Source organism: Arthrobacter sp. NPDC090010, assembly GCF_044748305.1.
Classification (GTDB): domain Bacteria; phylum Actinomycetota; class Actinomycetes; order Actinomycetales; family Micrococcaceae; genus Arthrobacter_E.
This window is the reverse complement of record NZ_JBIVFT010000004.1, coordinates 227,753-282,370: the sequence shown is the minus strand read 5'-3', so window position 1 is coordinate 282,370 and position 54,618 is coordinate 227,753. Positions and strand designations below refer to the sequence as shown.

68 protein-coding genes, 1 tRNA gene and 1 pseudogene (2 of these 70 only partly in view) are annotated in these 54,618 nt (G+C 65.2%); 60 read left to right on the top strand and 10 right to left on the bottom strand.

Translation table 11 applies throughout. From position 1 onward, the window contains the following. On the top strand, positions 1–558 hold the 3' portion of the coding sequence (locus tag ACIPXZ_RS08985) for a MazG nucleotide pyrophosphohydrolase domain-containing protein (protein WP_400592631.1). 165 nt of this gene lie to the left of the window's left edge; 558 of the gene's 723 nt are visible here — the last part of the coding sequence; its start codon lies beyond the left edge, outside the window; it ends in the stop codon at positions 556–558. Between the two features lie 43 nt (positions 559–601). On the opposite strand, the gene ACIPXZ_RS08980 is transcribed toward ACIPXZ_RS08985, so the two are convergent. Then, positions 602–1,555, bottom strand: a complete 954-nt coding sequence (locus ACIPXZ_RS08980; protein WP_400592628.1) for an MBL fold metallo-hydrolase — start codon at positions 1,553–1,555, stop codon at positions 602–604. Between the two features lie 47 nt (positions 1,556–1,602). Between ACIPXZ_RS08980 and ACIPXZ_RS08975 the strand changes: the two genes are divergently transcribed. From ACIPXZ_RS08975 to ACIPXZ_RS08940, 8 genes and pseudogenes are all read left to right on the top strand, one after another. Next, the gene (locus ACIPXZ_RS08975; RefSeq protein WP_400592626.1) at positions 1,603–1,983 is read left to right on the top strand and encodes a helix-turn-helix domain-containing protein; all 381 of its coding nucleotides are present in this window, start codon (positions 1,603–1,605) and stop codon (positions 1,981–1,983) included. A gap of 143 nt (positions 1,984–2,126) precedes the next feature. Next, positions 2,127–3,407 carry a phosphopyruvate hydratase gene (gene eno / locus ACIPXZ_RS08970; RefSeq protein WP_400592623.1) on the top strand — a complete coding sequence of 427 codons (1,281 nt, stop codon included), beginning with the start codon at positions 2,127–2,129 and terminating at the stop codon, positions 3,405–3,407. A gap of 111 nt (positions 3,408–3,518) precedes the next feature. Continuing rightward, on the top strand, positions 3,519–4,229 hold the full coding sequence (locus ACIPXZ_RS08965) for a septum formation initiator family protein (RefSeq protein ID WP_400592621.1): 711 nt from the start codon (positions 3,519–3,521) through the stop codon (positions 4,227–4,229). A gap of 50 nt (positions 4,230–4,279) precedes the next feature. Next, positions 4,280–4,927: pseudogene (locus tag ACIPXZ_RS08960) on the top strand (DUF501 domain-containing protein); the annotation flags it as partial. A 9-nt stretch (positions 4,928–4,936) separates the two neighbouring features. Further along, positions 4,937–5,902 (top strand): exopolyphosphatase, encoded by a 966-nt coding sequence (locus ACIPXZ_RS08955; RefSeq protein WP_400592743.1) that lies wholly within the window; start codon positions 4,937–4,939, stop codon positions 5,900–5,902. Positions 5,903–5,972: 70 nt separating this feature from the next. Beyond that, positions 5,973–7,394: a S8 family peptidase gene (locus ACIPXZ_RS08950; protein ID WP_400592740.1), complete on the top strand. Its 1,422-nt coding sequence runs from the start codon at positions 5,973–5,975 to the stop codon at positions 7,392–7,394. An 83-nt stretch (positions 7,395–7,477) separates the two neighbouring features. After that, the gene (locus ACIPXZ_RS08945; protein WP_400592619.1) at positions 7,478–8,890 is read left to right on the top strand and encodes an NAD(P)/FAD-dependent oxidoreductase; all 1,413 of its coding nucleotides are present in this window, start codon (positions 7,478–7,480) and stop codon (positions 8,888–8,890) included. A 208-nt stretch (positions 8,891–9,098) separates the two neighbouring features. Next, positions 9,099–9,172 (top strand) — tRNA-Leu (locus ACIPXZ_RS08940). 131 nt (positions 9,173–9,303) lie between these two features. Here ACIPXZ_RS08940 and ACIPXZ_RS08935 read toward each other — a convergent pair. The 4 genes from ACIPXZ_RS08935 to ACIPXZ_RS08920 form a co-directional block, all read right to left on the bottom strand. After that, complete coding sequence (locus ACIPXZ_RS08935; RefSeq protein WP_400592616.1) at positions 9,304–10,473, bottom strand: Fic family protein; 1,170 nt, start codon at positions 10,471–10,473, stop codon at positions 9,304–9,306. 98 nt (positions 10,474–10,571) lie between these two features. After that, the gene (locus tag ACIPXZ_RS08930) at positions 10,572–11,906 is read right to left on the bottom strand and encodes a tyrosine-type recombinase/integrase (protein ID WP_400592613.1); all 1,335 of its coding nucleotides are present in this window, start codon (positions 11,904–11,906) and stop codon (positions 10,572–10,574) included. 11 nt (positions 11,907–11,917) lie between these two features. Continuing rightward, positions 11,918–12,292, bottom strand: a complete 375-nt coding sequence (locus tag ACIPXZ_RS08925; protein ID WP_400592737.1) for an ImmA/IrrE family metallo-endopeptidase — start codon at positions 12,290–12,292, stop codon at positions 11,918–11,920. Between the two features lie 81 nt (positions 12,293–12,373). Then, positions 12,374–12,700, bottom strand: coding sequence for a helix-turn-helix domain-containing protein (locus tag ACIPXZ_RS08920; RefSeq protein WP_400592610.1), 327 nt, complete (start codon positions 12,698–12,700; stop codon positions 12,374–12,376). An 89-nt stretch (positions 12,701–12,789) separates the two neighbouring features. Here ACIPXZ_RS08920 and ACIPXZ_RS08915 point away from each other — a divergent pair, with 89 nt between their 5' ends. Beyond that, positions 12,790–13,026, top strand: a complete 237-nt coding sequence (locus ACIPXZ_RS08915; protein WP_400592607.1) for a helix-turn-helix domain-containing protein — start codon at positions 12,790–12,792, stop codon at positions 13,024–13,026. 290 nt (positions 13,027–13,316) lie between these two features. Here ACIPXZ_RS08915 and ACIPXZ_RS08910 read toward each other — a convergent pair whose 3' ends face one another. Then, positions 13,317–14,033, bottom strand: coding sequence for a hypothetical protein (locus tag ACIPXZ_RS08910; RefSeq protein ID WP_400592605.1), 717 nt, complete (start codon positions 14,031–14,033; stop codon positions 13,317–13,319). A 32-nt stretch (positions 14,034–14,065) separates the two neighbouring features. On the opposite strand from ACIPXZ_RS08910, the gene ACIPXZ_RS08905 reads away from it, so the two are divergent. The 15 genes from ACIPXZ_RS08905 (at position 14,066) to ACIPXZ_RS08835 (ending at position 23,360) form a co-directional block, all read left to right on the top strand. After that, positions 14,066–14,305, top strand: coding sequence for a helix-turn-helix domain-containing protein (locus tag ACIPXZ_RS08905; RefSeq protein WP_400592602.1), 240 nt, complete (start codon positions 14,066–14,068; stop codon positions 14,303–14,305). Between the two features lie 273 nt (positions 14,306–14,578). Beyond that, complete coding sequence (locus ACIPXZ_RS08900) at positions 14,579–15,058, top strand: hypothetical protein (protein WP_400592600.1); 480 nt, start codon at positions 14,579–14,581, stop codon at positions 15,056–15,058. Next, complete coding sequence (locus ACIPXZ_RS08895) at positions 15,055–15,336, top strand: hypothetical protein (protein WP_400592597.1); 282 nt, start codon at positions 15,055–15,057, stop codon at positions 15,334–15,336. The genes ACIPXZ_RS08900 and ACIPXZ_RS08895 overlap by 4 nt, the downstream gene beginning before the upstream one ends. Further along, complete coding sequence (locus ACIPXZ_RS08890) at positions 15,333–15,530, top strand: hypothetical protein (RefSeq protein ID WP_400592594.1); 198 nt, start codon at positions 15,333–15,335, stop codon at positions 15,528–15,530. The genes ACIPXZ_RS08895 and ACIPXZ_RS08890 overlap by 4 nt, the downstream gene beginning before the upstream one ends. Continuing rightward, on the top strand, positions 15,527–16,036 hold the full coding sequence (locus ACIPXZ_RS08885; protein WP_400592592.1) for a hypothetical protein: 510 nt from the start codon (positions 15,527–15,529) through the stop codon (positions 16,034–16,036). The genes ACIPXZ_RS08890 and ACIPXZ_RS08885 overlap by 4 nt, the downstream gene beginning before the upstream one ends. Next, positions 16,033–16,395, top strand: coding sequence for a hypothetical protein (locus ACIPXZ_RS08880; protein WP_400592589.1), 363 nt, complete (start codon positions 16,033–16,035; stop codon positions 16,393–16,395). The genes ACIPXZ_RS08885 and ACIPXZ_RS08880 overlap by 4 nt, the downstream gene beginning before the upstream one ends. A gap of 50 nt (positions 16,396–16,445) precedes the next feature. Next, entirely contained in the window at positions 16,446–16,655 is a 210-nt protein-coding gene (locus ACIPXZ_RS08875) for a hypothetical protein (protein WP_400592586.1), read from the top strand. Further along, the gene (locus ACIPXZ_RS08870; RefSeq protein WP_400592583.1) at positions 16,648–18,168 is read left to right on the top strand and encodes a DUF4326 domain-containing protein; all 1,521 of its coding nucleotides are present in this window, start codon (positions 16,648–16,650) and stop codon (positions 18,166–18,168) included. The genes ACIPXZ_RS08875 and ACIPXZ_RS08870 overlap by 8 nt, the downstream gene beginning before the upstream one ends. Further along, the gene (locus ACIPXZ_RS08865; RefSeq protein ID WP_400592580.1) at positions 18,165–18,908 is read left to right on the top strand and encodes a DNA-methyltransferase; all 744 of its coding nucleotides are present in this window, start codon (positions 18,165–18,167) and stop codon (positions 18,906–18,908) included. The genes ACIPXZ_RS08870 and ACIPXZ_RS08865 overlap by 4 nt, the downstream gene beginning before the upstream one ends. An 8-nt stretch (positions 18,909–18,916) precedes the next feature. Beyond that, positions 18,917–20,650: a DNA cytosine methyltransferase gene (locus tag ACIPXZ_RS08860; RefSeq protein WP_400592578.1), complete on the top strand. Its 1,734-nt coding sequence runs from the start codon at positions 18,917–18,919 to the stop codon at positions 20,648–20,650. Positions 20,651–20,665: 15 nt separating this feature from the next. Continuing rightward, complete coding sequence (locus tag ACIPXZ_RS08855) at positions 20,666–21,052, top strand: hypothetical protein (RefSeq protein WP_400592576.1); 387 nt, start codon at positions 20,666–20,668, stop codon at positions 21,050–21,052. Continuing rightward, positions 21,046–22,230, top strand: a complete 1,185-nt coding sequence (locus ACIPXZ_RS08850; protein WP_400592573.1) for a DNA translocase FtsK — start codon at positions 21,046–21,048, stop codon at positions 22,228–22,230. The genes ACIPXZ_RS08855 and ACIPXZ_RS08850 overlap by 7 nt, the downstream gene beginning before the upstream one ends. Continuing rightward, complete coding sequence (locus ACIPXZ_RS08845) at positions 22,227–22,703, top strand: hypothetical protein (protein WP_400592570.1); 477 nt, start codon at positions 22,227–22,229, stop codon at positions 22,701–22,703. The genes ACIPXZ_RS08850 and ACIPXZ_RS08845 overlap by 4 nt, the downstream gene beginning before the upstream one ends. Continuing rightward, positions 22,700–22,888 (top strand): hypothetical protein, encoded by a 189-nt coding sequence (locus ACIPXZ_RS08840; RefSeq protein ID WP_400592568.1) that lies wholly within the window; start codon positions 22,700–22,702, stop codon positions 22,886–22,888. The genes ACIPXZ_RS08845 and ACIPXZ_RS08840 overlap by 4 nt, the downstream gene beginning before the upstream one ends. Positions 22,889–22,955: 67 nt before the next feature. After that, positions 22,956–23,360 (top strand): hypothetical protein, encoded by a 405-nt coding sequence (locus ACIPXZ_RS08835; protein WP_400592565.1) that lies wholly within the window; start codon positions 22,956–22,958, stop codon positions 23,358–23,360. A 213-nt stretch (positions 23,361–23,573) separates the two neighbouring features. Here the strand turns inward: ACIPXZ_RS08835 and ACIPXZ_RS08830 are convergent, their stop codons facing one another. Next, the gene (locus ACIPXZ_RS08830) at positions 23,574–24,374 is read right to left on the bottom strand and encodes a hypothetical protein (RefSeq protein ID WP_400592563.1); all 801 of its coding nucleotides are present in this window, start codon (positions 24,372–24,374) and stop codon (positions 23,574–23,576) included. Positions 24,375–24,619: 245 nt separating this feature from the next. Here ACIPXZ_RS08830 and ACIPXZ_RS08825 point away from each other — a divergent pair, with 245 nt between their 5' ends. From ACIPXZ_RS08825 to ACIPXZ_RS08675, 31 genes are all read left to right on the top strand, one after another. After that, a complete protein-coding gene (locus ACIPXZ_RS08825) occupies positions 24,620–25,819 on the top strand; it encodes a hypothetical protein (RefSeq protein WP_400592561.1) in 1,200 nt (399 codons plus the stop codon). Between the two features lie 3 nt (positions 25,820–25,822). Then, entirely contained in the window at positions 25,823–26,605 is a 783-nt protein-coding gene (locus ACIPXZ_RS08820; protein WP_400592558.1) for a hypothetical protein, read from the top strand. Positions 26,606–26,904: 299 nt separating this feature from the next. Continuing rightward, a complete protein-coding gene (locus tag ACIPXZ_RS08815) occupies positions 26,905–27,210 on the top strand; it encodes a hypothetical protein (protein WP_400592555.1) in 306 nt (101 codons plus the stop codon). Between the two features lie 162 nt (positions 27,211–27,372). Beyond that, entirely contained in the window at positions 27,373–27,768 is a 396-nt protein-coding gene (locus ACIPXZ_RS08810) for a hypothetical protein (protein WP_400592553.1), read from the top strand. Next, complete coding sequence (locus ACIPXZ_RS08805) at positions 27,765–28,109, top strand: hypothetical protein (RefSeq protein ID WP_400592551.1); 345 nt, start codon at positions 27,765–27,767, stop codon at positions 28,107–28,109. The genes ACIPXZ_RS08810 and ACIPXZ_RS08805 overlap by 4 nt, the downstream gene beginning before the upstream one ends. Positions 28,110–28,290: 181 nt before the next feature. Continuing rightward, positions 28,291–28,926, top strand: coding sequence for a P27 family phage terminase small subunit (locus ACIPXZ_RS08800; RefSeq protein WP_400592547.1), 636 nt, complete (start codon positions 28,291–28,293; stop codon positions 28,924–28,926). Further along, positions 28,910–30,637, top strand: a complete 1,728-nt coding sequence (locus tag ACIPXZ_RS08795) for a hypothetical protein (protein WP_400592544.1) — start codon at positions 28,910–28,912, stop codon at positions 30,635–30,637. Before ACIPXZ_RS08800 ends, ACIPXZ_RS08795 begins: the two co-directional genes overlap by 17 nt. 20 nt (positions 30,638–30,657) lie before the next feature. Further along, entirely contained in the window at positions 30,658–32,004 is a 1,347-nt protein-coding gene (locus ACIPXZ_RS08790; protein WP_400592541.1) for a DUF935 family protein, read from the top strand. Next, on the top strand, positions 31,973–33,238 hold the full coding sequence (locus tag ACIPXZ_RS08785) for a head maturation protease, ClpP-related (protein ID WP_400592538.1): 1,266 nt from the start codon (positions 31,973–31,975) through the stop codon (positions 33,236–33,238). The genes ACIPXZ_RS08790 and ACIPXZ_RS08785 overlap by 32 nt, the downstream gene beginning before the upstream one ends. Before the next feature lies 1 nt (position 33,239). After that, complete coding sequence (locus tag ACIPXZ_RS08780) at positions 33,240–33,602, top strand: DUF2190 family protein (protein WP_400592535.1); 363 nt, start codon at positions 33,240–33,242, stop codon at positions 33,600–33,602. Positions 33,603–33,615: 13 nt separating this feature from the next. Then, positions 33,616–34,524, top strand: a complete 909-nt coding sequence (locus tag ACIPXZ_RS08775) for a hypothetical protein (RefSeq protein WP_400592533.1) — start codon at positions 33,616–33,618, stop codon at positions 34,522–34,524. 2 nt (positions 34,525–34,526) lie between these two features. Next, complete coding sequence (locus ACIPXZ_RS08770; protein ID WP_400592530.1) at positions 34,527–34,853, top strand: hypothetical protein; 327 nt, start codon at positions 34,527–34,529, stop codon at positions 34,851–34,853. Between the two features lie 15 nt (positions 34,854–34,868). Then, on the top strand, positions 34,869–35,297 hold the full coding sequence (locus ACIPXZ_RS08765; protein ID WP_400592527.1) for a Gp19/Gp15/Gp42 family protein: 429 nt from the start codon (positions 34,869–34,871) through the stop codon (positions 35,295–35,297). Beyond that, a complete protein-coding gene (locus tag ACIPXZ_RS08760; RefSeq protein WP_400592524.1) occupies positions 35,294–35,650 on the top strand; it encodes a hypothetical protein in 357 nt (118 codons plus the stop codon). Before ACIPXZ_RS08765 ends, ACIPXZ_RS08760 begins: the two co-directional genes overlap by 4 nt. Beyond that, a complete protein-coding gene (locus tag ACIPXZ_RS08755; RefSeq protein ID WP_400592521.1) occupies positions 35,643–35,897 on the top strand; it encodes a hypothetical protein in 255 nt (84 codons plus the stop codon). The genes ACIPXZ_RS08760 and ACIPXZ_RS08755 overlap by 8 nt, the downstream gene beginning before the upstream one ends. Continuing rightward, positions 35,890–36,282, top strand: coding sequence for a hypothetical protein (locus ACIPXZ_RS08750; RefSeq protein WP_400592519.1), 393 nt, complete (start codon positions 35,890–35,892; stop codon positions 36,280–36,282). The genes ACIPXZ_RS08755 and ACIPXZ_RS08750 overlap by 8 nt, the downstream gene beginning before the upstream one ends. Before the next feature lie 66 nt (positions 36,283–36,348). After that, positions 36,349–37,161 (top strand): IPT/TIG domain-containing protein, encoded by an 813-nt coding sequence (locus ACIPXZ_RS08745; RefSeq protein WP_400592516.1) that lies wholly within the window; start codon positions 36,349–36,351, stop codon positions 37,159–37,161. A 105-nt stretch (positions 37,162–37,266) separates the two neighbouring features. Further along, positions 37,267–37,572 (top strand): hypothetical protein, encoded by a 306-nt coding sequence (locus ACIPXZ_RS08740; protein WP_400592513.1) that lies wholly within the window; start codon positions 37,267–37,269, stop codon positions 37,570–37,572. A gap of 116 nt (positions 37,573–37,688) precedes the next feature. Then, the gene (locus ACIPXZ_RS08735) at positions 37,689–37,949 is read left to right on the top strand and encodes a hypothetical protein (protein WP_400592510.1); all 261 of its coding nucleotides are present in this window, start codon (positions 37,689–37,691) and stop codon (positions 37,947–37,949) included. A 4-nt stretch (positions 37,950–37,953) separates the two neighbouring features. Beyond that, complete coding sequence (locus ACIPXZ_RS08730) at positions 37,954–41,682, top strand: peptidoglycan DD-metalloendopeptidase family protein (RefSeq protein ID WP_400592508.1); 3,729 nt, start codon at positions 37,954–37,956, stop codon at positions 41,680–41,682. A 9-nt stretch (positions 41,683–41,691) separates the two neighbouring features. Beyond that, positions 41,692–42,639, top strand: a complete 948-nt coding sequence (locus ACIPXZ_RS08725) for a hypothetical protein (protein WP_400592505.1) — start codon at positions 41,692–41,694, stop codon at positions 42,637–42,639. Between the two features lie 3 nt (positions 42,640–42,642). Beyond that, positions 42,643–43,761: a hypothetical protein gene (locus ACIPXZ_RS08720; RefSeq protein ID WP_400592502.1), complete on the top strand. Its 1,119-nt coding sequence runs from the start codon at positions 42,643–42,645 to the stop codon at positions 43,759–43,761. Then, positions 43,761–44,729, top strand: coding sequence for a hypothetical protein (locus ACIPXZ_RS08715; protein WP_400592499.1), 969 nt, complete (start codon positions 43,761–43,763; stop codon positions 44,727–44,729). Before ACIPXZ_RS08720 ends, ACIPXZ_RS08715 begins: the two co-directional genes overlap by 1 nt. A gap of 22 nt (positions 44,730–44,751) precedes the next feature. After that, complete coding sequence (locus tag ACIPXZ_RS08710) at positions 44,752–45,051, top strand: hypothetical protein (protein ID WP_400592497.1); 300 nt, start codon at positions 44,752–44,754, stop codon at positions 45,049–45,051. Between the two features lies 1 nt (position 45,052). After that, positions 45,053–45,772, top strand: a complete 720-nt coding sequence (locus ACIPXZ_RS08705) for a collagen-like protein (protein ID WP_400592495.1) — start codon at positions 45,053–45,055, stop codon at positions 45,770–45,772. A 31-nt stretch (positions 45,773–45,803) separates the two neighbouring features. Next, positions 45,804–46,814 (top strand): LysM peptidoglycan-binding domain-containing protein, encoded by a 1,011-nt coding sequence (locus ACIPXZ_RS08700; RefSeq protein ID WP_400592492.1) that lies wholly within the window; start codon positions 45,804–45,806, stop codon positions 46,812–46,814. Then, on the top strand, positions 46,811–46,960 hold the full coding sequence (locus ACIPXZ_RS08695) for a hypothetical protein (RefSeq protein WP_400592489.1): 150 nt from the start codon (positions 46,811–46,813) through the stop codon (positions 46,958–46,960). The genes ACIPXZ_RS08700 and ACIPXZ_RS08695 overlap by 4 nt, the downstream gene beginning before the upstream one ends. Positions 46,961–46,969: 9 nt before the next feature. Beyond that, positions 46,970–47,317, top strand: a complete 348-nt coding sequence (locus tag ACIPXZ_RS08690; protein WP_400592486.1) for a hypothetical protein — start codon at positions 46,970–46,972, stop codon at positions 47,315–47,317. After that, positions 47,314–49,371, top strand: coding sequence for a hypothetical protein (locus tag ACIPXZ_RS08685; RefSeq protein WP_400592483.1), 2,058 nt, complete (start codon positions 47,314–47,316; stop codon positions 49,369–49,371). The genes ACIPXZ_RS08690 and ACIPXZ_RS08685 overlap by 4 nt, the downstream gene beginning before the upstream one ends. Further along, positions 49,368–50,132 carry a hypothetical protein gene (locus ACIPXZ_RS08680; protein WP_400592481.1) on the top strand — a complete coding sequence of 255 codons (765 nt, stop codon included), beginning with the start codon at positions 49,368–49,370 and terminating at the stop codon, positions 50,130–50,132. Before ACIPXZ_RS08685 ends, ACIPXZ_RS08680 begins: the two co-directional genes overlap by 4 nt. A 387-nt stretch (positions 50,133–50,519) precedes the next feature. After that, on the top strand, positions 50,520–51,140 hold the full coding sequence (locus tag ACIPXZ_RS08675; protein WP_400592478.1) for a pyridoxamine 5'-phosphate oxidase family protein: 621 nt from the start codon (positions 50,520–50,522) through the stop codon (positions 51,138–51,140). Here ACIPXZ_RS08675 and ACIPXZ_RS08670 read toward each other — a convergent pair. Then, on the bottom strand, positions 51,083–52,003 hold the full coding sequence (locus ACIPXZ_RS08670) for a hypothetical protein (protein WP_400592475.1): 921 nt from the start codon (positions 52,001–52,003) through the stop codon (positions 51,083–51,085). The two genes, ACIPXZ_RS08675 and ACIPXZ_RS08670, sit on opposite strands and share 58 nt — an antisense overlap. 300 nt (positions 52,004–52,303) lie before the next feature. On the opposite strand from ACIPXZ_RS08670, the gene ACIPXZ_RS08665 reads away from it, so the two are divergent. The 4 genes from ACIPXZ_RS08665 to ACIPXZ_RS08650 are packed head-to-tail and all read left to right on the top strand — an operon-like array spanning position 52,304 to position 54,032. Further along, positions 52,304–52,846 (top strand): hypothetical protein, encoded by a 543-nt coding sequence (locus ACIPXZ_RS08665; RefSeq protein ID WP_400592472.1) that lies wholly within the window; start codon positions 52,304–52,306, stop codon positions 52,844–52,846. Next, positions 52,818–53,354, top strand: coding sequence for an FUSC family protein (locus ACIPXZ_RS08660; protein ID WP_400592469.1), 537 nt, complete (start codon positions 52,818–52,820; stop codon positions 53,352–53,354). The genes ACIPXZ_RS08665 and ACIPXZ_RS08660 overlap by 29 nt, the downstream gene beginning before the upstream one ends. Positions 53,355–53,401: 47 nt before the next feature. Then, positions 53,402–53,611, top strand: a complete 210-nt coding sequence (locus ACIPXZ_RS08655) for a helix-turn-helix domain-containing protein (RefSeq protein WP_400592466.1) — start codon at positions 53,402–53,404, stop codon at positions 53,609–53,611. After that, a complete protein-coding gene (locus ACIPXZ_RS08650; protein ID WP_400592463.1) occupies positions 53,604–54,032 on the top strand; it encodes a Clp protease N-terminal domain-containing protein in 429 nt (142 codons plus the stop codon). The genes ACIPXZ_RS08655 and ACIPXZ_RS08650 overlap by 8 nt, the downstream gene beginning before the upstream one ends. Positions 54,033–54,041: 9 nt before the next feature. On the opposite strand, the gene ACIPXZ_RS08645 is transcribed toward ACIPXZ_RS08650, so the two are convergent. Together ACIPXZ_RS08645 and ACIPXZ_RS08640 are read right to left on the bottom strand one after the other, a co-directional pair. Further along, positions 54,042–54,377, bottom strand: a complete 336-nt coding sequence (locus ACIPXZ_RS08645) for a DMT family transporter (RefSeq protein WP_400592460.1) — start codon at positions 54,375–54,377, stop codon at positions 54,042–54,044. Next, positions 54,378–54,618, bottom strand: the 3' portion of a protein-coding gene (locus ACIPXZ_RS08640) for a DMT family transporter (RefSeq protein WP_400592457.1). Its footprint extends 74 nt past the window's final position; 241 of the gene's 315 nt are visible here — the last part of the coding sequence; its start codon lies beyond the right edge, outside the window; the stop codon is at positions 54,378–54,380. It lies immediately after the preceding gene.

Genomic DNA, 54,618 nt, shown 5'->3' with positions numbered 1-54,618 from the left:
GAGCGTGGCAGCGATCTGACGCAGGAACTCGCTCAGGAGCTGGGCGACGTCCTGTATCAGGTGGTGCTGCACGCACGGATCGCGGAGGAGGAAGGCCGCTTCGGTTTCGGCGACATCGCCGACGGTCTCCGCCGGAAACTGATCCGCCGCAACTCGCACGTCTTCCAGCCGGACGGCCGATTGCGCGACTCCATCCCGGCCACGATCGAAGAGATCGAAGCCCGCTGGGATGAGGTCAAGAGGGCGGAGAAACCGCGCCGTGGTTCGGTGTTCGACGGCGTTCCCGAGTCGCTGCCGGCGCTCGCGCGCGCGGCGAAACTGCTCAGCCGTGCCGAGCGTGCCGGCGAGTCACTGACCCCGCCCCTTGCACCCGCGCCGTCGTCGGACGGGGTATTCCCCGACGAGGTGTTCGGCGACGAGGAAGCGCTCGGCGAGGCACTCCTCGCGATCGTCGCCGAGGCCCGGAGCCGGGGTCTTGACGCCGAGCGCGCCCTGCGGGCGGCTCTCCGGCGTCGGGAGCCAGGCACTGAGCCCTCGCCTGGCCCGGCCGGGACCTAATGGATCGCCTGTGTTAAATAGCACGCCAGGCGGCGCTGCGGGCTCATAGCCGAGTCGCCCTTCCGTGGTCGTGGCTCGGGATCACCGCCACCGATGGCGGCAGAGCATGCAGGCGATGGAGCGCCCGCCAGTTCGCCTCCCGGTCGGTGTCGACCAGACACCCCGGGAATCCGGAGCGCTGCCGCAGCTGCTCGATCTGATTCCCGTGCCAGGCGACGTCTCCCGCCAGCAGGACCGGCCCGCCGTCCGTGGCAAGCAGGATCCCGATGCTTCCCGGCGTATGACCGGCCAGATCCACCAGCACCACGCTTCCGTCGCCGAACAGGTCGTGGCTGCGGTCGAAACTCAGGACCGGTGGTCCCTCCAGGGTGAAGGTGAACAGTTCCCGTCCGCCGAGCGCCCGACGGACACCGCCTGCCGGAGCGCGGGACCCGGTGGCGGCCCAGCTCATTTCCGTCTCATGGAGGAGCGCCGGCAGCTCTGGGAAGTCGAGCAGTCCTGACACGTGGTCCCAGTGGGCATGGGTGCACAGGGAGACATCAGGAACGATTCCTGCTTCCTGGAGGGCCACCGAGGTCGGAACGGTCGAGGCCGGAGGCTTGATCGTGGCGCGCATGAGCGGTTCGAGGTCCGGCATGACCCGGGTGCGGGCTTCCGCCGGAATCGCCGGGTCCACGAGGATCCTGGCCGTCGGATGATGAATGACGAACGACTGCAGGCTGAGCTGGTCTGCTCCGGCCAGTCGTTCGAAGAGAAGGCGGCCCGGCACGGCGCGGGGCACTTGGCGGAGGAGCTGAAGGCGCACCGTCCGCCGGGCCTTCGGAAGAGGGGCTGAGGCTCTCTCGGCGAACGTGGAGAGCAGCCGCCGGTCCGGGCGGCGCGGCAGCGCGAGGGACCGGACCTCGGCCAGGGCCATCGACACGGCGTCGGAGGGGGTCAGGGGTGCGGCACGGGAGTCGAGGCCGGCGAACGGATTGGGGCGGGAGGTGACGTCCATGGCATCGACAGTAGAAGTTCAGGTCGACCTGAAGGCAAGATGGGTTCATGAGGATCGCCCGTGCGGCCGAGTTGGCCGGAGTCCCCACCCATGTGCTCCGCCATTGGGAGGACGAACTTCTGCTCAGGCCCGGGCGGCGCGCTGGGAATCAGCGCGACTACACCCAGGATCAGGTGGATCAGGCGGTGATCATCCGCCGGCTGCGCGTGGCCGGAGTGGGGATCCCCACCCTCAGGCAGCTACTGGCTGCGCCCGCCGCCGAGCGCGGGGCCATTCTCGCCGCCGTTGCCGGGCGGCTGGAGCAGGAAGCCGCTCAGGCGCACTCCGCGGCAGAGTTCCTTCGTCACACCACGAGCTGCAGCCACGCCGTGATCGAGGAGTGTCCCCAGTGCGCGCGTTACGCCCGCGGTGGTCCCGGCGAGCGTTAACACTCCGCCCCCGAAGCGTGGGGGACGGGCCCCTGCGCTAGGCTTGTGGCGGGACGAGGCCGTCCTCACCGCGCGGCCCATCCACGACTGAGTGAGCGATGTGTCCACACGGTGACATGTCAGCTGAAGAACAGGAGCTTTTCATGGCGCTCATTGATGCCATCCACGCCCGCGAGATCCTCGATTCCCGTGGCAACCCGACCGTTGAAGTTGAAGTCCTCCTGAGCGATGGCTCGCTGGGACGCGCGGCGGTTCCCTCCGGTGCTTCCACCGGTGAGCACGAGGCCGTGGAACTGCGCGACGGCGACAAGGGCCGTTACCAGGGCAAGGGCGTCCAGCTGGCCGTCGACGCCGTCATCGAGACCATCGGTGAAGCGCTGGAAGGCTTCGACGCCACGGACCAGCGCAGCATCGACGCCGCCATGATCGAGCTCGACGGCACTCCGAACAAGGGCAAGCTCGGCGCCAACGCCATTCTGGGCGTCTCCCTCGCCGTGGCCAACGCCGCTGCTGCCTCGGCTGATCTGCCGCTTTACAAGTACCTGGGCGGCCCGAACGCCCACGTGCTGCCCGTGCCGCTCATGAACATCCTCAACGGCGGCTCCCACGCCGATTCCGATGTGGACATCCAGGAATTCATGGTCGTCCCGCTCGGCGCTGAGACGTTCTCCGAGGGTCTCCGCTGGGGCGTCGAGGTCTACCACAACCTCAAGTCCGTGCTGAAGGAGAAGGGCCTGGCCACGGGCCTCGGCGACGAGGGTGGCTTCGCCCCGAACCTGCCGAGCAACCGCGCCGCCCTGGACCTCATCCAGGAAGCGATCGTCCGTGCCGGCTACACCCCGGGCAAGGACATCGCGCTGGCTCTGGACGTCGCCTCCTCCGAATTCTTCAAGGACGGCGCCTACCAGTTCGAGGGCAAGTCCCTCTCCGGCGAAGAGATGAGCGCCTACTACGCTGAGCTCGTCGACGCCTACCCGCTGGTCTCCATCGAGGACCCGCTGGATGAGAACGACTGGGACGGCTGGAAGCACCTGACCGACACCCTGGGCTCCAAGGTCCAGCTGGTGGGTGACGACCTGTTCGTCACCAACCCGGTCCGCCTGCAGCAGGGCATCGACTCCGGCACCGCGAACTCGCTGCTGGTGAAGGTGAACCAGATCGGTTCCCTGACCGAGACGCTGGACGCCGTGTCCCTGGCTCAGCGCTCCGGCTACACCACGATCACCTCGCACCGCTCCGGCGAGACCGAGGACACCACGATCGCGGACATCGCCGTCGCCACCAATGCCGGCCAGATCAAGACCGGCGCCCCGGCCCGATCCGAGCGCGTCGCGAAGTACAACCAGCTGCTGCGCATCGAGGAGGAGCTCGCTGACGCCGCCGTGTACGCCGGCCGCGGCGCCTTCCCGCGTTTCAAGGGCTAATACCCGCACGCTGAACGGAACGGTGGTTATGGTTGAAGGAACCATGACCACCGTTCCGGCGTTTAACCGCGCAGACGTTGACCGAACTCCACCGACCGTGAGGTGATCACCGTGGCCACCCGCCGCCCCAAGGTTCCGCGCGCCCATGTTCTCGACGGCGGAAGCCCGGCCCAGCGCCCCGCGCGCCCGGCAGCCGCGTCCGAAGCCGAGATCGCGGATCTGGCGGCCAAGGCTCGCGAGAAGGGCGCCGGCCAGGAGCCGGCCGCTCAGAAGAGCCGTCCCGCACAGCAGGCGGGTGCCCAGGTCAAGGGCAAGGCCTCGAATGCAGGACAGCAGTCCGCGTCGAAGGGGAAGGCAGCGGCGTCCAAAGCTTCCCCCGCGGCCACCGGTGCCGACCGGTCGACCAAGGAGGACCAGGAGACTGCCGCTCCAGTTCCCGCCAGGGCCTTCTCCGGCAGGCTCCTCGCCCTCGGACTGGTGATGCTGGCCATCACCGTTCTCCTCGCGCCGACGGTGAAGAACTGGTGGGAGCAGCGTCAGCAGATCGCCCAGCTGCGATCGGACATCAGCGACCAGCAGGCTCAGCAGGATGATCTGAAGAAGCAGATCAGTCGCTGGCATGATCCCGCCTATGTGCAGCAGCAGGCCCGGGATCGCATTAACATGGTGATGCCCGGCGAGACCGGGTACTGGGTCTTCGGCAAGGACGGTGGAACGGCAGGCGTGCCTTCCACCGGGACGGCTGACGGCAGCACCGCTGCGGGGAACACCGACCCCTGGACCCAGAAGTTCCTGGACTCGGTCCGGGAAGCGACCAAGTAGACCACCCGGCGCAGGCTCAGGCCCGGCCGGTTGCAGTGAGGACACGACGAATGAGCGCAGAGGCGCAGAGCCCGACGGGCGGCGAGAGCCGTCAGGTCAGTCAGCAGGACCTGGACACGCTGAGCCGCCAGCTGGGCCGTCCGGTCCGCGATGTGGTGGAGATCTCGGCACGTTGCGTCTGCGGCAATCCGCTCGTGGCCGCAACGGCCCCGCGTCTGGGCAATGGGACGCCGTTCCCCACCACGTTCTACCTCACGCACCCGGTCATCACCTCCGCCGTCTCTCGTTTGGAAGCCGGCGGCCTGATGCAGGAGATGAATGAACGCCTCGCCGAGGACGCCTCGCTCGCCGCGGCGCACCGAGAGGCGCACGAGGCCTATCTCGCCGCGCGTCACGAGATCGGCCTGGCCAGCGGCGTCGGCGAGGTTCCTGAGATCGACGGCATCTCCGCCGGAGGGATGCCGGATCGCGTCAAGTGCCTGCACGTCCTGGTCGGCCACTCACTGGCAGCCGGCCCCGGCGTGAACGTGCTGGGCGATGAGGCGCTGGAGGCCATCTCCGAGTGGTGGACCGCGGACCGCTGTCACTGTGACGGCGCGTGGGACACCAGCGGCGAAGCTCCCGAGAAGGATCTCAGCCGTCACGGTCCGCAGGGCCGCCCCGATCTGGTCGGACGGCCCGCACCGCGGCGTTCCACCACCCGGCGCGTGGCCGCCATCGACTGCGGAACCAATTCGATCCGCCTGCTCATCGCAGACCGCGATGCGAAAGGCCACCTTGAGGACGTCGTGCGTCAGATGCGCGTCGTCCGCCTTGGCCAGGATGTCGACAAGACCGGTGCCTTTGCTCCGGAAGCCTTGGACCGCACCTTCGCTGCCGCGGAAGAGTACGCGCGACTGATCCAGGAGAACCCCTCGCCCTCGGCCGATGGGGGTCTCTCGGCACTGGGCCCGGCCGATATCCGGTTCGTCGGCACCTCGGCCAGCCGCGACGCACGGAACCGTGAGGTCTTCGTGGACGGCATCCGGGAGCGCCTGGGTGTCGCCGTCGAGGTCATCAGCGGCGACGAGGAAGCCGCGCTGTCCTTCGCCGGTGCCGCGAGCGTCCTGCCGCCGCGCGGCAAGGACCTCACGCTCGTGGTCGACCTGGGTGGTGGCAGCACCGAGTTCGTCCTGGGCGACGACGACGGTGTACAGGCTGCGCGCAGCGTGGACATCGGCTGTGTGCGGCTGACCGAGCGGCACTTGCGCAGCGATCCGCCCACCGCCACGGAGATCTCGGCGGCGGAAGCCGACATCAACGCCGCCATCGACCTGGCGCTGGAGACCGTGCCGCTCGGCCGCGCGAGCGCCGTCGTCGGTGTCGCCGGATCCATCACCACGATCACGGCCCACGCGCTGGGGCTTGAACGCTATGACTCAGACCGGATCCACGGCAGTCGGCTGGGCCTGGGCGAACTGCGTGCCGCCTGCGATTCCCTCCTGGCCATGAGCCGTCAGGAGCGCGCCGGGCTGGGCTTCATGCATCCCGGACGGGTGGACGTGATCGGTGCAGGTGCGCTGGTGTGGCGGACCGTGCTGAGCCGGCTTGAGGAACTCAGCGGAGGCTCACTGCGAGAGGCTGTCACGAGCGAGCACGATATTCTGGACGGAATCGCCCTCAGCATTGAGTGAGGGGCTTCGCCCAGGACGGCCGATGGTGGACTGCCGCCGCGCCGTCCCTGAGACGGAACGACGGGAGCGCATGAGGGCACGAGGCGTGAAGAGCACGGCGGGACTGCCCGCCGTCGTCCGTGGACTGGCCGGGGTGCTCACCCTGGCACTGGCTCTGCCGGTGGTCCTGGCGCCGGCAGCGCAAGCCGACACGGTCCGGGACGGCGAGTACTGGCTGGACGGCTATGGAATCACCAAGGCGTGGAAGCAGAGCCGGGGCGCCGGGGTCAAGGTCGCCGTCATCGACTCCGGGATCGATGTCAGTCACCCGGATCTGAAGGGGACCGTGGCCGAGGGCACGGACGTTTCCGGTGCCGGAAACGCCGAGGGGACCAAGAGCATCGGTGCCAAACCGGAGCACGGCACCTTGGTGGCCAGTCTCCTGGCGGGGCGCGGGCACGGGACCCGTCCGAGCAAGGGCCCGGCCGCGACGCCCGGTCCGACCGTGGCCGGGGCCGGGGTGGGTCCGGACGGCATCGTCGGGGTGGCTCCTGAAGCCCAGTTGCTGTCGATCTCCACCTGGCTCGGGTCTCCGAACCCTGCGGGGAAGACCGACGAGGAACAGATCCCGGAAGCGGTCCGCTGGGCCGTGGATCATGGGGCGAAAGTCATCAACATCTCGCTGGGCAGTTCCTCCCCGGACTGGCCGCAGAGCTGGGACGCTGCCTTCCTGTACGCCGAGCAGAAGGACGTGGTGGTCGTGGCGGCCGCAGGAAACCGCGGCGGCGGCAACATCCAGGTGGGGGCTCCGGCCACCATCCCGGGCGTCGTGACCGTTGCTGGACTGGATCGCCAGAACACGGCCAGCCAGGATTCCTCCTCCCAGGGCATCAGCATCGCCGTGGCAGCGCCCGCGGAGGAACTGGAGGGGGCTCTGCCGGGTGGTGGCTACGCCACCTGGAGTGGAACCTCGGGTGCTGCGCCCATCGTCGCAGGGGTTGCGGCGCTGATCCGCTCCAAGTATCCGGACATGAGTGCCAAGCAGGTCATCAACCGGATCATCTCCACCGCCAAGGACGTGGGGACTCCGGGCCGTGACCCTTTCTATGGCTTCGGAATCCTGGACGCTGACAAGGCGCTCACGGCGAACGTTCCGGAGACGGACGTGAACCCACTCGGCAGCATCGCCGATTGGATCCGCGTCCACCGGCGCGGCGGGGAGCCCAGCCCGAAGGTGCCGAGTGGTGCCGGTGCACTCATGCCGCAGCCCAGCATCTCGGATCCGACGCCTCCCACGGCCGAAGCCGCCGGTGCTCTGAGCGCGGGAACCCCGGCAGGCATCGTGATCGGTTTCAGCGCACTTCTGGTCCTGCTGCTTGCGGCGGGTGTGTTCCACGTGCGCAGGGTGGGCCTGAAAGAAGGGGCCTCGGAGGCCTCGGAAGCGGCGTCGGGCGGGCCCGAGAAAGGCGACGGAACGACTTCTCCGGACGGTGGGGAGAACCCGTCCGGCTGAGCCCCGAGAGGTAGCGGTCAGGAAGGGTTCCGAGCACGGTTTTGCCATGTGAAGATTTTCACAAACTGCGCTATCCTGGATGCATGGCAACCACTCAGCAGCCCCTTGCTCCCCAATTGCAGGACCGCCCACGCGTTCTCGTCGTCGGTGGCGGCTACGTCGGACTGTACGTAGCCCTCAAGCTCCAGAAGAAGATCGCCAACGCCGGTGGCATCGTCACCATCGTCGATCCGCTTCCCTACATGACGTACCAGCCCTTCCTGCCCGAGGTGGCAGGCGGCAACATCGAGGCACGTCACGCGGTGGTTTCGCACCGTCAGCACCTCAAGCAGACCGAGCTCATCCAGGGCCGCGTCACCGCGATCGATCACGCCAACCGCAAGGCCGTCGTGGCTCCCGCGGACGGTGGCGAGCCGTTCGAGATCCCGTACTTCGACGTCGTGCTGGCCGCCGGCGCCATCACCCGCACCTTCCCGATCCCGGGTCTGGCGGACAAGGGCATCGGCCTGAAGACCATCGAAGAGGCCGTTGCGCTGCGCAACCAGGTCCTCAACAAGATCGAGCTGGCCTCCACCATGACCGATCCGGAGAAGCGCAAGGCCGCTCTGACGTTCGTGGTCGTCGGTGGCGGCTTCGCCGGCATCGAGGCGATCACCGAACTCGAGGACATGGCCCGCCAGGCCGTCCGTGAGAACCCCCGCGTCGACCAGAGCGAGATCCGCTTCGTGCTGGTCGAGGCCATGGGCCGCATCATGCCGGAGGTCACCGCCGAGCAGGCCGAGTGGGTCGTCGAGCACCTGCGCAGCCGCGGCATCGAGGTGCTGCTCAACACCTCCCTGGCCGACGCCGAGGACAAGCTCAAGCTCATCAACATGGCGGACAAGTCCCCGGCCGGCGAGTTCGCCGCGGACACCCTCATCTGGGCCGCCGGTGTGCAGGCCAACCCGATGGTCCGTTCCACGGACTTCCCGCTGGAACCGCGTGGCCGCGTCCGCGTGCTGCCGGATCTCCGCATCGCCGGTGACGAGGGCATCATCGACAACGCCTGGGCCGCCGGCGACGTAGCCGCCGTTCCGGACCTCACGGGCAAGGGCCTGCCGGACGGCACCTGCGTGCCGAACGCGCAGCACGCGCTGCGTCAGGCCAAGGTGCTCGCGAAGAACCTGTGGGCTTCCCGCTGGGACAAGCCGATGCACGACTACAAGCACAAGAACCTCGGCGCCGTGGCTGGTTTCGGCTCCTGGAAGGGTGTCGCGAACATCAACCTGCTGGGCCGCATCGGCCTCAAGGGCTGGCCGGCCTGGCTCGCTCACCGTGGTTACCACGGCATGGCGATGCCGACGTTCGAGCGCAAGTTCCGCGTGGTCGGTGGCTGGTTCCTGAGCCTGTTCGCAGGTCGCGACGCCACCCAGCTCGTGGACCTGGACAACCCGCGCGGCGCCTTCGAGGCTGCCGCCCGTCCGGCCCCGAAGCCGGCCGAGACGGCCTCCAAGTAAGAGGCGCGCCCGTTCGCTGCTGACTGCCGACGACGACGGCGCCGCTCACCTCGGTGAGCGGCGCCGTCGTCGTTTTCGCTGCCGCGCGGCTCCGTGCCCGGCTTGTGTGCTCAGTTGTCGCGGGTCCAGGGGCCCGGAAGCCGCCACAAGTGAGCACGCAATGTCCGACGACGGCATGACCGCCGCCGCGCGGATAGGATGGATGAGCGCCCCAATAGCCCAATTGGCAGAGGCAGCGGACTTAAAATCCGCGCAGTCAGGGTTCGAGTCCCTGTTGGGGCACATGGATCGGCCCCGGAATCACGCGGATTCCGGGGCCGATTCCTGTTTTTCAACAGCGTCAGACCTACGTTTGGTGGGATATTTGGTGGGAAATATTGAAGGACGTAGGTTCCGAACAGGGTGAAGGTCGCCTATCCGTGAAGTGGAAGGAAGGCATTCATTATGTGGGCACGGGCGATGTAGCCGCCGCCTAGCCGTTCGACTAATCCAAGCTTGTCCAGGGCGTTGAGGTCTCGGGCGATGATGCGGTCCTCGTGGCCAGCGTAGAGCTCAGTCAGGATCGGAGTAAGTCTGCGGATCTCTTTCCGGGAGACGGGATCGCTTGTGGGCATGGCAAGGACGAGCTCTCGGCGACGATCACGCGCCGTGCCTGAGGGTTCGTCGTGGAGCACCTCGTGTACGTAGTTGATCCAGGCGGCCCGCATTTGGTGGCCCTTCACTGCCTCGATTTGTTCGCGGAGCATGTCGACGTAGCCGTCGATTGCGTACTTGAGGAAGCCGTCGATGTCGTTCTTCTTGGATGCGGCATCGAGTCGTCGGTAGTAGGCGGACCGTGTCCTGTTGTAGTGGTCGGACAGAAGATTTGATGCTAGCCAGGGAACGACGCCAGAATGAGCCAGCACGGCGACTTCGGCGAGTCGCGCAGTACGTCCGTTGCCATCGCCGAACGGGTGGATCCACACGAGATAGAGGTGCGCGAGAACCGCCGCGAAGACGGCATTGTAAAAGCGCATGTCCGCTGGAGTATCAGGGTCCTGGGATGGCTTGATGAACGACTCGTTGAGCCAGGAGCACATACGCTCCACCAAGTAAGGAACCTCGGCAGGCGGCGCGCCTCGGTAGACACTCCCGACCAGGAGCGTCTTGGTCGTGTACTCGCCGGGAACAACATGGTCGTCCACTTCGAGACCGTCGAGGATCTTCGCGTTCTGTTCTTTGAGCCATTCGGGAGACAACAAAAATGACTGGCCGCTCCGACCTGATTCGTCTACGGCCCGGAGCGCGCCCATGACGTTCTTGATCTCGGTTTCGAGGTACTCCTGCGAAGGCGGAAGCTCTTTGCCTTCGTGGAGGATGTGGTTGGCCTCCTCAAGGGAAAGGGTATTGCCCTCGATGGCGGCGGTTGCCAGGGCTCCCTTTGTGAGTACAACCGAGGCAAGCTCGGCAGCGAGGCGGGGTGGAAGCGGGATCCCTGCGAGGTGTTGGTTTTTGGAGAATGCTTCACCGAGACGTGCCCAGAGCGTGTTCACCCTTGGGTTGTAGGCAAAGCTAAGCCATTGGTGGGTCTCTTCATACAACATGACCCCACCATAGTCTAACTTTGCCTCACATTGGCAATATCAATGGCACTGTGAATGGCATCGCAGATGGCATGCATCCTGCTGGGCCCGATCGCTGTTCAGCGAGCCTGCCTGCGTTTGAAGTCGACTGGTATCACATTGCCCTCCGGTTCAGGAGAACCCGGGGGAGAAGCCTGGAATAGTGCCTCTGTGACTTTTTCTGCAGCGTCAGTTTTGAGTTCGTCCAGGACGTGTTGGTAGCGGTGAAGCATGGTGATGCTTGACCATCCCAGGATGTCCATCACGACCCGAGGGTCTACGCCCATGGCGAGGAGAACTGTGGCCGAGGTATGTCGGGCATCGTGGACTCGGGCGCGGGGGACGCCTGCGGAAGCCAGGAACTTCTGCCATGCTGCGTAGTCCTCTGAGCTGGGGATCGGCTTGCCGTTGCGTCGGCAGAACAAAAGCCGAATCGTCTCACCGCTCGGCGCTGTCCACGGCTGGTGGTTTTTTCCTTCCTCTGAACGAACCTGTGCGTTGAACGCCAAGAGGTCCTTGAGCGCCGTGGCTACGGGCGCCGGAACCTTGATAGTCCGTGTGCCGGCTTCGCTCTTCGGTGGGCCGGTATGGATGCCGCCACCGTGCCGCTTCGGACACCACCCGTTCTTCTTGCCACAGACTGGATCCGAGCCTTCGGGGGCACATCCGTGTTTCCAGGACATGAGGTAGAGCGTTCGCTGAATTCGCAGCGTGCCGGCCGCGGGGTCAAAGTCATCTTCAGCCAGTCCTAGCCGCTCTCCTTGCCTGGGCCCGAGTGCAAGAGCGACCATCCAGCGAGCTCCCTCCTGTGGCGGCAGTTCGGAGGCGGCTTGGATGAGACCACGTGCGTCAGCCAGCGTGAACACGGTAGGCGAGAACGCCGCCGGCGTCGGAGCATCAATTCTGCTGGCCGGGTTGACCGCGATGATTCGGTGCTGGACAGCTACCTTCAGCCCCCGAGACAGAACACGGTGCAGCTGCAGGACAGTGGTCTCCGACCGCTTTGCATCTCGCAACCTCTTGTAAAGCAGCGAGAGATCCGTAGGAGTGACCTTGTCGAGGCGCTTCCGCGCGATCGGCTGACCATGAATCCATGTCCGGAACAGGGACCTGTACCCGACGCGGGTTCGCGGCCTGATTCGAGACTCTGGCGTGATCGACAACCATGTCTCCAGCCAAGCCTCCAATGTCGGCATCTTGCCGCCCACCAATTCGCCTCGGGCCAAAGCAGCAACGGCTGCCCGCCGCTTCGCATTCGCTTCGGACTTGGTCTTCCCGTACAGGATCTTCCGGACAGGCCGGCCGTTCTTCATCTCACCGGTCAATACCTCAGAGCGCCACCGGCCATCGGCCTGCTGATAGACAGTCCCATCGCCATAGCGTCCACGCGGCTTGTCAGGGCTCTTCTCAACCATCTCAAATCCAATCAAGCAGCATGGTCAAAGACCAGGGCACGCAGAACCTCGCGTTCGATGGCGGTCAGATCGTCCAGGAACACATGCAAGGCACGAGGCAACACGTTCAGGCGGGCTGCGAGCTGCTGGACGGTAAGTCCGGGTTCGGCTTCTCTGGCGACCACGTCAACTGTCAGCATGTTCCGAATGGCCCACCGGTCCGCCGCAAGTTCCTGCTTCGGATTACGGCCGATATGCTCATAGTGGGCATGACCAAGCTCGTGATAGGCAGTCCACTCGTGCTGCAACGGGCCCATCCCGGGCCTGAGAGTTATAAGCCTTCTGTCCGGATCCCAGATTCCCCAGGCTAGGCCAGGAGTGTCGCCGATTCGGATACGGACACCCATCTGTTCAGCGACGAGGTCAGCTTCGGTGAGGCGGTGCGGTGTGGCCAAAGTGATCCCCCGATCGTGTGGCATGGACGGTTTTTAGCCCTCGTAGGGTTCCGCGTCAAAGGGAATGTCAGACTCAGGATCGTTCGCGGCCAGGCGGACCTGATCTTTGGTCGGGAGCGCCGAATAGTTGGGGTTGCTGATTGAATCCAGAATGCCTCCGGGATCGACGCCCAGAGCAAAGCAAATGGCGACGAAGGTCGGCAAGGGGATAGCGCGCTCGCCCTTGAGGTATCGACCAATGGCAACCTCTGAGACGCCGGCGATCGCGGCAATGTGCGCATTCACTGGCGGCTTGCTCATTCGGGCTTTAGCAACCCGCAGCTCGGCGGCCACTTGAGCGGTGACTTCTTCTTCTCGCATGTGCACACCATACAGGACATCGGTTAGAAAGTAACCATATTGATTTCAAGCTAACCACTTGGCAAGAATGCTAACCATATGGTTAGATCATGGTCATGAACATCAACACCGAAACCGCGAGGCTCATCAAGAGCAACATCGAGGACTTCGGCCTGACCGAGGCCGTTGTGGCGGAGAAGGCCGGAATCGCGCCGTCCACGCTGCGGCGGAAGCTTCGGGGCGAAAGCCCGTGGACAGCGACCGAAGTCTTCAACATCGCCAAGGTGCTGCGCATCGCGCCGAGCCGACTTCTCCCTGCATCCTTCAGCGCGGTGAACGCAGCATGAACGCCGCGGGTATGTCAGTTCTCAGGGCGCCAGAGGTTCTTCATCGGCTCACCGCTGAGGCAGCATCGGAGGGATACGGAGTAGGTGGACTTCAAACGTTTGTCGGCGCCAGAGCTTGGGGCATGTGTCGAGTTGTTGGGCAACCTACTGGGCGAGCTGGGAGCGGCTTCAGACACGCGGGCTCTCGGGGAGACGAATGGCTTGGTTCTGGATTGGGCTTACTCGAATGCACGGGAAGTGTTGTCCTCTGCGATGAGGTCGGCGGTGTCGGAGCTGAGGAGCCGTTCCGTTTAGGATCCGCCGCCGGTGAGGACATTGGTTGCGACGTCTCCAGCGACATTGAGTGCCGTCATCCCGACTGCTCCGAGGATTCCGGCCATCAACTTCTGGGTCTTTTCCGACCACTTCTTCCGGCTTTCGGCAGGGAGGGTCTTTTCGATCGTGCTGGTGCATCCAAGCAGCTCGAGGATCTTCCTGCGCACAGCCATGTTCCCGTGGATGTCCTTGCCAGTCAGGGTTTGGATGGTTTCATCGATCATCGCTATCAGGTAGTCCCTGATTTCGGGGCTGAGGGTGGGCTCCTTCTCGGCCAGCTTTCGGAGGTCCGTAGCAATGCCGATCGCGGTAGTGATGAAACTTTCCTCCAGGACCGGGACGATCTTGTGGGAGTCGATGTGCCCTGCGAGAGCGTTCAGAATGCGGAATTCATGCTCAGCAACGACTGGTCGGGTGTGGTTGATTTGGGAATTCCATGGGACCCCGACTGCAAAGATGCCGCGATACCAGGCGGGGATGCTTGCTTCATAGAAGTCGATGGGCTGACCGCTTTCCTTGAGCGTAAGCAGAGCTTCCCTGATATCTGTCATGTAGTTCATGGCGAGGATGTGCGCTTCCCAGAACGGGAGGCCATCGAGATTTCCATCTGCTCGTGCGGATTCTGGGCTCTGCCCGGAGGGGATTGTCCACGTTGCCAGGAGAGAGGCGAGGAGCCTTGCGGGGTTCGACATGGACCAAATCCTAAGGCACTGAGGGCTGAAGCATGACGGCGATCACTGAGGTGCTCGCGACTCGTCTGTTCACCGTTGAGGAAGCTGCTGTCGAGTTGGGTGTCGGGAAGAACTACGTCTATTCGGCGATCAAGGCGGGGGAGTTGCCTGTCGTGGAACTCGGTACCGGGACGCGATCGAAGATCAGGGTTCGGGCTACGGCCCTGGAGTTGTTCATTGAGCAGCGCACGCACACGGCGGACCCGGCCGCCGATGTATCAGCCTGGGTTTGAGCCCGGCTCCATTGTCTCCGGCGGGTCACATGCCCCCCATAGGTGGCCCGCCGGTTCCCCAATCCGCGCCTCCCCAGCGCAGAAAGAAGCCCCCGAACAGTTCGTACCTGTTCGGGGGCCGGTGAATTCAATCAAAGGAGAACTCAATGTCCAGTGTACCGATGACCCGTCCACGGCCCCTAGCCGCATCCTGGACGGTTTGGCGCCGCGTGTTCGATGCCCTGACACAGCAGCTCACACCAGGAAGCCATCTGAGTCTGAACGGGGAGCGCAATGTCTAAGCCGAACAGCGTGAAGAACTTGTTCCTGGGCGCGATTGACGTACAGAGCGGCACCGCCGGTCCTGTGAAGGCGCGCCGTCAGGCGATGATCGCTGGCGTGATCGGCCGTTCCCGGGCCCTGAGTGAGACGGTGCAGGCCGTGAAGGCCTTCGATTCTATGGGTAACGCTGTTCTAGTTGCCCAGCAGATCAGGGACGTGGCCGAGGTACTTGCCTCGGCAGCGAACGCGCTGGCTGACTCGATCGATCTAGCATGCGCGGCCGGGCCGCACGTGACTCGGGAAGGGTCAGGCCAGGGTTTCCCGGTGAGTGAGTCTGTTGCGCGGGTCCTAGACGGCGAGTTGCCGGTCGGCGGCGAGGTGCATGTCGTCTTGGACGACGGCACGGATGTCGCTATTCAGCATGCGGTGCGTTCGGGTCTTGCTGCGCAGGCGGAGAACGTGCGGCAGTTGCGGGCGGGGTGGAATCGATGAGCCGCCGCAAGGGTCCCTTGGTCGTGTGTACGGCGACGGTCAATCCGATCGGGCACCGCCCGTTGAAAGAGCTCGTGCAGTTGTCGTATCGGAACGCGGAGCAGATGACGGAGCAGATCCGTTTGTTCGCGAAGCATCACGGGCCACGGGCGGCGCGTATCCAGGTGGATACGGCGACGTCGACGATCTTCATGAACGGGATGGCGTGGGCGAAGTACCACCTGAATCCGGCCCGTGACGATGCCGCGGAGCAGGAAGCTCTGGAGGTGGAATCGTGAGTCTCCCTCGTAGCGCTGATGCGCGTTCCCGAAGGCGGTGGCGTCTCTACACGCCGATGCTGCTCGCGGCCGTTCTGGTGTTGGCAAGTTTCCCGGTGGCGGGATTCACCGGCGCACATCTCTTGGCTGCCGTTGTCGTCATCTTCGTCTTCGTCGCCCTTGCGATCGACACCAACCCGGGGGATCGGCCATGAGTAAGACGTTCGGACGCACGATCTACGACGCCCGTCTCAAGAAGAAGCTGCTGAGCAACGACGTGGCCATGTCCAGCTCCATGAGGATGAGTGGCATTTCGGTGAAGCGGCTCTGGGAACTGGAGAACGCCGCGGACGTGCCGAGCGAGGTTGAGTGCGTGACGCTCTCCCGGATCCTTGACGTCGACCTCGGTCATCTCTTGCGGCTCTCGGGTCTCCACATTGCCCAGGAACCGGAGCCGGCCGACGGCGCGGACGCGGTCAAGGTCGCCCGCGTGATCGAGGACGGCTCCACGACTGAGACCGTCGCCTCATCGCCCACGTCGAAGGATCCGATGACTGCCCTCTTGGATGAGGCGAACCGGATTGCGGATTTGGCCAGGCATTTCCTGGCCAGTGGTGAGCCGGGCATCGCGACAGGGTTCCTGCGAGCGGCAGCTGAACTAGCCGCCGCATCCGATGCTCTCGTGACCGCGTGTACGGCCGATGAGGGGGAGCGGTCGTGAGCGCGTACCGCCACGGTCAGTCCAAGGACGCAGTGAAGCAGCGTTTGGACCAGGCCGCGAGCCTGGTGCAGCAGACCAGGGTGGAGGCGTCGAAGAAGGTCGTCGATGCACGCCGGGAGGTTCGCCGCCAGAGGTCGCGTGCGAACGAGTACCGGGGCCTGTATCAGGCCCGTCTGGCCGAGGACATGAAGACCAGTAGCGGGTCGTGGTCGAAGGTCACGCCCGGGCGTTACGGGGGACCGGCCGGCCTGGCTGCCGCGGTCCGTGAGACCGACGCATTTGTGAGGAAGTACGGCCGCACCTGGGACACCGGGCAGTTACGCGCCGAACCGAGAAGAAAGAAGTGGGTGACCTACTGATGGGTACGCGTACACCACCCCCGTTGGGGAAGTTCGTTCAGTCGTTCGACATGGCCGCTCATGCCGCGGTGATCGCGTTGCCGGTGTCCTTCGACAAGGAGTCACGGATGGTACCGGGCGAGGCCATGGTCATGTCGATTTTCCCCCATATCGCGACGAACCGAGCGAGTCTTGCCGGGATCCTGAGGACCCTGGCCGATCACATCGAGCACGGCACGTCAGAGCTCATTGCGTTCGAACCGGGAGGTTCCGATGCCTGAGCGGATCCAGCGCCGCCGCGTCAAGGGCTGGCGCGCTCCAGAGGGTGCTGTGTTCGTGGGACGTCAGACCATGTGGGGGAACCCGTGGCAAGACTTCGATGGGTCTGTCCGTGGCCCTGCATGGGCCGATGCTGTAGCGCGAGAGGTGACCGCGCCGGTGGTCCCAAGTCGTTTCGGCGGCGCGGTCACGTACAGCGACCATTCGGATCCTCGCGCTGCTGCGGAAGCCGCGGTCGATCTGTTCCGAAAGTACTGCGTCTTCCTGTCGCGGGACTTCCCGGGCCTGCTCCTTGAGTGGACTGAGCCGCTGCGTGGCAAGGACCTGATGTGCTGGTGCCCGATCGATGCGCCGTGTCACGCCGATGTCCTCCTCGAGTTGGCGAACCGAACGACCGCGGTTGCGAACATGCCTGGCTACAGCGACCCAGCCTCCCACGCAGGTCCAGAGCCGGACACCACCGGCGGCCAGGGCCTTGCGGCACCGTTCCCGTACTTCGGTGGTAAGCGCCGCGCAGCCGCGACGGTATGGCGCGCTTTGGGTGATCCGGCCGGGTATGTCGAGCCTTTCGCGGGCTCCGCCGCCGTACTGTTGGAACGGCCAGCATTCCGGGGACGTCGGGTGGAAACGCTCAACGACCTGGACGGCTGGCTGGTGAACACGTGGCGGGCGATTCAACAGTCTCCCGCAGAGGTCGCCAGGCACGCCGGTGGCCCCGTGATGGAGATCGATTACCACGCCCGGCTGGCATGGCTACAGGAACGCCGCACAGACGGCCTGGTGTCGTGGCTTGAGGGCGATCCTGAGGTGTACGACGCGAAGGCGGCCGGGTGGTGGCTGTACGTGGCCGCGTGCGGCATCGGGGACCCCTGGGGCGCCGGACCCTGGCACGTGATCGACGGGCGACTGACCAAGCTGCCCAAGGCCAACGGCCGCCGCGGAACGGGCATTGAGCGGTCCCTTCCAGATATCGGCACCGCCGGAAAGGGAATCAACCGCGAGCTGCCGCACCTCGGCACCGCCGGGATGGGCGTCAACAGGGCATTCCCGGCACAGGGCGAGCACGACCGTGCGCTCGCGGCCTACATGACGACCCTGGCAGAGCGTATCTGCCGAGTCCGGATCACGTGCGGTTCGTGGGAGCGGGTCGTCAAGCCCTCAGCAATCCGTGCCGGGGCTGGTGGTGATGGTGCCCGGGCAGTGTTCCTCGATCCTCCCTACGCCACCTCGGGAGATCTCTATGCGTCGTCCGCAGATGACAGCGGCGAGATCAGCGCCAACGTGCGCCGGTGGTGCACGACAGTCCCCGAGGACCTACGCGTCATTCTCTGCGGCTACGAGAACGAACACGACGAACTCCTCACGCACGGGTGGACCGTCACTGAGGGCAAGGCCAACGGTGGGGCCGGGTACAACACGGACCCACTGGCGGGCAGACGCGAACGACTCTGGATGTCCCCGGCCTGCATCACCCACAAGCAAGAAGCATTCGACTTGGAAGGACTCGCGTCATGAGTCTCTATTACTCAGACAACTACGTGGAGATTTACCACGGCGATTGTCGAGACATCTTGACTGGGATGCCAGACGACCGGGTGTCGTCGGTGCTCACCGACCCTCCATACACTGACCGCACACACGACAAGGCTCGCTCACGCTCGCACAAGGTCGACGGACGAGACATCATCAAATCCGGGATCACAGCTTTCACGGCAATCACTGAGAAGGACCTCAGAGACATCCTCACGGAATGTGGCCGCGTCGCTGAGCGATGGGTGATCGCGACCATGGACTATCGGCACGCAGTTGAATTCGACCAGAATCCACCATCAGGACTGAAATCTCAGCGCGTGGGCGTGTGGGTAAAGACCAACCCGACGCCCCAAATCACCGGTGACCGACCGGCCCAGGGCTGGGAGGCCATTGCCTACCTCCACCGGGCAAAGGGGCGGTCGCGATGGAACGGCGGCGGCAAACACGGGAACTACGTCACCAAAATCGCCGCGCCAGAAGGACACCCGACCGCGAAGCCCCTTTCAATACTGGAGGACTGGGTCGCCATGTTCTCCGACCCTGGTGAAACGATATTGGACCCATTCGCAGGCTCTGGAACAACTCTGAGAGCTGCCAAGAACCTGGGCCGGAAGGCAATTGGCGTCGAACTGGAAGAGCGATACTGCGAACTTGCCGCTAAACGTCTCGCCCAGGATGCCTTCGACTTCGAAGCCCTAACTACTGTGAATGGCGGCATCTAATGCTCACGATGACTGACATGTTCTGCGGCGCCGGCGGCTCCAGCACCGGAGCGCTCGCGGTCCCGGGGATCCGGGTGGCGACGGCGATGAACCACTGGGGCCGGGCAATCGAGACCCACAACACGAACCACCCGGACACGGACCACGTGCAGGCGGATATCAGCCAGTATGATCCGCGCCGGATCGCGCCGACGGACATTCTCTGGGCGTCGCCGGAGTGCACGAATCACTCGATGGCGAAGGGCCGGAAGAGGGTCACGAACCAGGGCATGCTTTTCGGCGGTACGGAGGACATCGCGGCGGACCGGTCGCGGGCGACGATGTGGGACGTGCCCCGGTACGCGGAGCAACACCGGTACCCGCTGATCATCACGGAGAACGTGGTGGACGCGGCGAAGTGGTTGTTCTTCGATGAATGGCTGTCGTGCATGGTCAAGCTCGGCTATGACCACCGGATCGTGTTCCACAACTCGATGCACGCCCAGCTCGGCGGCCTCCCGGCACCGCAGTCCCGGGACCGCATGTATGTGGTGTTCTGGCGGAAGGGTAACCGAGCCCCGGACTTCGATCGTCTCCGGCCGAAAGCGTATTGCCCGGACCATGGCCTGATCGACGCGATGCAGGCGTGGAAGAAGCCGGGGCAGCCGTGGGGCCGGTATCGGGCGCAGTACGTGTGGCGGTGCCCGCGGACGGAGTGCCGGAACGCCGTCGTGGAACCGGGCTGGTTGCCCGCGGCGTCCGCGATCGACTGGTCCCTTCCGGGCCAGCGGATCGGGGACCGTGAGAAGCCACTGGCGCCGAAGACCATGGCCCGTATCGAGGCCGGGCTTGCTAAGTACAGTAGCGAGCCCTTCTTGTCGCTCATGCGCAGCGGGCGGGCCCGGAACTACCTGCCGTCCGAGGTGGTGCAGACGCTCACGACCGAAGGCGCAGGGCATTGCCTGATCGATCCCATGGTTCTGGAGGCTGCGGGTAACACGTATGACTCGGCGAACCCGGCCAGGGGAGGGGGCTACTACCGGATCTGGCCGGTGTCCGAGGAGTTCCGGACCCTTCACAGCAGCGTCTCGAAGGCGCTCTTGATCCCGGTCGAGGGCCGTGACGGGAAGGACGCCCAGGACGCTGCCGCTCCGATGCGGACGCAGACGACTCGCAATGAGACGGGCATCCTCATGACGAACAACTGGGCGAACCAGGCGCGGACCACGGAGGACCCGCATGCGACGCTCACGACGGCGAACGTCCAGTCGCTCCTGGTGCCGCCTGCGTTCCTGGTGCGCAATAACAACGTCTCGGGCGACAGCGGCTATCTGACGACCCCGGTTGATGAGCCGATGCGGACTCTCACGACGTCGGGTCATCAGTCGCTCCTGGTGCCGTACTACAGCGCGGGTCAGGCCCGACCGACGGCCGAGGCGATGCCGACGGTTACAACGGTGGACCGCCACGCCCTCGTCACGATGCGGGGGGCCAACTCCCCGAAGCATGTGCGGGACGTCATGGACACGGTCACGGCGGGCGGCAACCATCACGGCCTGATGAGCGTGGACGTCCCGGCCGTGGAGGACTGCACGTTCCGGATGCTCGAGCCCCACGAGGTCATGTGGGGCATGGCGTTCCCGCGCGATTACGTGATGACCGGGTCTAAGCGTGACCAGGTCAAGCAGTCGGGCAACGCCGTCACCCCGCCCATGGCCCGCGATTTGCTCATGATCGGCGCCGACTCCCTTCAAGCGCCCTGAACGATGGAGAACCCAATGACTGAGATCGAAGTGATTCACACGACGAAGAGCACAACAATCGAGGTCCGCTCCATCGAGCTGATGCGGCGACATCTGCGGCCGTTCACTCGGACGGAGAAACAGCGTGGTCAGACCCTCCACCCACTGCGCTTGTACCCCCGCGCCGGCGTGCGCTCTGCCATCCCGGACGAGACGCACGCGCTCGACCCGGAACCCTACAGACGCTGGTGGAAGGTCGTGATCTGGACGTCGCCAACGACTTGCTTCCACGTTGGCCACGAGACCCTCTGGTTTCACGACATGGAGAAGGCGATCCGGAGGGCCCAGGAAGTCGTGGACAAGATCAGGACCTCGAGGCTGGACCCGTACGGCAGCCCCATCGAATTCATCTGGGAGTGGTGACGGCCATGTCGAAGAACCTGCAATTCATGGTCGGCACGGACGACTTTCGTGCCGCGCTCACCTCGGTGATTCCGCATGCCGACAAGGACACGCCCGGCGTCGATGTCATTCACTTCACCTTGACCGATCGCAACCTCTACGTTGTCGCGACGAACCGTGTGACCGCTGGCCTCGCCGCCGTATCTGCATGGGGAATCGAGGGCTTGACGGGAGAGTTCAACGGCGCCGACTCGTTCAACATGCCCCCGACCTTGGCGTCGGAGATAGCTGCGTTGTTCCGCGGCAAGTCGAAGAAGGACCAGGAGGACATCATGTCCGAGCTGATGATCACCGTCAACGACGAGTTCATCGAGGTCCAGGACGTGGGCGGGCTCTTCCCGGGTAAGGAGTTGAAAGAACCTCTTGCGTCTACGGACGGGCCATTCCCGCTCCCGTGGGGCCGGTTGATTTCTTCGGCGCTACTGGACGACCAGACCCTCCCGGAGCAGGTCGTGGCCAGTGGCCCGAACCTGAAGCTCTTCACCACGGCCGCCGCTTCCTACTCGAAGCCCCTTGTAGTCACGCCCACGAACGTGGCCAACCGGTTCCTGATCGCGTGTGGAGACTCGTTCCTGGGAATCCTGTTTGGCATCCGCATGGACCTCGACGACGCGACGAACCCGGCCCGCGAAATCCAAGCCGCCCATCAGGGGTGGGTGGACCGGATCAGTGACTTCGTCGAGGGCGGACCCGAGCCGCGCGATAGCGCAGGGGCCAGCGGGGACGAGTCCCGGGCATTCTTCGAGGCGATGGAGGACGCCGCCGCGGAGGCCCGGGCCAAGGGCATTGACGTCACGGTGAATCGCCTGCCCGGCTTCGTCCGCGCCAGCACCTCACCGACCGCCGCGATGGTCCCGGTCCAGGACGCCTCAGCAGACGACGCCGAGATCCTCGCCGCGGCCATTGAGCTCGTAGTCACTACACAGTTCGCCTCGACCACGATGCTTCAGCGCAAACTCCGCATTGGCTTCGCCAAGGCCCAGCGCTTAGTCGAACTCATGGAAGGCCACGGCGTCATTGCCAGCACTGCGGAGCCAGGAAAGGCACGCGACGTCCTCATCAAGCCCGAACAGCTGAAGGAAGCCCTCACGGCATACAGCGGCAAGACCACGAAACGAACACTGGAGGTAGTCCGATGAACAACCAGGAACGCCGCGCCCGCGCCGCAGCAGAAGCGATCCGAGCCGCCCTCAACGAAGGCATCACCTTCACACAACACGACGACTTCGCCACGCCAATCGCCACCGCAGCGCTCGCAGCCGCTGACACCGTGGACGAGCTCCGCCAGTCCGGGCATGTCCTCGAGCTCAGCAAGGCCGGATGGACAATCCAGCACCCGGCCGCATGCCGCCCGAACCTCCTCGACTGCGTCGTAAACCGCCGCATCCAGGAAATCCCGCATGCGCAGTTCGGACCCAGACAGTTCGCGGAGGGCCGATACATTGCCGAGGTCACTGACGGGATCCTCCGGATCGCGCCGCTCCCGGTATCCCCGGACTGCCGCGCCGGCAACCACCACAAATGCGACTTCCGCGCCAGGGACCTGATCAACGACATCGTCCGAGACTGCGCGTGCACCTGCCACGACCCAGCCGGGGCGGTAGCGGCATGAACGACAACACGCCACCGATCGCACCAATCGCCACGGTCACCCTCCGCGCTCGCGACTCGTCGGGCCTGACTCTCGCCGACATGGAGCGTTTCGTCGAACAAGCCAAGAACGCGGGAGCCGACAAAACGACCACGGTCAAGGCCGTCGTCGGATTCAAAGGACAGATCCGTTCGATCACAGCCTGAGCGGTCCGAAGCCAGGATTCCCGGGCTGCCGGGCCAGCAAGACATCGAGCAGACCAAGGAGAAGATCATGAAGTCATTGACGTTGAAGGCCCCGTGGGGATGGGCGATCATCCACGCGGGGAAGGACATAGAGAACCGGACGTGGGCGACCCGTCACCGCGGGACGATATGGGTTCATACCGGCCAGGGCGAGGACTCCAGCGCGTTCGAGGCACCCGCGATCAAGGAAGCGCTCCTGAGAGCCCCGGAGCGGACACAGGGCCATTGGTTCTTGCGGGGCTTCGTGCTCGGCGAGGTCGACGTCGTTGACGTGCATCACGCAGAGGAGTGCCGGAAGCCCGACGGCTCCTTGTGCAGTCCGTGGGCGGAGAACGACCAGTACCACTGGCGACTCAAGAACCCGCGCGCGTTCGCCTGCCCGTTCCCGGAAGTCGGGAAGCAGGGACTGTGGGAAGCGCCGGTGAACCGATGAGTCGCCACTACAGGCCCGAGCCAGCCACGATCCAGCTCGCGGAGTCTGCGTTCAGCCTGGCTCGCCGTGGGATTGGCCCGTTCACCGTCCTTTGGGAAGGCGGGGAATGATGCGTGGTTTCGCGTGCTTGTCTCTCAGTTGCCAGTCGTATGGACCTGAGTCAGGGCCGGCGATCACGTTTTCGGGAAGGGTGTTTGCGGATGCCACACATAGCTACTGTTCGTCCGCGAAGTCGATTGCGGCTTTGACGGCCATCCCTTCTTTCCACCCATATCTGAATAGAACGTCGGATATCGAGCCTGACGCATTGGAGATTCGTTCGAGCGCCGTTGCTTTACGCTCCGGTCCAGCAGCATCCCATCCTGCCAACTGCGCCACGATGATTGAGAGTCGCAAGTTGATATTGTCCCGGTCCGCGTCGTTGAGTTGGGGGCTGATGCCCACGCGGAAGAGGGCTGTCGTAACTGCCATCATGTCGGCCGCAATTGCAGCAAGGATCTTCACCTGGTCAGCACCCGACAGGAAGATACGGGAGCAGTGTGTGAAGGTGGTTTGCAGTTCGTGGATCCGGGCGTCGTCAATCAGCTCGCCAACCTTGATTGATGCGACGGCCACGGTGAGATCGCTGATCGCGTCGAAGACACGATCGTCGAGACGCTGCTTGGCTGCAGCCTCCTGGGCCCGTTCGAATTGCAGTCGCTGCTCGTCTTGGGCCCGTTCGAATTGCAGTCGCTGCTCTTTGCGTGCCTGCTCGAATTGCTTCTGTTGTGACGAGAGGGTTGCGACGAGGACTCCGACAGCGGCAACAGCGCCAACGACTGCTCCAAGAACTCCGGAGAGTAGCCCGCCCCATTGTTTCTTGGAGAAGCCGAGGACAGGGTCTCCTACCATCTCATCAATCCGGGCGCCCCGCGCGTTGAAGTCCAGCAACGTAGCCAGAACTACGGCCACGGCGAGAACGATTCCTGAAAGCCACCAGAACCATGAAGGTACGCGAGTTGAGTTCTCATCCACGCTCGAATTTCACCACAAAAGCACCTGCTGGCCGAACCGGCGCCGCGCCTTCGACATTCCGAGCAGTGCCTACCGATGGGCTCCCGAAACCGGGATCGGAGGTGAGAGCGATGGGGGATGAGTTCCCTGATGTCAGCCATTTGCTGACGGAACGGCCCCGGATCACGACGTGCGAGAGTTGCGGCGGTGCGGTCCGGGCAACCGAGGAATGCGAATGTAGCGATTAGCGAAAGAAGGACGACACAGTGCCATGGCTCAAGCAGAGCGACGCTGCCGCTAACCATCCCATCGTCCTGACCGCTCACGAGCTGCCAGACGCTGACGACCGGATCCTGAACGAGTTGTTCGGATACGTCGCTCGGTGCGCCACCCAGTCGGCAGCCTTTGAGCAGGACTACATCGTTACCCTCGGCACCGCCCGCCATATGGCCGGCTCCCACTCCCGGTTCGTAGCTCTCTCCTCCGCAGCTCAGCGCTGCGGGTACTGGATCGAGACAACGATCGACGGTGAGGGCGGTGAGCGCCGTCAGGTATTCAAGCTGGTCGAGGACAACGATCTGTTCCACATGATCTTGAAGGCTGAGAGGGAGTGGACGAATCAGCGCAAGCGGGACGCCCGGGACCCGAAGAAGACGGTTCCGGTCCGGCTACGTGACGGAGACGCCTGCCGATACTGCGGGAAGACGGTGTCTTGGACCGACCGGACCTCGGGCCGTGCAGGGTCATATGACCACGCGGTTCCCGGTGACGAGGCGACCATCGCGACCTACGTGGTGTGCTGCAAGGAGTGCAACGGCCGCCGACAGAACGACCCCGACCGGACCTGGAGTACCCTCCAAGCGCCGGGCGAACCGTTGTACGGGCCGGAGACGGTCAAGTTCCTGGCGAAGCACGGCGTGACCGTGACGCCGTCCTACGAGAGGTCTCCTCGCAAGGCTGAGAGCTCTGCGGAGGTGGACGAGGCAACGGCACCTTCCGGCCCGCCCGCCACCGCGGCCCCATCCACGCGGGTCGAGACATCGCCTTCGGAACAGTCCGGGCCTCCCGCTTGGGCCGTTGAGACTCCCGGCCCTGTGGTCGATCGCCAGAGCGCAGATCCCCAGGCCTCGGCGAAGTCTCCGGCCCCGAACCAGGCGCCTGGCACTGATTCGCAGGGCGCACCCGATTCGGACCTGCCGGGTCCAGCTAGGACGCGGCTAGGTCAGAGGTCTCCCGGAGCAAGCCGCGTCGGGTCGGGACGGGACGGGATAGGTCAGGACAGCTCAGGTAGGGACGGGACTGAAGCCCAGCTCTTGCCCCCTCCTGCCCGACGTAAGCGCCCGAGAAGAAGGTCCAGGGGGAAGAACACCAGGCCTGCTCAGCAGGCCGTCAACGGGGAGTACTTGGCTGCTCTCTGTGATGACCACAACGAAGCTATGCCGTGTTCACGGTGCAAGGAGGAATGACCAGTGGGAACGATCAATCCAACCGGCCTGTGCGTGAACCCCGTGCACAGCGAGCCGCTCATGGCCGAGCCGGGGACGTGGCTGTGCGGATGGTGCACGGACACCCTGCGGTCTCGGTGCCGGGACCTGGCGAACATGTGGCCCGTGTTCGAGGCGGCACTCCACCCGGTGGCCGGGCCGCAGGAGGCGGGCTCTCGTGCGACGCGCACCGCGGCCCCGCTGCCGCTGAACGCCGACGTCGTGGATCTGATGACCTTGGCTCGGGACAAGGTACGACCTATCACGGCGGAAATCGTTGAACGGCGTCTGGCTGAAGAGTTCGCGAAGCCGGAGAAGGAGCGCCGGACGTCGGGCCTGCGCATCGTTGACGAGTCCACCCCCGGGCTTCTGGAATGGATCTCGGCGTGGCAGTTGTCCTGGGTGGTGTCGTGGCGGGACGAGTCCTTGGTGCTGGGTGTCTGGGATGACGTGGCAGAGATTTGGCGTGCGGCGCGTCCGTACACGCGGGAGGCGACGGTCCACCTGGAGGAGATGGCCTGGCAGTGCATCGTGCAGCGCCATGGGCCGGATGGGTTGACCCGATGCGAGGGCAAGTTACTGAGGGCCATCCATTCTCAGGCCGGTCAGGAGACGGACGTTAGATGCAGCGTGGACAAGTCCCACCGTTGGCCGGCGGCCGAGTGGCTTCACCTCCTTGACCGGGTTCAGATCCTCGGAGCCTCTGCGGCCCGGGCGCGAGCCAAGGATGCAAAGGGCAGGTCATCTCGAGGCGGTGACGCGGCGTGAAGTGGATGACTATCCAGGAGGTGATGTTGATGACCGGATGGAGCAAGCAGTACGTCAGCAACCGGGCCAGCAAAGACCAGTGGAGAGCCCAGGGCACTCGCCCTCAGCGATGGGCACAGCCTGACGTTGTGGCGTCCTACCGCCACGGACGCGGCCGGGCGGAGCGCAGGCTGTTGAATCTGGTCCGACGCTCGTGTTAAGTTAGCTCTTGATGGTGGTGTTCTGCACCCAGGGAAGCCCCGGACTCATGGAGTCTGGGGCTTTCTCGTGCCCACCGTTCGCCGGGAGGTGAGGGCGATGTGACCCATGACAACGGTCTGAGCATCCCGGCGTGGACCGGTCGCCGCCGTGCTGAAGCGTTGGCCAGGGTCAAGGCAGACGGTGTCAAGCGCCGCTTGCCGTGCGTCATCTGCGACCAGCGGATCGATTACGGTCTTGTCTATCCGCATCCTTACTCGTGCAGCGTCCAGCATCTGAGGTCCCAGGCAAGGTTCCCGGCGCTTCGTTGGGAGCCGTCGAACTGGGCGCCCGCTCATCTCGAGTGCAACCAATCGGCAGGTGTCAACGCGCCGGAAGACCTCGGAGTCATGTCGAACGACTGGTGAGAGGACGAGACGCCGAGGGCGGGGTGCCGGAAAAAATCCAGCACCCCATTCACTGGCCAGTCTCCGGGCACCCCGTCCTCTCCCCCCGGGAAAATTGGGCGCTGACGTGCGGTTTCGTTGAAAATGGCGGTGAAAACGGACCCGCCTGATGGGCGGTGAACCATGCACGACCGCCCGGCCCTCCGACTCATCGCATCTGAGGGCACGATTCGCGGGACCACCCGTGAGACCGGGATTTCTCGGAATGCCATTCGCCGCGCGCTCGACCCGGACGCCCGGGATCGCTACTACCGCGCTTCCGTCGCGGAAGCCTCGGAAGCCGCGATTGCCGACGTTCTCGCCGACTATCCGGCGATGACCGTCTCCGACATCGCCGTGCTGATCGACTGGCAGCACTCCCGCCGCCACCTTTCAGACATCGTCGCCCGCCTCCGGCCCGCGGTCATCGCGGACCGTGTGCACGTCGGTCTCCTTGCGCTCGCCGATATCAAGGTCGGCACCATGGCCGCGCATGACATCGAATGCAAGACCCTTGACCCACCGGAGGTGATCGCGTGAGACAGCAACACATTGACCAAGCAATCTCGCATGGCCTCGCCGGGCGCTCCGTCGCGGTGTTCGGAGAGACGCACGGCGCAGCCCAGGCCGAGGCGGCCCAGATCATCGCCGCCACACCTACTGAACACGCCACGCGGATCAGCCGCCAAAACGGGAACCACTACATCGAGTTCAGCTCAGGCGGCAAGGTTAGGTTCTACTCCACCAACCCCAACACACGCGGCCTTCGCGGCCTCCTGATCGACACCGCGTTCGTCCCGTCATCGACTGAACGGTCGTTCCTGGACAGCCTCGACCGCAACCGCCGCGCCTCATCGAACATTGAGTTCGTCCACTACTAGCACACAGCCCGTGTGCCCGACACGCTCGGAGGTTCGCTGTGACGCGCAAGTACGAGGAACCGGAAGCGAACTGGGACGACGTCGTGAACGCGTTCGCTGCCCAGGGTGACGTCGAGCTCATGGAGTGGCAGCGCGAGATCCTGACGGCCGCGCTCGGACGTAACAGAGTGGAGGTGGCGCCGTGTCGAACAACGAAGTCTCAGGCGTCGAGCCGCCGGAACGGGTTCCTGCCGACGTCGCCGTCGTGTGGCGAGAGATCGTCGCCGCAAACGACCTTGCCGGACGGGTAGACCGTGCAGCACTGGAGACCTTCGCCACTCTGATTGCCCGGATGCGCGCCGCGCGCTCGCAGGTGGATCGTGAGGGCATGGTCGTCAAGGACGGCCGCGGCCGTGTGGTCCCGCACCCGGCACTGCTGATCGAGCGGCAGTGCGCGGATGCCGTGCGTCAGTGGGGTGATCGCTTCGCGCCGCTGGTGAAGCCGCGGCGCCGCAGCGGATATGTGGCGGACGCGACGGCGGCGGCGATCGTTGCGGCCCCGCACCTGAATTTGAAGAAGTACGCCGGCGCGGTGGCCGTGCTGAAGACTCTGGCATGGATGATCGATGAGGCGCAGCGCGAGTCGATGGATGCGCTGCAGAAGGCTATGAGCACGACGGTGCCGGTCTATCTGAAGGCCGCCGCGGATCTCCAGCTCACCCCGGCTTCGATCCCTTCGCCGAAGGCCCGGGCCGAGGCGTCTGAACCGAAGCCTGGCAGTGGCAAGGCCGGAAAGGTCATCAGCATGCAGGAGCGGGCCAATGGCCGCACCGGCTAAGCGGAAGCCTAAGGAGCGGGAGCCGTTCTTCGGGTACGAGACGCCGAGGATCTGGACGCCGCCTTTGAGGCCGTTGGAGCCACGGACGGCTGCGACGGAGCAGCACACGCTGGGGTATCAGGTGATCGACTTCGCTACGGACATCCTGGAAGTTACCCTCTACCCGTGGCAGCGGTGGCTTCTGATCCACATGCTGGAGCTGACCGAGGACGGGGCGCTGCGCTTCCAGGTCGTCGTGGTGCTGGTTGCCCGGCAGAACGGTAAGTCCATGCTGTCCCAGGTTCTGGCCTTGTGGTTCATGATGATGAAGGGCTGGGAGAGCGTGCTGGGCACGGCCCAGGACCTGGAGACCGCGGAAGACATCTGGCAGGGTGCCGTCGAGATCATCGAGGACGACGAAGAGCTCAAGACCTTTCTTCGCAAGGTGTCCAATACCAACGGCAAGAAATTCCTTGAGCTGACCAACGGCAGCAAGTACAAGGTCAAGGCAGCCAACCGCAAAGCGGGCCGCGGACTGCACGGGAACCTCATCATGCTCGACGAGCTGCGCGAGCAGCAGAACTGGGACGCCTGGGGTGCGATCACAAAGACCACCCGGGCCCAGTTGGAGAAGCTGATCTTCTGCCTGTCCAACGCTGGCGACGCCACCTCCGTGGTGCTCCGATATTTGCGGCGCATGGCGCACGAAGTACTCGGTGACCCGGACGGCATCTGCCAGGACATGGGCGAGACGGGCCCGACTGCGCTGGAGCTCGCCGACATCGAGGATGTCGACGTCGACGAGATCGACGAGGACGATTTCGATGACTTCGAGCAGGATCCCGAGACCTTGGCGATTTTCGAATGGTCTGCGGCCCCGAACAAGGACAAGCGGGACCGGGAGGGCTGGAAGCAGTCCAACCCGAGCGCGGGTTGGAACCCTGCTCTGACTGAGCAGCAGATTGCCTCCGAGTGCAGGACCGACCCGGAATGGGTGTTTCGTATCGAGGTGCTCTGTCAGTGGTCTGACGGTGGCATGACCGGCCCGTTCCCTCCGGGGGCGTGGGAGAAGGGTAAGAACGTCCCCGTGGAACGCGAGGACGGGACGCAGGCCGTGACCGAGGCTGACCGGCTCGTTGGGCCTGTGGTCGTAGGCCTGCACCAGTCACTGGACCGGAGGCAAACGTTCGTCGCCTTCGGAGGACACCGCGTCGACGGGACGCACCAGATCGAGATCGTGGCCATGCGCCGAGGCTCGGCTTGGGTCAAGGACTGGCTGATGGACCCGAAGCGCCGGCACCGCATCATCGCGGTGACGGGCCAGGCCAAGGGCGCCCCGGTCTCACCGCTGATTGCTGACCTCACCGCCGACAGGGAGTTCGATATCCCGGTCACGGAGTGGATGGGCACAGACCTGACGACGGCGTGGGCTGAGGTCCTCGACGCTGTCCGGGACGCCACGGTCCGTCACAACCCGCAACCGGTGTTGGACTTGGCCGCTGCGAACGCGGTGGAGAAGGTCTTCAGCGGCGGTGCGAAGCTCCCCGACCAGAAAGCTTCACCAGTGGAAATCGCGTCCCTGCTCGCCTTCACCGCGGCACTGTGGCTCCTGGGACACCAGCCACCGCCACCGCAGCCTCCTCCGCCACCGCCGCAGGCGCTGGCACCCGATACCGCCCCTGGCCTCGGCGCGCTCGCCGCGGTGGGGAACATTCAGAGCGTCGGCTTCTGAACTGACTCGAGGGGAGGGCAATGGCTGAGAGTAACGCCGTCCCGGTGGGCGAGAAGGGCTACCAGGCTGACGTCGGGCCATGGGGTCTGGATGATGAGTTGGAGAAGACACCGGAGCTGCAATGGCCCCGGAACATCGAGGTGTACGACGCGATGCGCCGCCAGGACGCGCAGGTCGTTTCGGTTCTCAGGGCTGTGACGTTGCCGATCCGGCGAACGACGTGGCGGATCGACCCGGCCGGGTGTAAGCCCGAGGTGGCCCAAATGGTCGCCGAGGACCTCGGCCTGCCCTTGCTGGGGCAGGAGGCCGTGGACACGCGCCGGACTAAGGGTCGGTTCTCCTGGGATGAGCATCTGCGCATGGCGTTGCTGATGCTGACCTTCGGACACAGCTTCTTCGAGCAGGTCTATCAGATCGACGACACGGGACGGGCCCGTCTCCGGAAGCTGGCATGGCGGCCACCACGGACGATCTCCAGGATCGAGGTAGCAGCGGACGGGGGCCTCGTCGCGATCGAACAGGACGGCATCAGCGGCAAGGATGCCCCACGGATCCCCGTGGATCGCCTCGTCGCGTACGTCGCGGACCGGGAGGGCGGGAACTGGTTGGGCCAGTCGCTCCTGCGCCCGGCCTACAAGTTCTGGCTGTTGAAGGACCGGCTCTTGCGCGTGCAGGCCCAGACCGTCGACCGCAACGGCATGGGCGTGCCAATCTATGAAGCCGCGCCCTTGCCTGACGGCTCGACGATGAACGCCGATGAGGCGAAGCGTCGCCAGAAGGAAGAAATAGAGCACGGCCTGCAACTGGCCAAGGGCTTCCGTTCTGGAGACGCGGCAGGAGCGGCGATCCCGAACGGTGCGAAGCTCGAGCTTGCTGGCGTGAAGGGCCAACTGCCGGACGCGACGGAACCGATCCGTTACTACGACGAGCAGATCGCCCGCGCCGTCCTCGCGCACTTCCTGAACCTCGGCACTGAGACCGGATCTTGGGCGCTCGGCTCCACCTTCGCGGACTTCTTCACCATGTCTCTGCAGACCGTTGGCAAGACCATCGCGGACACCACGACACAGCACGTCGTGGAAGACATGGTCGACCTGAACTTCGGTCCGGACGAACCGGCCCCGAAGATCGTCTTCGATGAGATCGGCGCACGCCACCCGGCCACGGCCGAGGCGATCCGGGCGCTCCTGCAGTACGGGGCCATCCGCGCCGACGACGAACTGGAGAAGCACCTGCGCCAGACCTACGGCCTCCCGGCCCCTGACCCGACCACCGCCCGGGAAACCCCGGCACCGGCACCGACAGCGGAGCCGGACCCCCAGAGAGGAGGAGCCGGTGTTCCGGACCCGTCACGCCATCAACGCTAAGACCGACGGCAGCCAGAAGAAGTGGTTCCGCATGGAATCCACCCCAGCCAACGACTCCGCCGACGTCTACATCTACGACGCCATCGGTGGGTGGTTTGGTGTCGAGGCCAGTTGGTTCGTCCAGGACCTCAACGATTTGGACGTCTCCACCATCAACCTCTACGTCAACTCCCCGGGCGGGGACGTCTATGACGGCCTGGCCATCATGAACGCGCTCTCCCGCCACAAGGCCAAGGTCGTTGCCACTGTCGACGGCCTGGCCGCCTCGGCCGCGTCCTACATCATCCAGGCCGCCGACGAGATCGTCATGGGTCACGGCGCCGAGCTGATGATCCACGACGCATGGTCCGGCGGCGTCGGAGACGCCGAATTCCTCCGCTCCATCGCCGATGACCTCGACCGGCTCTCCCAGACCATCGCCGGGATCTACGCCCAGCGCACCGGAGGAGAAACCACCACCTGGCGCGAGGCCATGCACGCCGAGACCTGGTACAGCGCCGAGGAGGCCGTCAGTGCAGGCCTCGCCGACCGCGTCGCCCAGCTGCCCCAGCGCGGCGGCGACACCACATCGGGCAATTCCTTCGACATGAAGGTCTTCGCCCACGCCGGCCGCGCCGCGGCCCCGGCCCCCTACATCCCACCGGGCGCTCACCGCCGCGGTGGCCTGGACCTCGCCATCGGCGGGACAGCCCAGGATGTCAGCGCTGGGACCGAGCCGGTCACAGCTCACACCCCACAGGAAGGAGCAACCGACATGGCGTCGGACGCTTTCATGAAGGGGCTCCGCGAACGGCTCGGTATCCCGGCCGACTCGGAGCTCAGCGAGGACCAGATCCTCGAAGCCGTCGACGAAGCGCTGGAGGAGGTCGAGGAGGAGACCGAAACCTCCACGCCCGTCACGGCGCCCGCCGAGGGAACAGTCGTCGTGGATGAGGACAGCTACCGCGAACTGCAGGCGCAAGCGCGGGAGGGCCGCGAGGCCCGCCAGGAGCAGCTGACCACCCGCCGCGAGGCCGCAGTCGATGCCGCCGTCCAGGACGGTCGCATCGCCCCGGCCCGCCGTGAACACTGGCTGAACACCATCGCGGCTGACCCCGGGATGGAGCAGGTCCTCAACGGCCTGGAGAAGGGTCTGGTCGTCCCGCTCGAACCTAACGGATACACCGGCGGGGTCGACGAGGCGGCTGATGAGTCCACCTACAACCGCATCTTCCCCAAGACGAAGGAGGCCTGAGATGGGAATCCAGTATCTGCCCAAGTACCGCCCGGGCGACACGGTCACGTTCGTGGCCGGCGCTGCCGTCACGGCAGGACAGCCTGTCGAGCTCGGCGCGACTGACCGGGCTGTGGTCCCAGCCGCCGCGGCATCCGTGAAGGTCGTGGGCATCCCCGGCCATGACGCGGCCGTCGGCGAGCACGTCACCGTCGAACTCGGCAAGCCCGTGCACATCCTGGCCGCCTCCGGCGCGATTGCCCGCGGGACGAAGGTCGAGGCCGCAGGCTCCGGCAAGGTCCGCACGGCCACGACCGGCACGGCCCTTGGCCTGGCCATCACCACGGCGGCCGACGGCGCCCTGGTCGAGATCATCTGGTTCTGAGAAAGGAGACCCAGTGCAGACGTACCCGTACACCCCGAGCCAGCTCGGGAACGCCACCGTGGCAGAGCTGCTCGCGTTCGTAAAGAACCCGGCGCTACTGGCCCGGCGTCTGGGGGAGATTCTCTCCGCCCAGCAGTTCATCGGCAACTTCCTGCTGTCCGGCCGCTACCAGGTCCAGGGCGGCGCGATCGCGGTGCCGACGAATGAAAAGATCCGCACCGAGCGCGGTGCCGAGTCCGTGGCACCGGGCGCCGAGTACAAGCTCACGCCGATGAGTGCCGAGCAGTACACCATCTACACCTCGACCAAGCGCGGACTCGCGACCGAGGTCACGGACGAAGAGGTCGGCCGGTCCCTCCGCCAGCCCATCGATGAGGCCATGCTGTTCCTGCAGACGGAGCTGGTATTCGATGCCAACGAGCTCGCCCTTGGAGTGATCCAGTCCTCGGTCACTCAGACGCTCGCCGCCGGCGCGCCATGGACCACGGGCAAGCAGATCCTCAAGGACGCTCTGCGCGCCCAGGCCCAGGTCCGCAAGCTGAAGCTGGGCTACAGCCTGGACACCGTGGTGCTCTCCGCCGACGACTACGCCGAGATCATCCCGGAGCTTCTCGACATCCTCCCGGACAACGACACGACCGCCCAGACGGGCGCGTTCCCGGTCATCGCCGGACTGACATGGATCTCCAGCGACGATGACGAGTTCGTCAACCCGCTGTTCGTGGACCGTCGCCGCCTCGGCGGCATTGCCCGCGAGAAGATCCCCTCCCCGGAGTACAAGCCGGTCGGCACCGATACGGGTGTGGAGATCGCTTCCTTCCGCCAGGAAGCGGACAAGTCCCGCATCCAGGCACGGAACCCGCACGTGCCCGTCGTGACGAACCCGCTCTCCGGGCTCGTCGTCACCGGAACGGGGCTCTGATCATGACGGAGACCCAGTACGTGGCGAACATCGCTCACCTGAAGGTCGAGATCGGACCGGCGGACGGGCACCGCGTGGCGCGCATCATCGAACACGGAAACCCGCTCCCGGTGGGCATTGATCCGGCCAAGCTTGAGCAGCTCGAAGTGCTCGGCCTGATCACCGCCGTCCAACCCGAACCCGAACCGGACCCGGACGCCGAAGCCAAGGCAGCCGCCGAAGCTCAGGCCAAGGCGGATGCCGCCGCGCAGGCCAAGGCGGATGCCGAGGAGAAGGCTAAGGCCGACGCCGCCGCGAAGGCCGCAGCGGCCAAGACCCCGGCCAAGTAGAGAGGAGGGCCCGTCATGGAGGACCTGGCAACCATTCAACAGGTGACCGCCGCATGGCGGGCCCTCACACCGACGGAGACGACCCGCGCCGAGTACTACCTCAGCGCAGTCTCCCGCCGGATCCGCCGCCTCTACCGCGACGTCGACCAGCACATAGCCTCCGGAGACCTCGACCAGGACGACGTCTCCGACGTCGTTGTCGAGCTCGTCCTCGACAAGCTCGGTGCCGGACCGACACGCAACTCACGCTCGTGGTCTCAGACCACCGGACCCTTCGCTCAGCAAGTCACCCTCCGCGGCGACACCGCCGACGGCGACTACACCCTCCTGCCCTGGATGATCGAAGTCTTCGAAGGACGCGTCACCGCCGCACACCCTGCGGGATCGTTCCCGCCCTCCGGACACTACGAGTCACTGGGCATCTGGAAGGAAAACGTCCGGTGAGCGGGTGGGGACTCTTCGACGCACTGCTCAACGCGATCCGAGAGCCGCACACCGGCGCAGGGAAGGACGATTTCGGCAACGCAACCGAGACCTTCGGGCCTGCAGAATACATGCCGATTTCATCCTTCGACCCAGGCGGCTCCCGGGTCGTGTTCGACGGCGGGTACGAACGTCGCGTCGTCACTGAACCAATGCTCATCGCACCCTACGAAACGGCGCTCGCCGACCGGGACCGGGTCACCATCCCCGGGCACGGAACGTTCATCGTGAACGGCGTACCGGATCGGTGGTCACACCCCATGCCGGGTATGCCGTCCGGCACCGTAGCGAAGCTCAGGAGGGTCGATGGCTAAGAAGAACGGACGCAACAGCGGTTTCGTCAAGCAGGTGCTCAACAGCAAGGCCGTTCAGGACCTTGTTCTGGCGAAGGCCAAGGAGGTGGCGCGCGCCGCCGGCGGGGAGTCCATGGGTTTCAAGGTCACGGACCTCGTCCTGGAGGACACGCGCTCGGCTGCTTCGGTCATGGCGCTCGGCCATGCCGCGAATCACAACCGGAAGCACCACTCCTTGATCCGGGCGATGGACGCAGCTCGTGACTGACTTCATCGCATCCCCTGAACCGACTGTCCTCGCAATCGCCTTCATCAAGCAGCACTTCCTTGATGCGGAGGTAGGGCAGAAGATGCCGGCCGACCGTCCGGACCTGTTCATTCAGGTCACCGACACCGGGGGAGCAGGCCGGCACGACGTCGTGATGGACGAAGTCCGGCTGACCTTCGATGTCTATGCGAAAGACTCCTCGACGGCGTCCCGGGTGGCCCGGGATTTATTCGGGCTGTTGTGGGTGTGGCCCGAACGCCATACCGGGGTGTACCGCCGTCGCGGTTGGTCACGCCCTGCATGGGTCCCCGACGACGTGACGGGTCAGGCCCGGTACGTGCTGACGGCGACCCTCGATTTCAGAGGGGAACGAAGAACCCTCTAAACCACCCGCCAGGGTGGTGCCTGTCCCTGATCAGAGCCGACGCAACCCTCTGAAAAGGAACCTCTCATGGCCAATGGAACCGATGCCATTCTTACCGGCACCCCGCTGACCGCAACGGGCGGCGTGTGCTTCAACGACCCTTCGGGCGTCATGCCCACCGACGCTACCGACGCTCTCGACTCGGCCTTTGTCAAGGCCGGGTATATCGGTGAGGACGGTGTGGTCCGTACGACAGACGCCTCGGACGAAAAGATCAAGGCGTGGGGCGGCGACGTCGTCAAGATCGTCCGTACCGAGCACTCGATCGTCTACAAGTTCTCCTTCCTGGAGTCGGCGAACGCCGATGTCCTCAAGCTGATCCATGGTGCCGAGAACGTCATCATCACGGGCCAGAAGATCCAGATCAACCAGACGTCCAAGTTGCCCGTGCGCAAGGCATTCGTCCTGGACATGCGGGACGGATCGATGGCGATCCGTGAGTTGATCAAGAACGGCCAGATCACCACCAGCGGTGACGTGACGTTCGTCCACTCGGATGTCATCAAGTACGAGGTGACGATCGAGGCCTTCCCCGACAACGCGGGCGTGAAGGCTGTCTCGTACATCGACCAGCTCACGGCAACCGCGCCGACGGTGACCGGGGCGACACCATCCGGTGCCGCAGCGGGCTCCCTGATCACGATCAAGGGCGCAGGCTTCACCGGCACGACCGGCGCCACGGGCGTGAAGATCGGCGGCACGAACGCGACCTCGTACACCGTCGTGGATGACACCACCATCGTCGCGACCATCCCGGCCGGTTCTGCCGGGTCCGTCCCGATTGTCGTGACCTCCCCGGCTGGAGCGAGTGCCGCATTTTCCTACACCCGCGGCGCATAGCCATCGGGTCCTGACCCCGGTGCCCGTGGTTTTCCACCGCGTCGGCTCGCCACGGGCACCGGTCAACACCTTCAAGAGCCACGCACCCCACGACAAGGAGCCGACATGCCTACGTCCAAGACCCGCAAGAAGAACGCCCGTAAGCAGCCCAAGCGATACCGCATGGTCACCTTCGCCCACGAGCTGTTCGAGGACGATTTCACCCTGCCGGACATCTCCCAGATGCCCGGCAGCGTCGTCGTCGCCATCAACCGCGGCCAGCTCGATGTCATGTATGACTGGCTGCGCGAGTGCGGTGTCGACCCGGACTCGGTGGATGCGATCAGCACTCTCGACCCGGAAGAGACGCAGGCGTTCCAGAAGGACTGGTCCGACGGGAACCTGGCGGACCTCCCAAAATCGTCAGACTGATCCGTCTTCATAGCGAGCACCGGGCCGCGTTCGAAGCAGTGCTGATCGAACGCGGCCTGCGCTGGCGTGACGTCGGGTCACCCGAATTCACCTGGGATGACTGCTACGCGGTCGTCATGACAACCCCGTTTGATTCGGCGCTGAACCGGGCCATCCATCCCAAAACCTGGCACTGGAACGACCCTCGGACCGACTTCCTCGCCACCCAGGTAGACCTCCTGGGCCAAGGCGTCGCGTCCCAGGCCCGGCGCCCGGGAGTTAGAAAGTCGGATCTGCCTAAGCGGATCCCGCGCCCGTGGGAGATCGAGCAACACGAAGAGAAGCTCCGGGCGACGGCCATGCCGATCGACGAGCTCAACCGATCTTTGGGGTGGTGATTTCTTGTCTTCCGCAGCTGAACTCATGGTCGGGTACATCACGATCGCGGCCGAAGGGTCGCAACTGACCAAGGACCTGGGGAAGGCATGGGCGACTGCAGAGTCCGGCGCCGCCAAGACGGGCAAGGCCATCGGCAAGGCCCTGACGGCCGGTGCCGGATCGGACATCAAGAGGCTCGAGGATGACGTCATTCGCGCCGAGCAGCGCGTCTCGGCAGAGGCGGAGCGCTCGGCGACGAAGACGGAAAACGCCAAGCGGAAGGTCCAGATCGCCCAGCTGAAGCTGCTGGAAACGGTCGACAAGTACGGTAAGAGCTCCTCCCAGGCGATGGTCGCCGCGGACCGGCTCTCGCTGTCGGAACAGAAGTTCAAGGCCGAAACTCTCGCCGCGGCATCCGCGCAGAACAAGCTGCAGTCGGAACTGGACCAGTCCAAGAAAGCCCTCACGGACGCCCGTGCCGCGTCCCAGTCCAGTGCGCAGGGCTTCGCCACCGGGTGGAAAGGTGTAGGCCAGCGCATCGCGTCCTACGCCAAGTCCGGTGTGAAGCAGGCCGGCGACGAGGCCAGTGCCCAGGCCAAGAAGGAAGGCGCCCATTCCGGGGGCCTGTTCTCGGAGGCGTTCAAGGGCGCCGTCGCGGGTCTCGCCGCGGGCATGGGCCTTGCCGAGCTAGGCCGTGGCATCTGGGACGGCATCCAGGGCGCAGGCGACCTGGAACAGTCCATCGGGGCCGTCGACTCGGTCTTCAAGAAGTCCTCCGCCCAGATCCACGGGTGGGCCGTCAACGCGAAGACCGACGTCGGTGTCAGCCGCAACGCCTTCAACGAGCTCTCTGCCCTCCTTGGCTCCCAGCTGAAGAACGCCGGAACCCCGATGGACCAGCTCGCAGACAAGACCCGCGAACTCATCGGCACCGGCGCCGACCTGTCCAGCATGTTCGGTGGGACGACCAAAGACGCGATCGAGGCCATCTCCTCAGCTCTGAAGGGCGAGATGGACCCAATTGAGAAGTACGGCATCACTCTCAACCAGGCCACTCTCGAGGCGACAGCTCTCTCCGCTGGTCTCCTGAAGCCGGTCAAGGACTCCGCGAAGATCCAGGCGGCTACGGGCAAGCTCGAACTCGCCCAGCGCCGCTACAACGAAGCCGTCCGCAAGTCCGGTGCCGACAGCACTCAGGCGCTCGCGGCCAAGAACGCGCTCGCATCCGCTGAGGCTGGATATCAGAAGGCCGCCGCGGGGTCGATCCCGGAGATGGACTCCCAGACCAAGGCAATGGCGGTGCAGTTGGCGATCGCCAAGCAGTCCGTCGACGCGAAGGGCAACTTCGCCCGCGAAGAAGACACCTTCGCCCACAAGCAGCAGGTCGCTGCCGCCGGGTGGGAGGACGTCTCGGCCAAGATCGGTGAGCGGTTCCTTCCGATCGCGACCATGGCCATGGACTTCCTGGGCAACCAGGCCGTCCCGGCGATCGACGCCGCGGTCATGGGTCTGGGCCAGTTCGGTGGATGGGTCCAGGAGAACGCCGTCTGGCTCGTCCCCTTGACCGCCGCCATCGGCGGCTACGTGGCCGTCCTCACCGGGCTCTCAATCGTGAACACTGTCCGGGGATGGCTCCAGGCTGCCGCAGCGGCCCAGTGGGGCCTGAACCTGGCCATGAACGCCAACCCGATCGGCCTGATCGTAGCGGGAATCGCCGCCCTCGTCGCCGGCCTGGTCTGGTTCTTCACCCAGACCGACCTCGGACGGGAGATCGTCGCGAACGCCTGGGCATGGATCCAGAGCGCCATCGCCGGGGTCGTCTCGTGGTGGAATTCCACCCTGATCCCGGTCCTGCAGACCGTGGGCCAATGGTTCTCCGACGTCTGGTCAGGGGCCGTCACCGTCGTCCAAGCAGCGGCGGCGTGGATCGGGCAGGCAGCACAGAACATCGGGTCGTGGTTCTCGACCTACGTTGTCGCACCCGTTGCCGCGGGCGCCCATGCCGTCGGCTCGGCGCTGACATGGCTCTACACCACGATCTTCCAGCCGATCTTCGGCTTCATCGGTGAGCTGATCCGTGTCTGGTGGCAACTGGTCTCCGGGATCTTCCAGCTCGCGGTCGGGTTCTTCCAAAAGGTCCTCGGACCGGCGATCTCCGCCCTGTGGACGACGTACGTGCAGCCCGTCTTCACCGCCATCGGCAACGCCGCGACGTGGCTGTGGCAGAGCATCATCCTGCCCTACTTCACGTTCTGGGTCACGATGTTCACCAAGACCATCCCGGCCGCGGTGACATGGCTCTACCAGAACGCGATACAGCCGATCTTCACCGCCATCGGCAACGCCGTGCGCTGGGTATGGACGACCCTGCTGAAGCCGACGTTCGACGCGTGGGGATACATCTTCACCACCGTGCTTCCCGGGGTCTTCCGCTGGTTCAAGACCAGCATCGTGGACCCGATTTGGAATGGCATCAGCGGCACCATCACCGCGGTATGGCAGAACGGCATCAAGCCAGTCTTCGACACCCTCGGATCCTTCATCCGTGACAAGGTCGCCCCGGCCTTCCGGGCCGGCGTCGACACCGTGAAGAAGATCTGGGACGGACTGATCGAGGTCGCCAAGGCCCCGGTCCGTTTCGTCGTCAACACCGTGATCAATGACGGTCTCATCGGAGCCTTCAACTCCGTAGCGGGCTGGCTGAAGATGGACAACCTCAAGATCGCACCCGTGCGACTCCCGCAAGGATTCGCCGAGGGCGGGTGGACAGGACCCGGCGCGAAATACACGCCCGCCGGCGTCGTCCATGCCGACGAGTTCGTCTTCACCAAGGAACAGACCAGCCGATTCGGTGTCGGGAACATGTACGCGCTCGCGGGCATGCTGGACCACGGATACGCAGGCGGCGGCTTGGTCAACCCGGTGCGTGGGGCGATGCCGATCTCGCAGCCGTGGAACCCGGTCCACAAGGGCACCGATATTGCAGTGCCCGTGGGGACCCCGGTCTATGCGGCGCTGACGGGCAAGGTCAACTGGGCCGGTCCTGGAGTGCAGTTGCCGGGCATCTGGGGTGGCAATGAGATTCACATCAACGACGGTGCCCGGGAAATCTGGTACGCCCACCTGTCACAGGTCGGGGTGAAGGATGGGCAGATGGTGCGTGCCGGTCAACGGATCGGAGCGTCCGGAAACACCGGCATCAGCTCGGGCCCACACCTGCATTTCGGTCTGTTCAACGGCGGCTACCCCAACAGCATCGACCCGATGCGGTTCCTGTCCGGCGCTCAGGCTGACGGCGGCGGCTTCAACCCGATAGCAGGCATCGTCGACGGTCTCGTCGGGAAGGTCAAGGAAGCGTTCCCCGCGGGAGGCTTCTTCATTGACCTCGTCTCAGGGTTCGTGAAGAAGTCGCTCAACGACGTCGCCGCCTCCGTGGGAAAGATGATCCTCGGCAACAGCGACGGCGCCGCAGCGGGCGCTCTCTATGACGACGGGGGCTGGCTCATGCCCGGAACACAGATCGTTACGAACGCCACGGGGCGGCCGGAGCCGGTGTTCACCGCAGATCAGTGGGACGCCCTGAAATCGGTCCTCGCCCCTGACTTGACACCGGCCGCACCAGGTCCGGGCTCGGGGACTGGGCTAACGGTGAACGGGAATGTCTACGGGGCGTCAGCACACGAGGTGGTCGAGGTCATTGAGCGGAAGGCGCGGCGAGCTCAGGCCGTCTACGCCGTCGGGAACATCAGGTAAGGAGCGACCGTGGCAGGAATCGTGTATGGGGCGCCCTACGTCCCGCCCTCTGCACCAGTTGACCAGTTCGACGCCTTGATGATGACGTGGACGGGTTGGGACGGTTCCGTGTGGGATCTGACCGACCCGTCCGCGGGCGTCTTTCTACGCAAGGAAGGCGTCGAAGGCCTCGGTTCGCCAGAGTGGCAACACTGGACCAAGAAGTCCCCGGCCATTGCGGGACAACGGCACACCGGCAGCATCGCCCAGGAGCGCAAAGTGTTCTGGCCGGTCTTCCTGTACCACGACTCCTCGTCCATGGACTGGGTCTATCTTGACCGGGCGTTCTGGCACTCCTTAGACCCGGACATGCCGGGGACGTGGACCGTGTCCCTCCCGGACGGATCGAGCAGGTATCTGCCATGCCGCTTCGAATCCACCACTGACAGTTACGTACTGGACCCTGTCCGGCATGGGTGGGCCTCCTACGGGATCTCCCTCACGGCTGACGACACCTTCTGGCGCGGCCCAACGGTTTCGCAGTCGTGGACGAACGCGACACCGCGGAGCTTCTTCAACGCCCCCGGCAGGGCGACGCCGTTCCAGATCACGTCGGCCTCCACGATGGCGACGGCGGCGATACCGAACCCCGGTGACGAGGATGCGTGGCCGGTGTGGACGATCGTGGGTCCGGCCACGCTCGCAACGGTCGGGGTGGGCTCCTCGGTCGTGTCGATACCGTTCGAGATCCCTGACGGCAAGGCCGTCGTGGTGGACACCGACCCTACCGAGCAGCTTGCTCTCTACGGCGATTGGGACGGTGCGCGGGTCACGAACGCGGTTGATCGAACCGTCGATCTGGGCTCGGCTTCCTTCGCTCCCATTCCCCGCGGCACGTCTGTGCCGCTGAATATCAGCCTGACCGGATCCGGATACATCAGGGCTGACATCAACCCCCGATACAGGAGAGCGTGGTGAGCCGTGGCGAAGAATCCATTTCATCTCGACATCGTCACGAAGGATTTCCGGTGGGCTGGAGTCCTGGGGGATGCCGAGGAGCTGCACGCGTCCCCGGCCCACAATGCGCAGCCGACGGCCATGATCACGGTGCCTGCCCGATCGAAGAAGATTCCCTTGCTCATCGAGGAAGGAACCCGAGTGGAAATCACCCACGACGGACGGTTCCTGATGGGCGGGCCGCTTCTGGAGGCGACCGGGGCTGGCCCGGCCGTGAACGGCACGATGACATTCCTCCTGATGGACGACTACCGGCAACTGAGCAGCTTCCTGTGCTGGCCGGTGCCCGGGAGCCCGTTGTCGAGTCAGAACAGCGAGTACCACAAGGTCTCGGGCCCGGCGGAGACCGTGCTGAAATCCATTGTGACGGCGAACGCAGCCCGCATGGGCCTGCCGATCAGTTGTGCCCCGGATCTGGGACGAGGAGCCCGGATCAACGCGGCCATGCGCTTTCACACCATCGAAGAGCGGCTCGGGACCGCACTTGATGCCGCCGGCATCGGGGTCACCGTGCGCAGGGTCGGCACAGGATTCGTGGTGGACTGCTACGAACCCCGCAGCTACCCCAAGACGCTGACCGAGGAGTCCGGAGTCGTCACCTCATGGGAGTGGAAACGCAAAGCCCCGGAAGCCACTGACGTCATCATCGGTGGGCAGGGCGAAGGAACCGCCCGGGTCTTCAAACACTTTGCCGCCCCAGACGACCGTGCCACGCGATGGAAAGACCGGCGTGAAGTGTTCCGTGATGCACGGGACTCCGACGACGAAGGCGACGTCTACGCGACCAGAGCATCTGAGACCTTCGCCGAGACCGCACAGAAAACCGGCCTCAAACTCGGCCTCTCCGAGACCAAGAACTTCCGCTACGGCACCACCGTCACGGTCGGGGACAAGCTCAGCGTCCAAGTCGGTCAGGGGCTAACGATCACCGACATCCTCCGCCAAGCCGACATTTCCTGGACACGCAACGACGGGGAAGACATCACACCGACGATGGGCGAGTTCGAATCAGCGGACGACATCTACGCCCGCGCCCTCAAAGCCATGGCGAAGAACACCAACGACCTTCAAAGGAGCCGATAATGGCCATTGTCTCCGCCGGATACGACGGCACCGTTGACGAAGTCCAGTGGGCCGCACTGGCTCCACGCGTCGGGCGCGGCCGCTACGGAGTCGTTGGCGCCAACGACTGGAAGGTCAGTCCCCATCCGTCGACAGCGCAGGCCGTCAACGTGGCTTCTGGCGTCGGATGGGGTTGGGGAGTACTAGACGACTCAGATGCCATCCAGACTGTGCAGTGTGACCCGATCACCTCCGGCACACGATGGGACATGATCTGCACGCACCGTGACTGGACACCACCAAACGGCGCAACCCTGGCCCGGAAGATCACCGGCAGTTCCGCCAAACAGCTCCCACCACGTGACAGTACTCCCGGAGTCTCCGATGACCAGCCCCTGGCCCTGGTCCAGTGGACCGCGGGCCAGACCCAGCCAACGGCAATTGTCGATCTCCGGACGTGGGCCGGCCCCGGCGGAGTCATTGCGAAGGATCAGCTGGTACTGGGCTTCCTCGGTGATCTCGGAACGTGCGTCCGTGTCGCGGACGTCGAATGGGTCTACGGGCTGGGGGCCAACGACGTGCCGGTGTGGTCGAACCCGGACGCCGGTGCAACGTATGCGTTCGTGGACAACCTACCCAATTACGACTTCAACGGCCCTGTCGTGGTGAAGCGGGTGTCGCCGACAGTGCGTGAGATCGAGGTCGCGGTGTCGATGATCCGGAAGGGGAACCTGGGCAACCCGATGTCATCAGAGGCTCAGGACATGGGCGTCGTTCTTCCCGCAGCGGCGATCGGTGCCGGGAACTCGGTCATCGGTAGCAGCCCGCTCTCCCTTGTCGATGCGGCGGCAGGTAGCAAGTCCACTGCGGAGGTCTTCTGGCAGCTGAGGCCAAGTGACGGCAGGCTCTTCATCTGGTCTCCAGCAGCCTTCACCTGGGGAACGGAGCGGCTGATCACGCTCAACTGCAAATTCCGGGTGACCGGGTGACTGTCATGGAGGTTTAGGACGTGTGGAACTGGATGTATCGGGCCTCACGGCCTTTCTTGGCATTGCGATCACCGCGGTCGGCGGTCTGGGCGGGTTCTTCATCCGTAGGGCCGACCGTAAGCGTGAACGGAGGGAGGCCGTTGTGGAAGAGATCCTGAGGCAGCGCATCAAGGAGCTGGAGATGGAGGTCGCCTCGGCACGGGCCAGCGAGGACAAAGCAGTTGATGCGCTCCGCCAAGTCGAACGAACCGCGATGAAGTGGCGCGGGCAACTCACCGCCGCCAGCATCGTCCCCGACCCTGCCGATCTGCCGGAGGTGTGAGATGACGAGCGAAGAGAGCGACCAGAAGCTGAAGCTCGCGCAACAGGACGTGGAGAAGTCCCGGCGCGGGGACCGCCGAACCAAATTCAGTCTCCTCGTCCTGTCGGTGGTCCTGGCCCTGCTGGTGATGGTGTGCGGAGTCCTGGCCTGGCAGAACGGCAGCTACGCCGCCCAGGCGGCCGATGCTGCGCAGGCCCAGGCGGCAGAGAAGAAGTCCCTGGCTGAGCAGGTCGCCGCGGCGTGCGTCAAGGACGACTTCAAAACCACACCCCAGGGCAAGCAGGTGTGTGACAGGGCAGACCAGGTCGCCAAAGACACCTCGCCGATCACCGGTACGAAAGGCGACCCCGGAATTCCGGGGGCTGACGGAATCAACGGCAAGGACGGGGCGCAAGGGCCGAAGGGCGACACAGGACCTACCGGGGCGAAAGGCGCTACCGGGGACACCGGGTCGACTGGATCAAGTGGTGTGGCAGGCGCGCAAGGAGCTCCCGGAGCTCAAGGTCTACCGGGCGCGCAGGGCGATCCGGGGGCCAAGGGGGACAAGGGCGACACCGGAGCCGCCGGGGCGAAGGGCGACCCTGGTGCTCCAGGCCGGGACGGTGCGCCGCCGGCGGGCTGGACGTTCACGTACAACGGCGTGGACTACCGATGCACGCCCCAACCGCCCGGATCCACCACCTACACCTGCACAGCAACCACCCCGAGCCCGTCTCCCTGACGGGCTCGTCTCATATCCAGGAAGGACCATCATGACTCTGCACGGAATCGACGTCAGCGGATGGCAGGACGGGATCGACCTCGCCGCCGTCCCCGCGGACTTTGTGATCATCAAGGCCACCGGAGGCACGGGCTTCACCTCCTCCGCCTGTGACCGGCAGTACCAGGCCGCGAAGAAGGCCGGACGCCTGCGCGGCATCTACCACTTCGCCCGCGAACAGGGGTTCCAGGGGACCGCCGTGGAGGAGGCTGACTACTTTCTCTCCCAGACCGCCGGATACCTCGATCCAGAAACGATTCTGGTCCTGGACTGGGAAGGCGACAACGTGCACGACGTCGCCTGGGCGAAGACATGGCTTGACCGGGTCAAGGCCCGCAGCGGCAAGACCCCGCTGATTTACATGTCCGCATCGGTCGCCCGGGAAGCCGACTGGTCACCGGTCGCGAAGGCCGGGTACGGGCTCTGGATTGCCGCCTACATTCTCGGCTACCAGCAGATCAGCGGCTACATGGTCCCTGACGGGCTTCTCCCGGTCCCGGCGTGGCCGTTCGTGGCCATGCACCAGTTCACCTCCGCCGGACGGCTCCCCGGGTGGGCGGGGGATCTGGATCTGAATGTGTTCTTTGGGGACCAGGCGGCCTGGTTGAAATACGCCGCCAAGGCAGGCAACCCTGTGGCACCGGCCCCGAGCAAGCCCGCCCCGCCGAAACCAGCCCCGGCCCCGGTACCGAAGCCCACACCGGCGGGAACGTACACGGTGAAGCCCGGAGACACCCTGGGCGGGATCGCTGCGTCCCTCGGCACCACGACGGCCGCGCTCGCGGCCCTGAACGGTATCCGGAACCCGGACTATATTCAGGCCGGGCAGGTCCTCAAGACCACTGGGACGGCGCCTGCAGCCCGGACGTACACGGTGAAGCCAGGAGACACTCTGGGCGCGATCGCCGCGCGCTTCGGCACTGATTGGCCGACGCTGGCCCGGCTCAACGGAATCCCTGACCCCGACCGGATTTTCCCCGGCCAAGTCCTCCGCCTCCCATGAGACCCCGCTCCCGGGCCGCGCTCGTCATCCTCACGGTGACGAGCGCGGCCCTCGCCGTCTCATACCTCGCAGCATCTCTCGCTGCCTCAGCGAACCAGCTCTACTCGTTCTTCCTCGCCGCGCTCGCCGTGGCCACGACGCCGTAGGAGGCCCTCGTGCTGACCAAGATTCTTCGTACTCTGGTGCCCTACTTTTGGGGCATCGTCGTGACGTGGCTGTTGTCTATCCTCCCGGTCCTGGAGCCTCTGCGTGACGATCTCCTGGCCCAGGCACCGGTGCTGGTCCTGGTGATCGGGTCCGTGATGTCCGGGCTCTGGTACGTCCTGTGGGAGTGGCTGCGGCCACGCCTGCCGGACTGGCTCGTCCGGATCCTCATGGGGTCCGCGAAAGGGCCCGTGTACCTGGCCCGTCACGCCGCGTCTGCCGACACCCAGGAGACGCCTACGTTGGTGGACCACTCTGAGTCTGGAGCAAGGCATCTGGCGCGAGAGGGGGAAGAATGACGACGTACCAGTTTGATCAGCAGCTGGTCGCGGATCCGTACAGCTTTGCCCGGGCCGTCGACGCCGAGGTTCTGGTTGTCGCCTCCGATGACACGACGAACGCGGTCCCGTTGGCGTTGCAAGACCTCAACGGGGTGGTCTTGCCGAATCCGCTGACCTCCAGCCGGGACGGATTCATTCCGGCCTTCCGGACCACGACCCCGCAGGTGAAGCTGGTCGCAGGTGATCTCGTTGTCCCGGCGGCGTCGTATGCGGCCGTCCTGGATGAGGCCCGCGCGGCCCGGGCGTTTGTCGAAGGAATCGGTGTTGCTGAGACGATCACCGTCCCGTTCGGCGACCCGGCATCGATGGTGATGGACTCCCAGGGAAAGATGACGGTCAAGCTTCCCACTGGCGCTCCTGGACTGCCCGGCCCGGGGTCCGTACCAGCCGACTCAGCCGTCGCGGCCTACATCAATCGCTCGACGACAGAGACGGCCCAGGCCCTTGCCGCTCAGGTTGGCCCGGTCCAGGCTTCGGTCACGACGGAACAGGCTGCCCGGCAGGGCGCGGACGCTACGCTGCAAGCCCAGATCAACGGACTCGCGACGTCTGGAATGACGGTCGCCGGTGCATGGTCGGCCCAGCCGTACGCTGCACGCACAGTCGTCACCTATGGCGGTGTCGCGTACCTATCCAAGACCGCTACCATTGCCGGAGACGTCCCCGGCACCTCCGCACTCTGGGCCGCTTGGCCCAACGGCTACGACCCGGCCGCAGTCCGCCGGGCAGATCCCGGCGTCCCCGTCGTAGACGCCCAGGCGTCAACGACGTGGCAGGAAGTCTCCGTCGACGCCCAGGGCCGGGTGGTCGAGGGCATCGACGCCACCGGCACCCGCAACTTCCCGACCGTGAACCTTGCTGGCGCGGTGGAGAGCGACGACCGGGCCGGGGCGACCGACACCGGATATCAAGAGGTGTCGATCGATGCGCAGGGCCGGGTGATCGAGGGTATCGACAGGGACGGCCGACGCTTCTTCACAGAGGTGGCCATCGCGGGGGCTGCGACCACCGAAGACGGCGTGTCGGGGTCCGGGTACATCTCAGTGGAGACGGACGCGGCGGGGGTGATCATCCAGCCCACCGCCATCGACGCGCAAGGCAGGACACCCGACTGGGTGCTGGAAGCGGAAGGGGCGCGCCGGCGCACCGCCGTCTACGGGGTGGCCTGTGTCGGGGATAGCCTTACGTGGGGTTTGGGCGGGACACCGTACCCGACCACGCTGGCTGGTCTGATCCCGGTCCCGGTGACGAATTACGGCATCTCAGGGCACATGAGTTCAGAGATTGCGTTGCGGGCGGGAGCACTGACCGTGTCCGTGACGGTGACGGGCGGACAGATCCCGGCCGACACGTCGCCGGTCCCGGTGACGGTCCTTCCCACTGGGACGTGGCGGGGCGGGTACACCATCCCCTACCCGGGCACCCTCGCCGGCGTCGTCGGCACCCTGACATGGGCGAGCAACGCGTGGACCTTCACCCGCGCCACCGCAGGGGCCCCGGTCACTGTCCTGCCCGAGACGCCGTTCGTGTACGGCGGCGTGACCTCGTACGTGTACGGAACACCATCGGGGCCGGGCGCGGCGCAGCCGATGACCGGGCTGATCTACTGGGCCGGACGGAACAACCCCTCCGACACCGCCACGATCCTGAGGGATGCTCACGCGGTCGCGCAAAAGGCCCAACGACTCGGGACCCCGTACCTGATCCTGTCCCCACCCAATAGCGGCACCGAGCCGTCCGGGTCCGCCGGATATGTGGCCCTCAAAGCCGCATGGGATCAGCTCGCAACCGAGCACGGGGAGTACTACTTCGACGTGAGGGGCTGGCTCATCCGCAACGGACTTCAAGTCGCGGGGATCACGCCGACCCATGCGGACACGGACCGGATCGCCGCCGATCAGATCCCCGCATCCCTGATGAACGACAACCTCCACCTCAACTCTGCTGGGTACACGGCCGTCGCCAAGATCCTCGCTACCGTCACCACCGCGAAAGGCTGGTACACCCCATGACCATCGTCCGGAAGTATCCCTTCACCATCACCAACCCCGGGAACCGGCCCACCTACATGGGAGGCCCGCCAGCCCTGGCCAGCGTCACGCCCGTGCTCCGGTTCTCCGCGATCAACACCGCCGGTGACGGTGCAGCTTTGCAGAAAGTACCCAACTACGGGTCCCTCGGCGGAAGCTTCACCGCCAAGGGTCCGGCCAGCTCACCCACAAAGCATGTCTCCGGTGCACAGCAGTGGCTCAGCTTCGACGGCGTGGACGACCTCCTCACCGCGACCACCGCATTGACCGGATTCACAGGGACCGACCCGGCCCTGTTCTGGGCCGTCGCCAAAACAGACACCCAGAACAGCGACTACTCAGGCCCCCTCGTGGCCAACAGCTCCGATACCCGGTGGGGCTTCCTCGGGTGGAAGGGCGGCGCAGCAAGAGAGCTTTGCGCATGGCGTGGAGGGTCCGTGCAGGTATCCACCATCGCCATGTCACTGGGCCAGTGGGCGATCATCCTCACCCAGTACCGGCCCGATGGAACGGCCATCGTGCAACGCGGTCTGAATGCCTCCCAGACCTTGACGGGTGTCGGGACCAACGCCGTCAGCGGCGTCCCGCAAATCGGCTGGAAAAACCCGACCACGAACGGCGCATTCGCCTCAACACAGATCGACATCATGGAAGCCGGCATCGCCAAGATCGACGCCGACGCCACGACCCGTACCGGACTGATCAACGAGCTCAGCACCATCTACGGGGTATCCGCTACGTAACCGAAAGGCGCCCCACCCGTCTGGCCGGGTGGGGCGCCTTTCGGCATTTAACACACAGACATAGGGGCTCAACGGTAAGACATCGGCGGGTCATCCTGCCGGTAGTGCAGGACCATGTACCCATCCGGAACCTGCCCCATCGCGGCTTCCCGACTGGCGCGTTCGCTGAAAACAGGTCACGAGCTTGGTGGGAAATTTGGTGGGAAATTTCCGTGACAACCGGTGATTCCAGGGGACGAACGGGGGAACGAAAACCCCGAGAATCCGGGGGCGCGGGATGACCGGTGACGTCAGGAGATGCGCGGAACTGAAACTTAAAATCCGCGCAGTCAGGGTTCGAGTCCCTGTTGGGGCACGCTGGTGAGACCACCGTGCGACGATGAAGTCATGGCGACGCAATACGAGCAGCTCAATGACCGGCTCACGGAGTTCATCCGGGAACAGCATGTCTACTTCGTCGCGACGGCGGCACGGGACGGACGCGTCAACGTCTCGCCGAAGGGCCTGGACTCGCTGCGGGTGCTGGGGCCGAACAAGGTCGTCTGGCTCAACGGGACCGGCAGCGGCAACGAAACGGCCGCCCATCTGCTCGACACGCCCCGCATGACATTGATGTTCTGCGCGTTCACCGGCAAGCCGGTCATCCTCAGGCTCTACGGCACGGCCCGGGCCGTGCATCGGGGGGACGCGGAATGGGACGGTCTTCTGGCGCTCTTCCCTCCGCTGCGTGGGGCTCGCAACATGTTCATCCTGGAGATCGATCTCGTCCAGACCTCGTGCGGCTTCGGAGTGCCGCTCTTCGAGTACCAGGAGCAGCGGACTCTGATGGATTCCTGGGCTGCGCACAGGGGCGAGGACGGGGTACAGAGCTACCAGCAGGAGCGCAATCGTGTCAGTATCGACGGTTTCGCGACGGGATTGCCGGAGCGTTCACATGACGCCGGGCCGGTTCAGAGCCGCGAGAACCACAGGACGCCGAACATGGACGGCACGCGCACGCCCCAATAGGCGACGGAGAACACGCCCATGATCAGCAGGAGCGCTCCCGCGATGGTCAGAAGCACGCGCGGCCGGGCCGTGCTGAAACGCTGGAGGGCTGGGCCGGCCAGTGCGATGAATCCCAGGAACAGCACGCTGATGAGCACCATGTTTCCAAGCACCACGAGGATCATCATGGCACTGCCGCCGAGGACGTTCCCCGATGCGGCAGCCTGTTCGAGAACGTCCCGGAACATCGGGTACGGACGCCCGACCAGAAGGAGCCCGAGAAGCGCTCCGAAGGCGATCAGGCTGCCCCGTCCCGGCCGGAGGGAGCGTCCCCGGAGGTAGAGGGTCGCGACGATGATGAGACCCACCCCGAGCATCACATTGATGACCGATGCCTGGCCGAGCCGGGGAGGGATGCCGCCCGTGCTCTGTGAGTCCAGCATGGGAAGAGACCGCGCGCTGAGCACGACGACGGCGCCATAGAGGGCAGCGACGATCATCTGTCCGATCGCCATGGCGCCCAGTTGTCCGCTGGCGACTCTGACGAGCGCCCACCTGCCGGGTGTCCCTCCGCGATTGGATGCGGCCAGGGGCCCGAGAGAGGCGAAGCACGCGACATTGCAGGCCGTGAATGTTCCAGCGAGGCCGGTCACGGCGGCGACGACCAGGGAACCGAGCCATCCGGCGGTTGCCAGGTTCGCATCGCCCAGCACGGCGTGCGCAATCCCTTGACCGACCACCTTGTCGACGAAATTGGGGTCCCAGAGCAGTGTCAGGAACAGTCCCGCGGCAATGGCGAGGCCCGCGATGAGGATGCGAGGTCTCGCCGCGGCATGGGCGAGGGGGGAGGTGCCGGGCGGTATCACGGTTTCCGAAGCGGACATCGTGGCCTCCTGAGTGGGGAGTGGGGGGAGGAGCGGCTGCCGTTCCTTCATTCTTGGGACGCCGACGCACCGGTGTCAATACATTTTTGACAACTGAGTGTCAAAAATTAACAAATAGGGAGTGTGGTCTCGGAAACGGAGCCTCCCTTCGTGGCCGATGGGGTGCGGCGTTTTCCGCAGGAGTGTGACGGGCCGGTTGGCCCCGGTCGCTCCGCTCGTCCTACGATTTTCCGCAGAGGGATTCCGAAAGGACTTCCATCAGATCAGACGATGCCTCGGTGTCCCGAAGGAAAGGCGCCGGTGGGCATTCTCCTGAACCTGGGACGAGAACTCGTGACCACGGGGCCGGACGGAAACCATGGTGTGGCGGCCTGGCGCGTGGCCCTGAGTGTCGGGCTCCCGGTGATCTCCTTGCTCCTCCTGGGGCGCGCGGAGTGGGTCATTTTCGTGGTCTTCGGCTCCTTTGCCAGCATGTACGGTCGCGACGAGCCTCGGACCCAGCGCATTCTTCATCAAGCCGAGGGCGCGGGCCTGCTCATCGCCGGAGTCGCCCTGGGGAGTGTGCTCGCCTCGCTTCAGGTGCCGATCATGACGCTGATTCTCGTCGAGGCGGTCTTCGCCGGCCTGGCATCCGTCCTTGCGGATGCGGCACGCTTGAATCCTGTAGGTCCGTTCTGGGCGATCTTCGCCCTCGGAGCCTGTTCTTCGGTGCCTCCTGCGCTTCCCTTCTGGGTTCCGCCGCTGCTTGCCGCGGCTTCGGCTGCGATGAGCGTGTTGCTGAGCTTCCTGATCCAGGGGGGGCGGATCAGGGTCTGTGAGCGAGCCTCGAAGAGTCCGCCGTGAACGGCCTTGGCGCGACGCCGAGATCCGGAGGCAGGCTCTGCGGTACCTTCTGGCCGTGGGGCTGGCGGGCACGGCGGGTCTCGTCACCGGATGGGGTCATGCCTATTGGGCGATGGCGGCAGCGGCCGTCCCGTTGGGCGCGGCGGCGCTCGGGGAGCGCCTTCGCCGCGGCGTCCACCGCGTCGGGGGCACTCTTCTGGGCATCGGCTTGACGGCGCTGATCCTCTGGCCCGACCCCGCGGTCCCCGTGCTCGTGCTCCTGATCCCGGTCCTGCAGTTCCCGGCGGAGTTGTTCATGCGACGGCACTATGGTCTCGCCCAGACCTTCTTCACGCCCCTGGTGCTCCTTGTGACGCTTCTGGCTCATCCCGGCAATCCGGAGGTGATCCTCCTGGACCGCGCCCTGGAGACTTTGCTCGGCGCCGTCGTCGGGATGACGGTTGCGGTGGTGCTTCGCACGCGGAAGCCGTCGACTCCCGAAGGTGCAGCTCCCGGCTCCGCGCAATAGTGTCAGTTTGGCTTGACAACGCCATGGTGTCAGTTCAAACTGACATCATGGACCTTGAGAAGGAATCACAAGCAACGGACCCGGCCACCGGCTTACGGGCGGCCACCGCCCTGCGCCGCCTGGCTGAACGCGTGGAAGCGACGCACGTGGCGGCCGCGCGGCGGGCCGGCTGGTCCTGGGAGCAGATCGGGGCCGCCCTGGGCGTCACCAGGCAGTCGGTCCATGCCAAGTATGGAAAGGTGGAACACCATGTTTGAACGATTCGCACGGCAGAGCCGGGAGGCGGTCGTCTTCGCGCTGGAAGAGGCAGGCCGCCGCGGGGACCGCAAAGTCGGAACCGAACATCTGCTCTTCGGCACACTGCACGATCCCGAAGCGGCGCAGCTTGCCGGCGTCGGGCCGTCCGATGTCCGGCGAGTGGAGGAGGAACTGGACCGTGAGGCACTGAGTGCCGTCGGAGTGGAAGTCGACGAGTTCGGGCCTCTCGCTCCAGCGGCCGGGGCGGCCCGCCTGCCGTTCACGCCGGGTGCGAAGGCGGTTCTCCGCAGGGCGCTGGGTCACGCGGCAGGAGAGAAGTCCCGCACCATCGACGCACGTCACCTCCTCGCGGCCCTCCGGGAATGTGAGAAGGACGAAGCCGCCGCCGTCGTCCTGGAGAAGCTGCGCAAGGAGGGCTGACGACTCGCCTCAGCCTTCGCGGGTCTTACTGCTGGGCAGCAGCTTCAGGCCGCCGACCGCCGCGATGATCCCGAGAATGAAGATGAGCTTCGGCACGCTCACGGATTCGTGGCCGGTGAGCATCGCGTAGCCCACCGTCAGTGCCGCGCCGACCCCGGTCCAGACCGCGTAGGCGGTGCCCATGGGAATGTGTTTCGCGGCCCAGCCGAGGCCGATCATGCTCAGGACCAGGGCGACGGCGAAGACCACTGTCGGGAGCGGGTGCGCGAAGCCTTCCGACAGCCCCAATGCGGTGGCCCAGACGGCTTCCAGAACGGCGCTGAGCAACAGGATGATCCACGGCATTCAGCTCACCGCCTTCAGGCCGACGACGCTGGCCACCAGGAGCGCCAACAGTGTGATGCGTGCAACCGTGGCCTTCTCCTGGCGGGTCACCATCGCCCAGACGGCCGTGAGACAGGCGCCGATCCCGACCCAGACGGCGTAGGCGGTGCCCACCGGCAGTTCACGCATGGCATAGGCGAGGCCCACCATGCTGGCGGCCGAGGTGATGAGGAAAAGGAGTGCGGGTTTCCACTTCCGGAAT

Bases quoted from the DNA above. Each gene is read 5' to 3' on its own strand.
- ACIPXZ_RS08980 (WP_400592628.1), bottom strand. From the start codon at position 1,555: ATGGACGTCACCTCCCGCCCCAATCCGTTCGCCGGCCTCGACTCCCGT.
- ACIPXZ_RS08975 (WP_400592626.1), top strand. From the start codon at position 1,603: ATGAGGATCGCCCGTGCGGCCGAGTTGGCCGGAGTCCCCACCCATGTG.
- eno (WP_400592623.1), top strand. From the start codon at position 2,127: ATGGCGCTCATTGATGCCATCCACGCCCGCGAGATCCTCGATTCCCGT.
- ACIPXZ_RS08950 (WP_400592740.1), top strand. From the start codon at position 5,973: ATGAGGGCACGAGGCGTGAAGAGCACGGCGGGACTGCCCGCCGTCGTC.
- ACIPXZ_RS08945 (WP_400592619.1), top strand. From the start codon at position 7,478: ATGGCAACCACTCAGCAGCCCCTTGCTCCCCAATTGCAGGACCGCCCA.
- ACIPXZ_RS08935 (WP_400592616.1), bottom strand. From the start codon at position 10,473: ATGTTGTATGAAGAGACCCACCAATGGCTTAGCTTTGCCTACAACCCA.
- ACIPXZ_RS08930 (WP_400592613.1), bottom strand. From the start codon at position 11,906: ATGGTTGAGAAGAGCCCTGACAAGCCGCGTGGACGCTATGGCGATGGG.
- ACIPXZ_RS08925 (WP_400592737.1), bottom strand. From the start codon at position 12,292: ATGGGTGTCCGTATCCGAATCGGCGACACTCCTGGCCTAGCCTGGGGA.
- ACIPXZ_RS08920 (WP_400592610.1), bottom strand. From the start codon at position 12,700: ATGCGAGAAGAAGAAGTCACCGCTCAAGTGGCCGCCGAGCTGCGGGTT.
- ACIPXZ_RS08915 (WP_400592607.1), top strand. From the start codon at position 12,790: ATGGTCATGAACATCAACACCGAAACCGCGAGGCTCATCAAGAGCAAC.
- ACIPXZ_RS08910 (WP_400592605.1), bottom strand. From the start codon at position 14,033: ATGTCGAACCCCGCAAGGCTCCTCGCCTCTCTCCTGGCAACGTGGACA.
- ACIPXZ_RS08905 (WP_400592602.1), top strand. From the start codon at position 14,066: ATGACGGCGATCACTGAGGTGCTCGCGACTCGTCTGTTCACCGTTGAG.
- ACIPXZ_RS08900 (WP_400592600.1), top strand. From the start codon at position 14,579: ATGTCTAAGCCGAACAGCGTGAAGAACTTGTTCCTGGGCGCGATTGAC.
- ACIPXZ_RS08895 (WP_400592597.1), top strand. From the start codon at position 15,055: ATGAGCCGCCGCAAGGGTCCCTTGGTCGTGTGTACGGCGACGGTCAAT.
- ACIPXZ_RS08885 (WP_400592592.1), top strand. From the start codon at position 15,527: ATGAGTAAGACGTTCGGACGCACGATCTACGACGCCCGTCTCAAGAAG.
- ACIPXZ_RS08875 (WP_400592586.1), top strand. From the start codon at position 16,446: ATGGCCGCTCATGCCGCGGTGATCGCGTTGCCGGTGTCCTTCGACAAG.
- ACIPXZ_RS08870 (WP_400592583.1), top strand. From the start codon at position 16,648: ATGCCTGAGCGGATCCAGCGCCGCCGCGTCAAGGGCTGGCGCGCTCCA.
- ACIPXZ_RS08865 (WP_400592580.1), top strand. From the start codon at position 18,165: ATGAGTCTCTATTACTCAGACAACTACGTGGAGATTTACCACGGCGAT.
- ACIPXZ_RS08860 (WP_400592578.1), top strand. From the start codon at position 18,917: ATGACTGACATGTTCTGCGGCGCCGGCGGCTCCAGCACCGGAGCGCTC.
- ACIPXZ_RS08855 (WP_400592576.1), top strand. From the start codon at position 20,666: ATGACTGAGATCGAAGTGATTCACACGACGAAGAGCACAACAATCGAG.
- ACIPXZ_RS08845 (WP_400592570.1), top strand. From the start codon at position 22,227: ATGAACAACCAGGAACGCCGCGCCCGCGCCGCAGCAGAAGCGATCCGA.
- ACIPXZ_RS08840 (WP_400592568.1), top strand. From the start codon at position 22,700: ATGAACGACAACACGCCACCGATCGCACCAATCGCCACGGTCACCCTC.
- ACIPXZ_RS08835 (WP_400592565.1), top strand. From the start codon at position 22,956: ATGAAGTCATTGACGTTGAAGGCCCCGTGGGGATGGGCGATCATCCAC.
- ACIPXZ_RS08810 (WP_400592553.1), top strand. From the start codon at position 27,373: ATGCACGACCGCCCGGCCCTCCGACTCATCGCATCTGAGGGCACGATT.
- ACIPXZ_RS08795 (WP_400592544.1), top strand. From the start codon at position 28,910: ATGGCCGCACCGGCTAAGCGGAAGCCTAAGGAGCGGGAGCCGTTCTTC.
- ACIPXZ_RS08790 (WP_400592541.1), top strand. From the start codon at position 30,658: ATGGCTGAGAGTAACGCCGTCCCGGTGGGCGAGAAGGGCTACCAGGCT.
- ACIPXZ_RS08780 (WP_400592535.1), top strand. From the start codon at position 33,240: ATGGGAATCCAGTATCTGCCCAAGTACCGCCCGGGCGACACGGTCACG.
- ACIPXZ_RS08770 (WP_400592530.1), top strand. From the start codon at position 34,527: ATGACGGAGACCCAGTACGTGGCGAACATCGCTCACCTGAAGGTCGAG.
- ACIPXZ_RS08765 (WP_400592527.1), top strand. From the start codon at position 34,869: ATGGAGGACCTGGCAACCATTCAACAGGTGACCGCCGCATGGCGGGCC.
- ACIPXZ_RS08755 (WP_400592521.1), top strand. From the start codon at position 35,643: ATGGCTAAGAAGAACGGACGCAACAGCGGTTTCGTCAAGCAGGTGCTC.
- ACIPXZ_RS08745 (WP_400592516.1), top strand. From the start codon at position 36,349: ATGGCCAATGGAACCGATGCCATTCTTACCGGCACCCCGCTGACCGCA.
- ACIPXZ_RS08740 (WP_400592513.1), top strand. From the start codon at position 37,267: ATGCCTACGTCCAAGACCCGCAAGAAGAACGCCCGTAAGCAGCCCAAG.
- ACIPXZ_RS08735 (WP_400592510.1), top strand. From the start codon at position 37,689: ATGACAACCCCGTTTGATTCGGCGCTGAACCGGGCCATCCATCCCAAA.
- ACIPXZ_RS08715 (WP_400592499.1), top strand. From the start codon at position 43,761: ATGGCCATTGTCTCCGCCGGATACGACGGCACCGTTGACGAAGTCCAG.
- ACIPXZ_RS08705 (WP_400592495.1), top strand. From the start codon at position 45,053: ATGACGAGCGAAGAGAGCGACCAGAAGCTGAAGCTCGCGCAACAGGAC.
- ACIPXZ_RS08700 (WP_400592492.1), top strand. From the start codon at position 45,804: ATGACTCTGCACGGAATCGACGTCAGCGGATGGCAGGACGGGATCGAC.
- ACIPXZ_RS08695 (WP_400592489.1), top strand. From the start codon at position 46,811: ATGAGACCCCGCTCCCGGGCCGCGCTCGTCATCCTCACGGTGACGAGC.
- ACIPXZ_RS08685 (WP_400592483.1), top strand. From the start codon at position 47,314: ATGACGACGTACCAGTTTGATCAGCAGCTGGTCGCGGATCCGTACAGC.
- ACIPXZ_RS08680 (WP_400592481.1), top strand. From the start codon at position 49,368: ATGACCATCGTCCGGAAGTATCCCTTCACCATCACCAACCCCGGGAAC.
- ACIPXZ_RS08675 (WP_400592478.1), top strand. From the start codon at position 50,520: ATGGCGACGCAATACGAGCAGCTCAATGACCGGCTCACGGAGTTCATC.
- ACIPXZ_RS08670 (WP_400592475.1), bottom strand. From the start codon at position 52,003: ATGTCCGCTTCGGAAACCGTGATACCGCCCGGCACCTCCCCCCTCGCC.
- ACIPXZ_RS08655 (WP_400592466.1), top strand. From the start codon at position 53,402: ATGGACCTTGAGAAGGAATCACAAGCAACGGACCCGGCCACCGGCTTA.
- ACIPXZ_RS08650 (WP_400592463.1), top strand. From the start codon at position 53,604: ATGTTTGAACGATTCGCACGGCAGAGCCGGGAGGCGGTCGTCTTCGCG.
- ACIPXZ_RS08645 (WP_400592460.1), bottom strand. From the start codon at position 54,377: ATGCCGTGGATCATCCTGTTGCTCAGCGCCGTTCTGGAAGCCGTCTGG.